This is a genomic window from Rhizobacter sp. P5_A1 (genome assembly GCF_056400745.1).
In genome coordinates this window covers 54,593-111,112 of record NZ_JBFUKR010000013.1, presented here as the reverse complement: position 1 = coordinate 111,112, position 56,520 = coordinate 54,593, and the positions used below count along the sequence as shown (strand labels likewise).

Sequence of the window (56,520 nt, the reverse complement as noted above, 5' to 3'; positions counted from 1 at the left end):
GGCACCTTGCCGCTGGCGATCTCGAGCGGCGCGGGCTCGGCGAGCCAGCGCGCGATCGGCACCGCGGTGATCGGCGGGATGATCACTGCGGTCGTGCTCGCGGTGCTGTTCGTGCCGGCCTTCTTCGTCGCGGTGCGCGGCGTCTTCAAGGGCAGCGAGCGCCAGCGCAAGATGTACACGCACGAGCTGAACGGCAAGAAGGAGGGCGCATGATGAAGTACCGCCTGATGACGGGTGGCGCGCGCGCCGGTCGGCTGTCGGCGCTCGCGGCGGCGCTGCTGCTCGGCGGCTGCATGAACCTGGCCCCGCGCTACGAGCGCCCCGCCGCGCCGGTCGCACCGGGTTATGCGCCCGAGCTGGCGCCGGCCGGTGCGGCGGGCGCGCAGGTCGAGGCCGCGGCGGCCGCCGACATCGAGTGGCAGCGCTTCTTCGCCGATGCGCGGCTGAAGCGCCTGATCGAGCTCGCGCTGCAGAACAACCGCGACCTGCGCGTCGCGATCCTGAACATCGAGCAGGCGCGCGCGAGCTACCAGATCAGGCGCGCCGACGAGCTGCCCACGGTCGGCGCCGGCATCAGCGCGCAGCGCCAGCCCGGATCGAGCGGCAAGCTGGTCAACACCTACTCGGTCGGCTTCCAGGTCACGAGCTACGAGCTCGATGTCTTCGGGCGCGTGCGCAACCTGAGCCAGGCCGCGCTGTCGCAATACCTCGCGACCGAAGAGGCGCGCAAGACGACGCAGATCGCGCTGATCGCGGGTGTCGCGACGACCTACGCGAGCCTGCTCGCCGACGACGAGCTGTTGCGCGTCACGCGGGACACACTGAAGACGCGCGAAGACTCGTTCGGGCTGACGAAGCTGCGCTTCGACAACGGCGCGTCGTCCGAGGTCGACGTGCGCCAGGCCGAGCAGCTGCTCGAGACCGCGAAGGCGGCGCTCGCGCAGACCCAGCGCCAGCGCGCGCTCGACGAGAACGCGCTGGTGCTGCTGGTCGGCCAGCCGCTGCCGGCGGATCTGCCCGCCGGCCTGCCGCTGGCGGCGCAACAGGGCGTCGCCGACCTGCCGGCCGGGCTGCCGTCCGATCTGCTGACGCGCCGGCCCGACGTGCGCGCTGCCGAGCAGCAGCTGCAGGCGCAGAACGCCAACATCGGTGCGGCGCGCGCGGCGTTGTTCCCGCGCATCTCGCTGACCGCGAGCGCCGGCAGCGCGAGCACCGAACTCTCGGGCCTGTTCAAGAGCGGCACCTGGGCCGTCACCGGCACCGCGAGCCTGCTGCAGCCGATCTTCGATGCCGGTCGCAACCAGGCGAACCTCGATGTCGCGAAGGTCAACAAGGACATCGCGATCGCGCAGTACGAGAAGGCGATCCAGACCGCGTTCCGCGAGGTCTCGGATTCGCTCGCCGGCCGCGCGACGCTGGGCGAGCAGCTGCGCGCGCAGGCGGCGGTCGCGAACGCCGCGCAGGCGAGCTTCCGGCTCGCCGACCTGCGCTACCGCAGCGGCGCATCGAGCTACTTCGAGGTGCTCGACGCGCAGCGCTCGCTGTTCAGCGCGCAGCAGGCGACGCTGCAGACGCAGGCCCTGCAGGTGCAGAACCTCGTGACCCTGTACAAGGTGCTCGGCGGCGGGTGGTCGGAGGCGACGACGGCGCGGTAGCGCGGCACCTCGGAGAGTGGTCGATCAGATCGCGAACGACCACTCTCCGATCGACGCGCGCTCCGGTCGTCGTCCTCGCTCGATGCGCTGCCTGGCCGCCGTCACCCAGCGCCGCGCCAGCGGCAGGGACCCGAAGCCGGCTTCGGCATTGATGTGGCCCGCCGCCCCGAGATTGATCCACTGACTCGCCCAGCGCTGGGCCCAGCGGCGCGCCTCGGCCGCGCTCATCCACGGATCGGTTTCGCTGCCGACCAGTACGCTCGGTGCCGGCAAGGCGCTGGCCGGCAGCAGCGCGCCAACGCCGAACTTGGCCGGGTCGGCCGGCGCGACGAGCAGTGCCGCAGCGATGTCGCTGCGCGGCTGCTGCGCCAGGTAGCGAACCAGCGCGAGGCACCCGAAGCTGTGCGCCGCGGCGATCCATGGGCCCGGTCCCGCGCGTTCGAGGGTGCTGGCGATGCGAGCCGCCCAGCGGTCGAGGTCGGGGCTCATCCAGTCGCGTTGCTCGACGCGCAGCGCGTGGCGATCACCCTGCTGCAGCCAGGTCTGCCAGTGCGACGGACCGCTGTCGCCCAGGCCGGGCACGATGAGCAGGCGCGACGGCGTCACAGCGTCGCCAGCGACACCTCGGTCGCCTTCACCAGCGCGATCACCTCCTTGCCGACGGCGAGCTTCAGCTCCTTGACCGAACGGGTGGTGATGACCGAGGTGACGATCAGCCCCGAGGGCGTCTCGACGTCGATCTCGGACACGACCGGTCCCTCGATGATCTCCTTGACCTTGCCACGGAACTGGTTGCGGACGTTGATCGCGGTGATGCTCATGTGCTCTCCTTCGGGGGGTGGATGTCGGTGGTCAGATCGCCCAGCGCCACGTGGCGATGCCGGGCAGTGGTTCGGCGACTTCGCTTTCGGGACGGGCTGGTTCGCGCAGCACGCGCTGCAGCACGCGATCCTCGAGCACCGCGAACGCGGCTTGCCCGCGTGAGCGCGGTCGGCCCAGTGCAACGCGCTCGTCGAGCGCGATGCGGTGGTCCTCGATCAGCACGACGCGGTCGGCCAGCGCGACCGCCTCGGACACGTCGTGCGTGACGAGCAGCGCCGTGAAGCCGTGGGTGCGCCAGAGCGACTCGATGAGCTGCTGCATCTCGATGCGCGTCAGCGCGTCCAGCGCACCGAGCGGCTCGTCGAGGAGCAGCAGGCGCGGTCGGTGCACGAGCGCACGAGCCAGCGCGACACGTTGGCGCTGCCCGCCCGAGAGCACCGCCGGCCAGTCGTCGGCACGGTCGGCCAGGCCCACCTGCGCGAGCGCCTCGCGCGCGCGGCGCCGGCCGTCCACGCCGGGCAGGCCGAGCGCGATGTTGTCGACCACGCGCCTCCACGGCAGCAGGCGCGCGTCCTGGAACATGATGCGGATGTCCTCGCGATGCTGTGCCAGCGCCGCACCGTCGAGCGCGATCTCGCCCGCGTCGGCCTGCTCGAGCGCGGCAACGAGGCGCAGCAACGTGCTCTTGCCGCAGCCGCTGCGGCCGACGATCGCGACGAACTCGCCCGGCGCGATGCGCAGATCGATCGCCTCGAGCACGCGGCGCGCGCCGTAGGACCTGGCGACGCCGCGCACCTCGAGGGCGAGCCCGGCGGCAGGCGGCGCGCCGGTCCGCACGTGCGGCGCGTCGAGTTCCGCGCGCCGGCGGCGCACCGGTTCGGACAGGGTGCGCAGCGCCAGCGCGGCGCCGTCGAGTTCGGTCATGTGCATTTGATTCCTCGACAGTCAGGCTGCCTGGACCTGGTAGCCCGGGTGCCAGCGCAGCCACCTGCGCTCGAGCGTTTTGGCGAGCACGTCGGCGAGCTTGCCGAGCGCGGCGTAGAGGAGGATGCCGACCAGCACCACGTCGGTCTGCAGGAACTCGCGCGCGTTCATCGTCAGGTAGCCGATGCCCGCCTGCGCCGAGATCGTCTCGGCGACGATCAGCAGCACCCACATCAGCCCGAGCGAGAAGCGCAGCCCCACCAGCACCGACGGCAGCGCGCCGGGCAGGATGACGTGGCGCCACAGGGCCCAGCCCGACAGGCCGTAGCTGCGCGCCATCTCGATCAGCCCCCGATCGACCGAGCGGATGCCGTGGAAGGTGTTCAGGTAGATCGGGAAGAACACGCCGACCGCGACGAGGAAGAGCTTCGCGCTCTCGTCGATGCCGAACCACAGGATCACGAGCGGGATCAGCGCCAGCGCCGGGATGTTGCGCAGCATCTGCAGCGAGGTGTCGAGCAGTGTCTCGAGGACGCGAAAGCTGCCCGTCAGCAAGCCCAGCAGCAGCCCCAGCCCGCCGCCGATCGCCAGGCCGGCGAGCGCCCGCATCGAGCTGACCGCGACGTGCTGCCACAGCGCGCCCGAGCGCAGCAGGTTCCAGAACGCGGTCGCCACCGCGAGCGGTTCGGGCAGCACCCGCGTCGAGAGCCAGCCGCGCGTCGAGGCGAGTTCCCAGCCGATCAGGGTCAGCACCGGGACCACCCAGGGGAGGCCGCGCTGCACGATCGCGCGGCGCCGTTCAGACCGCAATGCGGAGTTCGAGGACATGGTGTTCGCCGTCACGGGCGTCCGGTTCGATCAGTTCAAGGTGGTTGCCGAACGGGTCTTCGACATAGAGCCGGCCGCTGTCGAGCAGCGGCGCATCGTCGACGGCATGGCCGGCCCGACGCAGAACGGTCGCCAGGCGGGGCACGCCCACGACGCGCAGCGCCAGGTGCGCCTGCGGCGCGACGCCGCTGAAGTGGCCTTCGCGCAAGTCCAGGCGTTGATGCCCGAGGCCATAGCGCAGCGTGCCGGGCCGGTCGAGCGCCGGATCGCGCAGTTCGCGCAAACCCAGCAGCCCTTCATAGAACGCCCGCGCCTTGGCCGACCCGCCGAGTGCGATCGGCAGCTGCACGTGGTCGACGGCGTGAATGAGGGTGGCGGCCATCTCAGCTCTCCGACACGCGCTGCGGCGCGAAGCTGTTCGCGACGATCTCGCCGAACGGCCCGGTCAGCGTGCGCTGCGGCGACACCGCCTCGCGCAGATCGAGCGGCAGCAGCGGGAACACGAGTTCCGCGAAGCGGTGCGCTTCCTCGAGGTGCGGGTAGCCGGAGAGGATGAAGTACTTCAGCCCGAGCGCGGCGTATTCCTGGATGCGCTCGGCCACCTGCTGCGGGTTGCCGACCAAGGCCGTGCCCGCGCCGCCGCGCACCAGGCCGACGCCGGCCCAGAGATTCGGCGCGACCTCGAGTCCGTCGCGCACGTTGGCACGGTTGAAGCGGCCCTGGTGCAGTGCAGCCATGCGGCGCTGGCCGACGGAGTCCATCTGCGCGAACTTCTTCTGCGCCGCTGCGACGGTGGCTTCGTCGAGGTGCGAGACGAGTTCAGCCGCGGCGCGCCAGGCCTCGTCCTCGGTCTCGCGCACGATCACGTGCAGGCGGATCCCGAACTCGAGTTCGCGCCGATGGCGTGCGGCACGCGCGCGGATGTCGGCGACCTTGCTCGCCACCGCGGCGGGCGGCTCGCCCCAGGTCAGGTAGGTGTCGAGCTGCTCGGCGGCGAGCTCGTGCGCCTCCGGCGACGAGCCGCCGAAGAAGACCGGCGGGTACGGTCGGGTGACCGGCGGGTAGAGCAGCTTGCCGCCCTTGACGCGCAGCTGGGCGCCCTCGAAGTCGAAGCCCTCGCCCGAACCCGGTGGGTCGCCTTCGGCTCCGTGGCTGCGTGCGAGCAGCTCGCGCCAGATCGTCAGAAACTCGCGCGACAGCGCATAGCGTTCGGCGTGAGGCAGGAACAGGCCGTCGCCCTCGAGCTCGTCGGGATCGCCGCCGGTGACGAGGTTGACCAGCAGCCGCCCGCCGGACAGGCGGTCGAAGGTCGCCGCCATGCGTGCGGACTGCGCCGGTTGCAGCAGCCCCGGGCGCAGCGCGACGAGGAACTTGAGCCGTCGCGTCACGTCGATCAGGCTCGCGGCGAGCACCCACGGGTCCTCGCACGAGCGCCCGGTGGGCAGCAGCACGCCTTCGTAGCCGAGGCTGTCGGCGGCGATCGCAACCTGCTTGAAGTAGGCAAAGTCGGCTGCGCGTGCACCGTGGCGGGTGCCGAGGTAGCGCGCGTCGCCGTGGGTGGGGATGAACCAGAGAATCTTCATTCGTCGTCTCCTGGATGTCGGTCAACGGGCCTGCGCGAGCGCCTGGCCGGGCTGCCAGATGATGTCGGCGACACGGATCGGCTTCGGGATCAGGCCGAGCCTGGCGAACGCGTCGGCCACCTTCTGCTGCTCGGCGACCAGCGCCGGCGTCAGTGGGCCGACCGGCGAGGGCTGGCGGCGTGCGAGGAAGCGATGCACGGTCGCCAGGCTCAGGCCGGCGTACTCGGCGTAGCGCTGCGCCGTCTCCTTGCGGTTGGCCTGGCCGTAGGCGTCGGCGTCGGTCAACGCGGCGAACAACACCCGCAGCACGTCTTCGCGCTGCGCGAGCGCACGCGAGGCGAGGTAGAAGGTGTTGTTGCCGGAGAGGCCGCGGCTCGTCGCCAGCACCTGCACGCGAGCGTCGATCTCGGCCGCGGCGTAGTACGGGTCCCAGATCGCCCAGGCGTCGACCGAACCGCGCTCGAAGGCCGCACGCGCATCGGCGGGCGCAAGGTAGACCGGCGTGATGTCGGCCCAGCCCAGGTTCGCCTTCGCCAGCGCCTGCAGCAGCAGGAAGTGCGCGCTCGAGCCGCGCTGCACCGCGATGCGCCGCCCTTTCAGGTCGGCCAGTGTCTTCAGGGCCGCCGCGGGCCGCGAGAGGATCGCCGAGCTGTCGGGCTTGGGTGGCTCGGCGCCGACGTAGAAGAGGTCTTTACCCGCGGCCTGCGCGAACACCGGCGGCGCGTCACCGGTCGCGCCGAAGTCGACGCTGCCGACCGCGAGCGCCTCCAGCAGCTGCGGGCCGGCGGGAAACTCGACCCAGGTCACGCGGGTCGCCGCGAGCGGCTTGTCGAGCAGCGCCAGGCTCTTCAGCAGCGCGAGGTTGAGCGAGCCCTTCTGGAAGCCGATGCGAAGCTCGGCGAAGGCGGGCGACGCGGCCTGCGCGGTGCCGGCCCACGGTCCGAGTCCGGCCGCCGCAGCGAGCGACGCGAAGGCCAGCGCCGCACGGCGGCGCGAGACGAGGAAGCTGTCCATCGTGGCCCCCTTCACTTCGCCGACGCAGTGCGGGCGGACGCGGGCAACGCGTCGGCGATGCGGATCGCCTTCGGGATCAGCTTCAGCTCGAAGAAGGCATCGGCGATCTTCTGCTGCTCGGCCGCGACCGCCGTGCCGATCGGCACGATGCCGTAGGCGAAGCGCGCTGCGGCGACTTCGGCGATGCCGACGTCCAGGCCGATCTGCGGACCGAGGAAGGCGGCCACCGCCTTCGGGTCGCCTTCGGCCCAGCGATCGAGCCGGGCGAGCTCTTCGACGATCGCCCGGATCACCTGCGGGCGCTTGTCGGCATAGGGCCGCGCGGCGAGATAGAACTGGTGATTCGCGACCAGGCCACGGCCGTCGGCGAGCACGCGCGCGCCGATCTGCTTCTCGGCCGCGGCGAGGAACGGGTCCCAGATCACCCAGGCGTCGACCGCACCGCGCTCGAAGGCCGCGCGCGCATCGGCCGGCGGCAGAAAGACGGTCTGCACGTCGGCGTACTTCAGCCCCGCCTTCTCGAGCGCCTTCACGAGCAGGAAGTGCACGTTGCTGCCCTTGTTCAGCGCGACCTTCCTGCCCTTCAGGTCGGCGACCGAATTCAGCGCCGAACCCTTCGGCACGACGATGGCCTCGCCCTGTGGCGCCGGCGGCTGGTTGGCGACGTAGACGAGATCGGCGCCGGCGGCCTGCGCAAAGATGGGCGGCGCCTCGCCGACGGTGCCGAAGTCGATCGAGCCGACGTTCAGCCCTTCGAGCAGTTGCGGGCCGGCCGGGAACTCGGTCCATCGGACCTCGATGCCCTGCGGCGCCAGGCGCTTCTCGAGCTCGCCGCGCGCCTTCAGCAGGGTCAGCGTGCCGTATTTCTGGTAGCCGATGCGCAGCAGCTCGGGCTGGCTCTGCGCCTGTGCGCCGGTCAGTGCGAGGCCGAGGCCGAGCGTGGCCGCGAGCTGCAGCGCGCGGCGTCGGGTCGGGGTCAGGAAGTGCTTCATCGTCGGGTTCTCGTGATTCGGGCGAAAAGGCACCCCGCGCTGGCGCCGGGCCGGCGTCGGGGTGTGGAATGGCCCGCGCGGGCCAGGAGACAAACGGGGGGGTGGGCGCGTCAGGCGCTACATCGCGCCTCGGCCGCCAGCGGCAGCGGCGGCACGAACGACGCCAACGGCCGCAGCGCGCGGTCGAGGCGCTCGACGAGGCCGTCATCGGGCACGAAGCCGCCCGATTCGTGCGGCACGAGTTGCGCATCGGTCGCGTAGACGCCGTCGAGGATGTCGCGCGCGCCGAGTGCGGCGAGCACCGGCTTCAGCGCGTAGTCGATCGCGAGGAAGTGCGCGAGGCTGCCGCCGGTGACGAGCGGCAGCACCGTCTTGCCGCGCAGCGCGTCCGGCGGCAGCAGGTCGAGAAAGAGCTTCAGCAGGCCGCTGTACGCGGCCTTGTAGATCGGCGTGGCAACCAGCAGCAGATCGGCACGCACGATGTGGTCGAGCGCGCGGCGGATCGGCTCGGCGCGCGTGTCCGCGTCGAGCAAGGCAGCGCCGGGCAGCTCGCGCACCGCGATCACGCTCGAGGTCGAGGCGTGGCCTTCGAGGCGCGTCTGCGCGAGCTGCAGCAGCCAGCGCGAACGCGAGCGCGATGAAGGGCTGCCGGAGAGACTGACGATGTGCATGACGACTCGCGTGGATGACGAGTCGCTACGTTAGGCTGGCGCGCGGCCGCGGCCAACAAAGGAATACGTGTTTGCTTATGCGGTGCGATGGCGTGCGGTCGCGCGAGCGCGTCTCAGTCGGCCCGCGCCTCGGCCTTGACGATGGTCTCGCCCTTCAGCAGTCCCATGTCGCGGATGTTGAAGCGGTGGCGCTTCCAGCCCGCGTAGGTGCGGCGCCAGTGCGTCAGCGACACCACGTAATACACCAGCTTGAACATCACCAGCGACATGCGGTACGGCAGCCCGTGCCGCAGGTCCGCGGCCAGCAAGGACATCAGGCCCTGCTTGACCTTGAAGATGTTCTTCGGGTGCATGAACATGTCGCGGATGGTCGGGTTCGTCACGCGGTAGATGAACCACGAATAGTCGCGCGGGCCAGCGCGCATGCGCTTCTCGAGCACGCGCCGTGCGCCGGGCAGCTCGGCAGGCCGGTCGAGTGCCGTGGCCACCAGGTCGGCGCCGTCGAATGCGCTTTGCATCGCCAGGAAAACGCCCGACGAAAACATCGGATCGATGAAGGTGAAGGCGTCGCCGACCAGCAGGTAGCGATCGCCGGTGGCATGCGTGCTGGCGTAGGCGAAGTTGCCGGTCGCGTGCACGGCGTCGTCGACGAGCGTCGCGTCCTTCAGCCGATCGTGCAGTTCCGGGCACATCGCGATGGTGTCGTGGAAGTAGTCCTTCAGCGGCTTGTCGCGCGCCTTCAGGTAGTACGCCCAGCACACCGCGCCGACGCTGGTGGTGCCGTCGGCCAGCGGTATGAACCAGAACCAGCCGTGCTCGAACCAGCAGATGCTGATGTTGCCTTCGCGCTTGCCGGGCAGGCGCCGCGCATTCCGGAAGTGGCCGAACAGCGCCGTGCTGTTGTGGTCCGGATTCTTCTGCTTGCTCTTGAACTTGGTGGCCAGCACCGTGTCGCGGCCGCTCGCGTCGACGACGAAGCGGACACGCCAACCACGCTGCGTGCCGTCGTCGAGCGTGGCCTGTACCGAAGCACCGTCGGCGTCGAAATCCACCTGCCGGACCTTGGCGCCCTCGAGCGCCAGCGCACCTTGCCGGGCGGCATTCCTGAACAGCAACTCGTCGAGTTCGGAGCGCCGCACCTGCCAGGCCGAACTCCTGGACGGGTCCCATCCTTCGGAGAAAGTCCACGTAGCTGCGCTCGTCGAGATCCGGTGGCACGAACTCGATGCCGAACTTCGGCATGCCGATCTTCTCGACCTGGTCGAGCACGCCGAGCCGGTCGAACAGCTCCACGTTGCCGGGCAACAGCGACTCGCCGATGTGAAAGCGCGGATGGTGGTCCTTCTCGAGCAGCACGACCCGGCGCCCCTGGCGCGCCAGCAGCGTGGCAATCGTCGATCCGGCCGGACCGCCACCGATCACCAGCACGTCACATTCCTGATTCGTCTCCATGCGGTTGTCCGCCTTCAGGCCGCAGAGCTCGGCTTGACCGCGGTGTACTCGGAGAAGACGCCGAGTTCGACGTGGCGCTTGATCTGCTCGAAGCCGGCGGCACGCAGCGCGGCCAGCACGGACTCGGGGGGGATGCAGGTCTCGATCGTGTCCCAGTAGTAGCGCCACAGCTCGGCGGTGTCGCGCCGGCGCGCGACGATCCGCGCAATCAGCGGCACGACGGCGCGCATGTAGGTCTTCAGCACGGCCGTGCCGATGCGACCGTCGGGCTTGGTGATCTCGAGTATCAGCAGCCGGCCGCCCGGACGCAGCACACGAAAGAACTCGGCGAACGCCGGCCTCACGTCGGCGAGGTGGCGCAGCGCATAACCCAGGCTGACGAAATCGCTGCTCGAATCCGGCTGCGGCAGTGCTTCGGCACGACCTTGCAGCAGCTCGACGCCCGGCAGCACCACCTCGCCCATCATCCCGGGGCTGGGATCGATGCCGATCAAGCGGCCGCGCGGGCCGATCAGCTCGAGCGCCGCGCGCGCGACCAGGCCGGTACCGATGCCGACGTCGAGCACCTGTGAGCCCTCCGCCAGCTCGGCCCGTCGCAGTGCCGCGCGCCGGTACGACGCGCCGGTGCCGAACGCGAGCACGCGCTCGATGCGGTCGTAGTCTGGCGCGGTGTCGTCGAAGATGCGGCGCAGGAACCGCTCGTGCTCGATCTCGTCTCCGTAGTAGTCGGGCAGCGGCGTGTGCGGTCGCAGCACTTCGGGGAAAGGGATCGATGGGCTTGTCTTGTTCATCGCCGCATTATTGCGGTGGCCCCGATCGAAGATGAAGGCTGAACCTCGCTGCTGCATCGGTTCGAGCCGCGAGCAGAGTGAGGCATCGATCAGCCAATGGAGCGGGGACTTCCGACCGGTTGCCGTCACTGGCCCGGGGGGAAAACCCTGAACTCGTCGACAGCCAGTTGACAGGGCGGCGAAGCATGATGGTGGCGACCAACAGGGGAGTTTCTTGATGTCCCAACGCCTGGTGTTTCCCGCCTTCGCTGCCGCGGTCTTGCTCGCCGGAGCCTCCGCTGAGGCTCGAGTCGACCGCATCGAGATCGAAAGGACCGAGCGCAGCGCGGACGGCAGCCAAGAAGTCCTTCGCGGACGCGCCTTCGGGTTGCTCGATCCCGCCGCACGCGGTAACTCGATCGTCACCGACCTGCAGTTCGCGCCGCGCAACGCGCAAGGACGAGTCGAGTACAGCACGACGTTCTCGCTGGCCAAGCCGGTCGATATGACGCGGGCCAGCGGCGTGCTCTGGTACGAAATGGTCAACAGAGCAGGCCCGCTGCGCACCTTCGACAGCATGGCTTCCTCCGGCCATGTCACGCTGATGATCGGCTGGCAGGGCGACATCGCACCGACCGCCTCCAACTACACGGTGCAGGTGCCGGTGGCGCGCAGCCCCGACGGCTCTCCAATCACCGGCATGGTGCTCGCGCGGCTGGCGGACGTGCCGGCCGGTACGGCATCGCGCCCGCTGGCGATGCTGGCGAATACGATTCCCTACGACGCCGCCTCGCTCGATACCACACAGGCGCGCCTGGTCACCAAGCGAGCTGAAAAGCGCGATGGAGAAAGCAGCGGCATGGAGACCGTGCCGGCGAGCGACTGGGCCTTCGCCGATTGCAGCAGCACTCCGTTTCCCGGCAAGCCGCACCCCCGCATGCTTTGCCTGAAGAACGGATTCGATCCGAAGCTCCTGTACGAAGTCAGCTACCGCGCGAAGGATCCGCTGGTGCTGGGCGTCGGCCTCGCGGCGATTCGAGACGTCGCGTCGTTCTTCCGCTACGAGGCGCGCGACGCCACTGGTGCGAGCAATCCCGTCGCCGGCGCGATCAAATGGGCGATCGGTCACGGCACGTCGCAGTCCGGCAATGCGCTCAAGACCTTCCTGCTACAAGGCTTCAACGAGGACGAATCCCGCCGCATCGTGTTCGACGGCGCCAATCCGCACATCGCAGGACGTCTCACGTCGGTGAACATCCGTTTCGGGCTGCCGAGCGGCTCCGGCACTTTGTACGAGCCGGGGGGCGAGGGCGTGCTGTGGTGGGCTCCGTACCGCGACGGCACGCGCGGCAGGATGCAAGCGAGCTTGCTTGATCGGTGCCGCGCCAGCAACACCTGCCCAAAGATCTTCGAGACATTCGGCTCGGCCGAATTCAACGCTCGCCTGATGACGGTGGCGCTGACCGGCACTGACGGGCGCGCCGATCTTCCTCTGCCGTCCGACGTGCGCCGCTACTACTTTCCTGGCACCACGCACGGCGGCGACGACAAGGGCGGCTTCGCACATGCTCCCGTGTCGCTCAACGCCTGCTTGCTGCCGAGGAATCCCATCCCCGAGAAGCAACAGATGACCGCGTTGGCGCAAGCCCTCGTCGACTGGGTCAGTCGCGGCGTCGAGCCGCCACCGTCCAACTATCCGCGCTTGGCGGCGGCACAGCTGGCCGCCAACACCGCGCAGGCCATGGGCTGGCCGGCCATCCCCGGCGTGCCCGGGCCGGATGGCATGGCCGTCGGGCTGATGGACTACGACTACGGAACGGACCTGAAGGCCAACGACTTCGCCGGTGTCCTCAGTCAATGGCCACCGGCCATCCGTCGCACCATCCCGGCGCTGATGCCCAAGCTCGATGCCGACGGCAACGAGACCGCGGGCTACCCCGCCGTGCAGCACCAGGTCCCGCTGGGGACCTACACGGGCTGGAACGTCACCAAGACCGGCTTCTTCCAGGGCCAGCCCTGCGGCGGCGGCCTCACCGGTGGTTACATCCCCTTCGCCGGTACGCGTGCCGAGCGGCTCGCGTCAGGCGATTCGCGCCCTTCGCTTGAAGAACGTTACGGCACGCAGCGAGGCTACGCGTGTGCGGTGCGCAAGGCCGCCGCCCGCGAGGTCGAGCGTCGAATGCTGCTGCCCGCCGATGCGAAGCGGCTCGCAGACGAAGCGGCAGCCGGCAACTTCCTGCCGGAGGCGGCTGCCACCCCGGAAGCGGCGACTGCCGCAAGTCGCCTTTGTGCGTCCTGAGACTCAATAATTCGCCGGGCATCGGAGAGTGCGGGCGAGTTCGATGCCTAGCCCGACTGCGCGCCTTCGGCGTGATTGCCGGGTTGGCTAACGGCAGCTGTCAGCGAGCTTCGCGAACGGGTCGTCCCGGCCAGAAGCAGCCGATCGGGCTGAAGCTACAAAGCGGTCCACCACTGGCGATCAGCACCAAGCAACCTATGGACTAGGCGTACCATTTCCCGGGTTCCCGTTCTCACGGGGAGGGGATCTTGAATCCCAACGACGCCACCAGACGCCAACGCCTTGCCGCCATCCTGGCCGCTGACGCTGCCGGGTATTCGCGCCTGATGAGTGGCGATGAAACCGGGACACTCGCCGCGCTCGATGCGGCACGCGCGGTCTTCAGATCGCAGATCGAGACGCACCATGGCCGGGTGATCGACATGGCAGGAGACTCGGTACTCGCGGTGTTCGAGACCGCGACCGGTGCCGTGAGTGCAGCGCTCGCGGCGCAGGAGCAGCTCGAATCGCTCGTCGCCGGTGTGCCCGCCGATCGCAGAATGCGGTTTCGCATCGGCGTTCATTTGGGCGACGTGATCGAGAAGCCCGACGGCACGGTGTACGGCGAAGGCATCAACATTGCCGCCCGGCTCGAAGGGCTGGCACTGCCCGGCGGTGTGACGATCTCGGATGCGGTGCATGGGGCGGTTCGACACCGTGTCGCCGCCACTTTCGAAGACCTGGGCGAGCAGCAGGTCAAGAACATCGTCGATCCGGTACGGGCTTTCAGGGTGCTCGGAGCCGACTCGCGGGCTCAGGGTGTGCAGGCGACCGGGCCGTCGGCGTTGCCCGGTCAATTGAGACACCGAGCAACAGAGTACGTGCGGCGACACCGCGCCCTGGCTGCGGTGGTTGCAGGCGTGATCGTTGTGGTCCTCGGGTTGGTGCCGAACTGGCAGGTTTGGAGAAGCGTGGCAACCCCGTCACTACCCGCAATGTCGGTCGCCGTTATGCCGTTGGTGGTGCCGACCGGCGATGCGTCGCTGGCGCATCGGGCGGAGGCCTGGACCCGCGACCTGACTTCCATGCTGACCCTGACCACGGCCGCGATCACGGTGGTTCCTGTTCCGGCGGCACAGGCGCGGGCGGGGGTAGAAGGCAATCAGGGCACCAGCACCCTGACCCGAGCCCTCAACGTTCGCTATTGGTTGGAGGGCGATATTCAACCGGGAGTGGAGGGGGTTGTGCTCGGTATCCGCTTGCTGGACGGGGCTACCGGCAAGCAGGTGTGGAGCGGGACGGTGCCCGTCAAGACGATTGACACGACCAGCGCGGAAATGCGCGCACTCCGCAAGGCAGCGGGCCGTATGGCAGGGTCGCTGTTCCAGGCCGAGGTCCGCCGCATCATGGCCCAGCCGCTGGGCGACGCGACTGCGATGGACTATTGGTTGCGAGCCGAGTCCGTGAACCCGGAGGAGGCCGGCACGCTGCAAAGAGCGCACGAAGCGCAACGGTTGTACGAAAAGGCTCTTCGTCGCGATCCCCATCTCGTTCCCGCACTGATCGGTCTCGGTTTTGCATTGCTCGCCGAGATCGACAACGCCCCGAATGTTGATCGCGAGCGCGTAGTGCGGCGAATCGATGAAATTTCAAGCATGGCGATGAAGCTGAACGGTGCTCATCCGGACACCTGGGGCTTGCGCTCAGTGGCGCTCAGTTACCTTGGCAGATGGGATGCAGCGCTTGAGGCGAGTGAAAAGCAAGGCAGCCTCGACCCATACAGCAATTGGAGTGTTCGGCACGCGTGGTTCTTGGCAAATCAGGTCGCGAGGCCCGCCGAGGGGCTGGCGCTCATCGAGCAGTCAATCGCGGCCGACCCGCCCGGTGGTTTTGGCGAACTGCGCGGTGCGTGCGAGGCGCATCTGCTGTTGGGCCAGTACGAGCAGGCCATCGCTCGGTGCGAGAAGGCGAGGGGCCTCGAATCCGACGACTGGTGGGTCGACTTGTTTCTTGCCGCAGCGTACGGGCATCGCGGCGAGGCGGAGAAGGCCGCGGCAGCAAAGGCCGAAGTGCTGCGCTTGGTTCCCGGCTACTCGATCGCGAGACTCAAGGCGAACGGCTACTCGCTGAACCCCGCCTTCATTCGCCTGGCCGAAGAACACTTCTATTCCGGCCTGCGCAAGGCCGGCCTTCCCGAGAAGTAACGCAGTGGTTCTCGTCGTAGGGGCAAGGAACGACCGCTTTGACCCCTCGGGCACCGGCTACGCAAAGCCGCGAACTACCAGATCGATCCACTATCGAATCACCTCGTCAGCACGTAACAGCAGCGACTGCGGAATCGTGAGGCCGAGTGCTTTCGCAGTCTTCAGATTGATCACCAGTTCGAGTCGCGTCGCCTGCTCGATCGGCAGGTCGCCCGGCTTCGCGCCTTTGAGGATTTTGTCGACGTAGTCCGCGGCATGCTGGGAACCCTCCGCGAGATTGCGCCCATAGCTCATCAGGCCTCCGGACTCGGTACTCTCGCGCACGGCAAAGACCGACGGCAGCCGATGTCTGAGCGCCAAGTCTGCGATCAGGCGCCTTTGGAAGAAGAACCGAGTCGAACCCGAGACGAGAACTGCGCCAGCATGTTCGCGAGTCATGCGTGCAAAGGCGCTTTCGATCTCCGCCGGGTCCGATGCATCCAATGCGATCACATCCACATTCAACGACTGTGCAGCGGTCCGCAGGTTTCTCAGCGCTGCCGCGGTCGTCGGGTCGGAGGGGTCCGACAGGACGGCCAAGCGAGACAGCCCGGGCACGGCAGCCAGCAGAAATTCGAGCAGCTTGGGGCTCGTGTCGCTGGCGAGGGTCGACACGCCGGTGGCATTGCCGCCGGGCCGCGCGAGGCTTTGAGCGAGGCCACTGGCCACCGGATCGTCGGAAGCCCCGAAGACGATCGGAGTCTTGGTCGTCGCCTGCCGCACCACGAGGGCGGCGGTCCCGGTTGTCGTGAAGATGACGTCGGGATTGAGCGCCACGAGTTCCTGCGCAAGCTCTGGCAGGCGCTCGAGGTGGCCACGCGCCCAGCGGATCTCGAACCCGACATTTTTGCCCTCGCTGTATCCCAGTTCGCGCAGCCGCCGCATGAACGCATCGACAAGAAATCCGCCCGTCTCCGGGCTGCTAGTTCCCAGCACCGCGACGCGAGCCGGCTTCGCGGCCTGTGTTTGGGCACCCAGCGGTGCGGCAAGGGCATGCGCGCCCAGCAGTGCAATCGTCAGGTCGCGACGCGTGATCATCGAATCACCTCGTCGGCGCGCAGCATTCATCACTCAATCCCCTCGTCGATGAATTGCTGCCGAATCAGCCTCGGCGTCGATTAGTGCGCGCACACGCGCGAGAGCAAGCCCAATCTCGGACGCCGAACCAGCACCGACCTCGGCTGAGATGGTCTGCGCGGCTGCAAGCGATGCCGTCGCCGCCGCAGCGTCCCCCACCAGGTGATAAGCCTCGGCGCGGCTGGTCAACAGCACACCCAAACCGAACGCGTCGGATACCGAGCGAAGGAGTGTCTCGCTCGACGCCAGACTTGCTTGTGCCTCGTCTTGCCGGCCCTGGCGGGCGTGCAGCAGCCCGAGGTAGCTCAGGAACTGGCCCTCTGCCATCGGATCGCCGAGTTCGCGCGCGAGACCCACGGCAGCCTCGAATTTCGCCTGCGCCTCATCGCTGCGTCCCTGGCGCTCGATCACGATACCGAGGTTGCAGAGCACGATGGCCTCGAGCCTCACGTTGCCGAGTTCCCTCGCGACGACGAGCGCGGCCCTCGACGCTGCTTCGGATTCGGCAGGACGCTCCAGCACGATGTACAGCATGCCGAGGTTGCACAACATGTGGCCCTCGAGCCGGCGATTGCCGGTATCGCGTGCGATCGCCAGGGACTGCGCGCATCGGGCTTGCGCTTCGTCCGTGCGCCCTACCTCCATGTGCAGCTTGCCGAGGTTGCCGAGCAGGTTGCCCTGCATGTGCAGGTCATGCGTCTCGCGAGCCAGCGCGAGTGCGCGCTCGTAGTGCGACGACGCGTGATCCGTATGACCTTCGACTTCATCGATCGTGCCCAGGGCGTTGCTCGCCAGGCACTCCAGCTGGGGATCGCCGAGTTCGCGCGCCATCTGCGTCGCTGCAACGTGCTGCGCGCGGGCCTCGTGCATCCTGCCCGCGCTCTCGTGCAGCGATCCGAGCCGGAACGTCACCATCGCCTCGCAGTGCCGATCGCCTGCGGCACGGGCGCGTGCCAGTGCCGTGTCGTACAGCGCGCGCGCAGGTCCCGAGCGTCCGCATGTCACCAATGAATGGGCCAGCACCGATTGCGCATGAGCCGCAGCTCGGTCGTTCAGCCCCGGCATGGCACACACCGATTCGGCCAGTTCGACGCCGGTCTCGAAGGGCCCCCGCAGATGCAGTGCGGACGAGGCGCCCTCCAGCGCACCGGTGGCCAGGTCACCGGCGCCGAGTTCCACCGCGCGCCGGCATGCAGCCACGAGGTTGTCGAGATCAGCGCAGCGACCCGCGGCGGCGCGAATCGGCCCCAGCGCCGCGAACCACGCCACATGCCGCAACCGGGCCGAGGCGAGCGCCCTCGGTCCGCTGCCGGCATAGTGCCCTTCGGTCTGCAGGTGTTCGGCGGCGTAGACCTGTACGCTGACGAGCAGGTCGAAGCGGTCGTCGTCGCGCGGGCGCACGAACGATTTGTCGACCAGAGAATGAACGACATCCAATGTCCACGGCGCATCGTCGCAGTCCGACAGGTCGAGCACCCCTTCGGCTGCCTCGAGCGTGAAGCCGCCCTCGAACACGGACAGTTGCGCCAACGCCGCCTTCTCCGGTGGCGTCAGCAGGTCCCACGACCAGTCGAAGGCCGCGCGCAGGGTCGATTGGCGCCCGAGCCGGCTGCCCTTGGACGCGAGCAGCTTGAATCGCTCGCTCATGCGCGCCAGCAGCATGCGCGGCGGCATCACCCGCACACGCGCAGCGGCCAATTCGATGGCCAGCGGCAGGCCATCGAGCAGTGCCACCAGCGGTGCAATGGCCGCCTGGTCCTCGGCATTCGGCTGGAAATCCGGCTTCGCCGCTTGGGCCCGCTGCACGAACAGCGCAGCACCTTCTGCGGGCGGCAACGGCGGCAGCGCCAGAACCACTTCGCCCGCCAGTCCCAGCACCTCACGCGTCGTGACCACGAAGCGGGCCTGGTCGGCGCGGGCCAGCCAGTGACCCAAGGTCTGCGGGGCATGGCGCGCGACCTGCTCGAGGTTGTCGAGGATCACCAGGCACGCACCGCGTCCGGCGATGGCGTTGCCAATCTGCACCACCGGATCGTCCCTGCCCAGTGGAACGTCGAGCCCCTGCGCCACGGCGCTTGCGATGCCGTCGACGCTGCGCGCGCTCGCCAGATCGCAGAACCAGACGCCGCCGGCGAACTCACCGAGCCAACTCCACCCATAGCGCGCCACCAGGCGCGTCTTGCCGCTGCCGCCGATACCGAGCACCGACACCAGGCGCGCGCCGGACTGGATGCGGTGGGACAACTCGGCCAGCGCATCGACGCGGCCGACGAAGGCGTCGCTTTCGGCCGGCAGGCTATGCCGGATCTCGCGCACCGGCATCCAGAGATCGCCCTGACGCGCGACACGGTAGGCCTTGTCGCCATCGGGCGGCGGGATGAAAGCCGCGTCGTCGTCGCCGATCTCGAACAGCTCGATCGGTTCATCCAGGCCCTTGAGGCGCCAGTGTCCGTGCGATTGCAGCCGAAGCCCTTCTGTGCTCAGCGATCGCCGGGCATCGGCCGACAGAAGGATCTGCCCACCCGTGGCCACCGACATCACGCGTGCGGCGGTCGCCTTGGCCACACCTTCGACCTCGATCGGCTTGGCACCCAGCGCGATGTCGGAAGCGCTGTTCTCGCGCAGCGTGACCGGGCCGACATGCAATCCAGCGCGCGCCTTGAGCGGTAAGACGAGCCGGTTCAGTGCCTGCTGATAGGCCAGCGCATAGCACACCGCGTCTGAAGCCGAGTCGAACAGCAGCAACATACCGTCGGTCTTGTCGATCTCGCGCCCATGCCAGACCGGCAGCAGGTCGCGTGCGGCGCGGTCATGCGCGGCCCACAGCCTGGCCATTTCTGCATCGCCGATGCGCAGCGAGAGTTTGGTACTGTCGACAACATCGGTGAGGAGCAGGGCGCGCAGGTAGATCATCGATGCACCCTTGGCACGCAGAGGATCACATGGCAGAGATCAAGGTGCGTTGCTGAAGTCTCAAGACTCTACCTCTAGTTTGGGGTCGGCAACGGATCTGCAGCGGCGAAAGCGCGCCTTCGGCTGAAGCCCATTCGAGTCATTCAAGCCTGTGTGACCGCTCAGGGTCGAGATCTTGAGTTCGTCCGCTTGAAGAACGGCCGTTCGGTCCTCGCCGAATCGAGAGACTGCTGTCGGACCTGACCGGGAATTCACACTCCCGGCCACAAACGGACGGCCATGAGCGGCCGCTTTGGATCGCTCAGCTGTAGTCATCGCCTGGGCTAGCACCTGGTGGCACGCCGAGCGGCACGTTTGTTGGGGTGCAGCCGACTTGATAGGGCGCAGAACGAGGCGGAGTCATGGTGGCATCTTGCGCGCCTACATAATGTCGGGCGCGGCGGCCGCGGCGCGTCTAGCAGATGTGCAGTGAAGGAGATAGATATGGTTCCTTGCACGCAACCCCGCAAGAAGTGGTACGGCTTCATCCCCCTGCTGTGCTTCTTGTTAGCAGCCGGCATCTCAAGTTGTGGGCACATTCCCGTGGTGTCACCACGAATGACGCCGGCCAGTGCGCCGCCCGGTATCGATGCTTCCGGCGCGCAATGGCACAAACTAGATGGGTCGAACGGCCACAAGTTCCCTTCGGGAAAAACTGTAGCGGTCTTGGCTGACGGTGGGTCACTCACCTCTTTTGGAACTACTCGCGAGGATAATGCGAGGCCAACCAGTCGTTGCAGCCGATCGCCTTCGGCGACCGCTGGACTCCGACGTTCAGAGAGCAACCGTAACATCAACGGAGGATGCAATGAGAACGATTGCTTGGCTTAGTGCTGCGGCAGTTGGACTTCTGATTGCAGGTTGCGCGGGTATCGCTTCCGCACCTAGCCAGGAAGAGCGACAGGCCCTGGCCCCAACCGGCAAGCTCCGTGTAGGGCTCTATCTCGGGGCGCCCGCGTCCATCATTCGCGGTGCCACGCAGGACGAGTCGAAGGGGGTGGGGTTCGATCTGGGCAAGGAGCTTGCCCGGCGCATCGGGGTTCCATTCGAGCCCGTGGTGTATCCCTCGCCAGGAGCCATCATGGACGGCCTGAAGGCCGGCGAGTGGGACCTCACCTTTTTTGGGCCAACCCCAGAGCGCGAACGTGTCTTGAATTTCACTGCACCGTTTCTCGTCATCGAGCACGGCTACCTCGTTCCTGCCGGCTCTCCGATCTCGAGCATCGACGCAGTGGATCGACCGGGAACGCGCATCGGTGCGCCGCAGGGCGGGTCCGTGAACGCATTTTTGGCGCGCACAATAAAGAACGCCACGGTGATCGCGAGTCCGAGTGTTCCCGCCGGGGAGGAAATGCTGAAGTCCGGAAAGGCGGATGTCTTCGCCGCCAATAAAGCAAACCTGTTCGGGTTGTCGGACAAGATGCCCGGGTCCCGGGTTCTTGATGGTCGGATTGGTGTGGACGAAGTTGCCATAGCACTCCCGAAGGGCCGGGAGACCGGAATCGCCTACGTGCGAAAGTACATTGAGGATGCGAAAGCCGAAGGACTAATCAGGGCAGCGGTTCAAAGAGCGGGACTTCGCGGCGCGGCTGACAAGTGATGTCGACAACGCTCTCTAACCCGCCGATGAACACGGACCCTCAGCAGCGGCACTTCGTGCCGCCGGCTCAGGCCGGTTGTTGGCAACGTTAGGCGACGGTCCGCTTTCCGGACGACCACTCTGTGGTATCGGAGGACCGCTCAGGGTCGACTCGCGCCGATCGCGGCTGGCGACAGCAGTCTTTTGCGTCACCGCGCGGGAGCACTGTCGCCGAGCTGGCTTGACAGCGTTCTGCTACGCTGAGCGCATGGCGGAACCGACACTGCTTTCGACGCTCGACAAAGGCGTATTGACGTTGACGCTGAACCGCCCCGCGAAGCTCAACGCGATCGACAACGCCTTGGCAGCCGCATTGCTCGGAGAGCTACAGGCAGCAGCCAATGACACAGACGTGCGCGTGATCCGCCTGCGTGGAAATGGGCGGGCCTTTTGCGCGGGGCGCGATATCAGCGCACCGCCCACTGAGCGGGATCTCGAACTGGTCCAGGGCGTTGCTGTGGCCATCGTGCGCCACCCCAAGCCCGTGGTGGCGGCCGTGCACGGCTGGACCGTGGGCGCAGGATTCGAGTGGATGATGGACGCCGATGTGGTGGTGGCTGCAGACGATGCGAGGTTCAAGCTGCCCGAGGCATCGATCGGCGTTTTCGTGACCGGCGGTCTCGTGGCTACTTTGCCAGCCGTCGCCGGACTGTCGCGAGCCAAGGCCATGATGCTGTTCGGCGAGGAGTTCAGTGCACGTCAGGCTTTCGACTGGGGACTGGCCCACCGGGTGGTACCGTCCAATCAACTGGACGAAGTCTCGATGGCTGCGTGCCAACGACTCGCGGCGCTCGATCCGACCGTCGTTGCACACTACAAGCGCGTGCTCAACGCTGTCGGCCTCGACCGATTCGACCGTGCGATTGAGGAGGAATCGAACGCGACTCGCATGCTGGTGAAGGCCGTTCCGCTCGGGACCTGAGCGCCGTATCGGCGCGAGTCGGTGGAAAGTCCCCACATGCCAGCCGAATGCCGGCCCCACCTGGCGGACGCGGTCAACGGTGCGACGCGAACCGCCTTACGCTTACAGCTTGGCCTGCACAGCCTTGCGGTCGGCCACGACCTTCTGAGCGGTCGGCCGCTCCGCGATAAGCTTGCCGTAGCCTCGATGGTCGATGCCGGCGGCCTGCAGCAGATCTTCACCGTACACGGCCTTGCTCGTCATGGCCACCAGAGGCAGGTGGTTGAAGGCCGCGCAGTCGGCCTGCGTGAATTGGTCGCCGGCAACGAACGGCGCGAACTTGGCCAGCCGCTTGAAGGCTGCGATGTTGTCGACCAACTGCCTTTTGACGCGGGCCGAATTGGCTTCGCTCAGTGGCGCGGCTCCGAAGAACGCACTGCCATAGAGCTGGCGCGCGACGATCTCCAGGTGCCAGTCGATGAAGGTGGTGAGCTCGCGGACCTTCGCGGCCGCGAAAGGGTCCGCCGGCAGCAAGGGCGGCGTTGGCCAGCGCGCCTCGATCCATTCAAGAAGCGGCTGGCTCTCGCACAAGCCACCTTCAGGCGTGGTGACGAAGGGAATCTTGCCCAGCGGCGACGCAGACAACACCGCCTCGTCGCTGCTGTGTGTGGCCGCGTAGGCTTCCTCGAAAGGCACACCTTTTTCAAGCAGTGCCAGCTTGACCTTGTTGTAGTAATTCGAGATGGCTGAACCGTGAAGTACGAGCATGAGGCCTCCTGACGTGCCGGCGGAGTCTATGCCGTGAAGCAGCGGGCCGCTCCACCTCGAAACCTGACGAACACCGGGCGTCGAGCAGATCGCTGCGGCCCGCGACCCTCCGCTCAGCCCGTCGTCCCCATCCAGGTCGCAAAAGCTTCGATGTCCGCACGCCGAACCGATCAGGCCGGCAGTCGCCAGCCATTGCCGCCAGGTCGGCGCTTGCGGATCCCGTCGGCGTCTTCAGGCAGGTTCCCTTTAGGCGGGCACTGCCTGCAGCCGCTCGTGATCTCGATGGCTGAGAGCCTGCTTTCGGCAATGACCGCGAACTGGCGGTCCCGGCCAGTTCCAGCCGGTCGCCAAAGGCCGTTTTCAGGCCGGCCAGCGGCAGAGTGGTTGGGCGCCGATAGGCATCCTGCCAAGAATTTGCGCTTCACCCCAGGACGAGTGTCGATTCGAGCGATCTCGGTTCGTCGTTCATGAAGGAGGAACAAATATGCCCAAGATCATCGTGAATGCATTCTTGACCTTGGACGGTGTCATGCAAGCGCCCGGCGGCCCGGACGAGGACCCCACTCGGGGCCGTGGAACTGGTGAGAGGTAGCCCGATTGGCGGCGGAAAGGGAGCGGCAAAGTGACTCGGTATCTGATCTCATTCGATGATGGCGCGATGGCTCATATTCCCGATGACCAGTGGCCCGCCGTCGGCGAGGCAGCGCACGCGGTGGTACGGGAGGCAAAGCACGCTGGCGTCTGGATCCATGGCGGCGGGGTTCAGCAGCAGCGAGCGAGCATCGTCGGCACCGATGGTGCGGTCGTCGATGGGCCGTCCCCGGAGACCAAGGCCGTGATCGGTGGGTTCTCGATCATCCAGGTGCCCTCGCGCGAGGCGGCGCTCGAATGGGCCGCGAAGATCGCGGTCGCCTGCCGGTGCGCTCAGGAAGTCCGAGAGCTCATGGACGATCCGGAAGCCTGACCACTCCTGCGGGCCGGGCTGGCGGCCTATGTGGGCATGTTGAACGACGCCTCCGTCACGTCGACGGAGATGCCGCCCGTCATGACCGCGTGCCCGTCCAATCCGATGATCGGAAACTTGATGCTTCGGAACACCCGCGTACCTTTCGGCGTATCCACCTTCTCCATCGCCTCGATCGGTTGTCTGACTTTCAGCGCCCGATCATCGTTCGCGGCGAGGCGGTCCGCCACATCGGAGGGATAGAGCTGATGCAGCGTCTGGCCAATGATCCGGCCTGCGGGCAGACCGATCACACGCCTGGCGACCGAATTGACATAGGTGAAGCGACCATCGAGGTCTTTCATGTAGACCGCGCCCGGCACGTGCTGCATGAAGAGTCGAAAGCGAATCTCGCTCTCCTGCCAGGCGCGTTCAGCCTCGGCACGAAAGCGTCGTTCATGGACCACGCTCAACGCATGCGTCATGGCGGCGAGCAACCGCGCCTTGTCGTTCCGGGGCACGCAGTCGAACGCACCCTCGCGCAGGGCTTCGAGTTCCAGTTGCTCGTCGTGCTCCTCGCTGATGACGATGATCGGGACGTCAGGACGAAGGCGATCTATCAGCTCCAGCGCCTGCATTCCTTGCAGCGTCGCCACACTGAACTCGGACAAGATCACGTTCGGCTCGAACCAGCGAAGTGCCAGGGCGATGGCCTCGGCGGAAGCCGCATGCTCGACGAGGACGTGTTCACCTCGCGGGAGCAGATCGAGGGGCAAGTATTGCGGCGTCGCATCTGCCGCATCGATGAGCATCAACCGGACGGGTTTCATCGTGATCAACCTGTGCGATGGCACTCTACGTGACTGCGATCGATTGCGCACCTGTAAAAGCTTACAGGCCGGTATCGCGCTGCGCCGCAAGTGGGGATGCTTTCCCGTTCTATTCGGTCCATCGAATCAGCCGCGACGCGAGGATGATGCAGGTAGTGCACTGGAGCTCATCATGTTTTGTGCCAAGCATCCGATCCCACACGAAGATTGCCCGAACTGCCGGACAACAGTTGCCGCCATGCGCCCAACCGTGTTCGCCGAGCTGGCCGCCGTGGAACTGTGTTCCGGCACCGAGTGCTGTCCTGACTGCGACTACGTCTACCACGAAGCCGTCGCCCACTGTCCGCAGTGTGGAGAGTCGCACCCGTTTCACCCGGAACGGCTGCGTACGCCAGTGGGGACCCCGACAACGTCGAACGTTCGAAGCGAAACGGTGGCAGATCTGAGTGCGCTGACGCTGCGCGACCTCGCGGCAGCAAGCCCGCGAAGCAGCAGAGCCTGCTGACACTCGCGTCGAACATTCTGGTGACTGTCGGTTTCGGGCGGTCCTGGTCATGATCGACGACGCGCCTCGCGAGCCGCGCTGGAAAGTGACCCACCCTCTGCTGGTTCGAACCTGACCAGGTGTCGCTACGCAAGGCAGTTGTGCGCTGAGGCAAAGACCGCCACACTGAACCACCATGATCTCGATGCAGGGCGTTCCGTCGTCTCTCATATTGCGCAACCAATCGTGGGTTCGCAAACAGGCGCAGGCCTTCATGCGATACCTGCCATCGAACGTGGAGAAGGCCGATCTCATCCAGGTCGGGCTGATCGGCGTCGCGCAGGCCGCCATGACGTTCGTCTGGGAGGGCGACCGTGAGACCGAGGAAGCGAACGAAGCGTTCGTGCGCTACGCGCGGATGCGCGTCAAAGGCGCGATGCTCGACGAGTTGCGGCAGATGGATCACCTCGGACGCGCCCAGCGCCGCAAAGTGAAGGTCATTCAGGTGGCCTCCGAGCGCTGGCGCGCCAGCCATGGCGCCGATCCCACGGCGGCGGAGCTCAGCCAGTCTTGCGGCATCGACACGAAGGAGATCTTCGAACTGGAGCTTGCCGCGCGCTCAGGCCAGATGACCAGCTTGTCCGAAGAGGCCGAATCGGACGACATGCGGTCGCCCGTCCACGAGCCAGCCACGGCGAAGGACGAGGTCGAAGCGCGTGTCGATACCGGCATGCTGATGCGGCGACTCGAGACGTTCTTCGCGACTCTGCCAGAGCGCGAGCGCCTGGTCATCGACTCCTACCTCGGTATCGGGATGACGCCCGTCGAACTCGCCCAATCGATGGAGATCACCTCCTCGCGCGTGTCGCAAGTGTTCAAATCCGTCTGCGAACGAATCGGGATTCACCTGGGCCACACACATCATCGATCGACCGACCGGGCGACTCCCGGAACCGTGACGGATATCGAAGATCTGATCACACTGCGCGAAGCCGAGCTTGCGAAGTCCGGCAGCGATCGCGCCTGGGGCGAACTCGTGGAGAAAGTGCTTTCTGCGCCGCACGATCAGACCGATGCCGGCCCGGCCTACAAGCGACTCGTGGTCACCGGTACAACTCGTTGGGGATGAGTCGACCGCAGCGCCAAGTGTTCGCGGACTGCAATGTGTGCTGCGGAGCAGCCGGATTGGCTGCTTGAATCGCGGCCCCCCGACGCGGCCGCCGTCGTCTCAGACCTTCACGATCGGCGCCAGCGCATCGAACGTCGCGTTGCCCTTCGCCTTCCAGGCGCGGATCGCGATCGCGATCTCGTCGGTGTCGAAGATCGCGCTCTGCAGCAGCGTCATCTGCTGCAGGCTCGCGGCGGTGCCGTGATCGCGCGCGTGGTTCAGCGCGAGCTTGCTGCCGGCGATCGCCAGCGGCGACTTCGCGGCGATGGCCTGCGCGAGGCGCATCGCATGCGCCAGCGTGGCGTCGGCGTCGGGCAGCACCGCATTGACGAGGCCGACATCGAGCGCGCGCTCGGCACTCAGGCGCTCGCCGGTGTAGGCCATCTCGCGCGCGACGCCGGGCGGCACGATCTTCGCGAGGCGCTGCAGCACGCCGAGGTCGGCCATCATGCCGATCTGGATCTCCTGCACCGTGAAGAACGCGTCGGCACTGCAGACGCGGATGTCGCAGGCGGTCGCCAGGTCGAGCGCACCGCCGATGCAGCCGCCCTGGATCGCGCAGATCACCGGGAAGCGCGCTTCGTCGAGCGCGCTGAAGCAGTCGATCAGCTTGCGCAGCGACTCCTGAAAGCTCAGGCGCGCGCGGGCGGTCGCGGTGACGAGCAGCGCGTCGTCGCCGGCGAACACGTCGAGCGCCATCCCGGCGCAGAAGTGCTTGCCGGTCGACGAGATCACGAGCGCGCGCGCGTCGCCGGCGTCGTGCAGCGCGCGCACCGCGTCGCGCAGCGCCGGGAAGAACTTTGGTTCCATCGTGTTCAGCCGCTCCGGGCGGTTCAGCTGCAGGTGGGCGATGCCGTGGTCGTCGACGGTCAGCGTGAAGAAGTCGTTCATGGGTGTTCGTCGGGATGCCGCGCGAGGGGCCACAGCCTACACTGCCGCCGATGCCGCACCTGACCACTGCCGATGGCCTGAAGCTCGACCTGCGCGAGTGGCCCTGCGCCGAGGCCCGCGGTACCGTGCTGATCGTGCACGGGCTGGGCGAGCACATCGGGCGCTACGAGCATGTCGCGGCGCAGTTGCTGCGCGGGGGCCGTCATGTCGTCGGCTACGACCAGCGCGGCCACGGCACGAGCGAGGGTGCGCGGGGTGCGATCGGCCACCCCGACGATCTGCTGCACGACCTCGCGCTGGTGATCGACGACGTGCGCCGGCGCCGCCCCGGGCCGCTGGTGCTGCTCGGCCACAGCCTGGGCGGGCTGATCGCGGCACGCATGGTCGCGGGCGGGCTGACGTCGCCGCTGCCGTCCTGGCATCGGCCGGTCGATGCGCTGGTGCTGTCGTCGCCGGCGCTCGATGCCGGGATGAGCGGCGCGCAGAAGCTGCTGCTCGCGCTGCTCGGCTCGCTCGCGCCGAAGCTCGCGGTCGGCAACGGCCTGAAGCCCGCGTGGATCTCGCGCGATCCGGCGGTCGTGCAGGCTTACGTCGACGACCCGCTGGTGCACGACCGCGTCACGCCGCGCCTCGCGCGCTTCATCGTCGACGCCGGTGCGTTCGTGCAGGCGCAGGCGGCGCGGTGGCACGTGCCGACGCTGCTGCTCTACGCCGGCAGCGACCGCTGCGTCGCGCCGGCCGGCAGCGCCGCGTTCGCGGCGGCAGCACCGCCGGCGCGGGTGACGACACAGGTCTTCGCGCCGCTGTACCACGAGATCTTCAACGAGCCCGAGCAGGCACAGGTGTTCGCGGTGCTCGCGGCCTGGCTCTGAAGCGACCGCCGAGTCTCCCCGGCCGCCGATCGGGAACGCCCAGGTTCTACACTGCCGGCTCCCGTTGCCGAAGGACGAGCCCGATGAACGCACGCGACCCCATGCTGCCGGTGCAGCCCGACGAAGCCGACGCGATCGCGCGCTTCGCGAACCAGACCTGGGACGACGAGATCGTCCCGCTGGTCACGAACTACATCGCGGTTCCCGCGAAGAGCCCGATGTTCGATGCCGACTGGGCCCAGCACGGCCACATCGAGAAGGTGATCCGCGACGCCGCGGCCTGGGTCGAGAGCAAGAAGGTCGCGGGCCTGAAGCTCGAGGTCGTGCGCATCGAGGGCCGCACGCCGGTGATCTTCTTCGAGGTGCCGGCGACCCGGTCCGGCGGCAACGAGCCCGACGCCGCGACGATCTGCCTCTACGGCCACCTCGACAAGCAACCCGAGTTCAACGGCTGGCGCAACGACCTCGGGCCGTGGTCGCCGAAGTACATCGACGGCCTGCTCTACGGCCGCGGCGGCGCCGACGACGGCTACGCGGTCTATGCCGCGCTGACCGCGATCATCGCGCTCGACCGGCAGGGCATCCCGCGGCCGCGCTGCGTCGGCATCATCGAGAGCTGCGAGGAGAGCGGCTCGTTCGACCTGCCGGCCTACATCGATGCGCTGAAGCCGCGGCTCGGCCAGGTCGGGCTCGTCGTCTGCCTCGACAGCGGCGCCGGCAACTACGACCAGCTGTGGCTCACGACCAGCCTGCGCGGCATGGTCAGCGGCGTGCTGAAGGTCGAGATCCTGACCGAGGGCGTGCACTCGGGCGATTCGAGCGGCCTCGTGCCGTCGAGCTTCCGCATCCTGCGCCAGGTGCTCGACCGGCTCGAGGACAGCCAGACCGGCGAGCTGCTGCCGCAGAGCTTTCATTGCGAGATTCCGGCCGACCGCGTCGCGCAGACGCGCGCGACCGCCGCGATCCTCGGCGACGAGGTCTGGAAGCGCTTCCCGTGGGCCTGCGGCGCCGACGGCGCTGCGACGCTGCCGACCACGACCGACCCGACGCAGGCGCTGCTGAACCGGACCTGGAAGCCGACCTTGAGCGTGACCGGCGCCGATGGTTTCCCGGAGCTCGGCAACGCCGGCAACGTGCTGCGCCCGTACACCGCGTTCAAGCTCAGCCTGCGGCTGCCGCCGCTGGTCGAGGGCCACGAGGCCGCGCTGCGCCTGAAGACGCTGCTCGAAGACAACGCGCCGTACAACGCGAAGGTCACGTTCGCGCCCGATGGCCGCGCCGGGGCCCATGGTGCGACCGGCTGGAACGCGCCGAGCCTCGCGCCCTGGCTCGCCGATGCGCTCGACCGCGCCTCGCAGGCGCACTACGGTGCGCCCTGCGGCTACATCGGCCAGGGCGGCACGATCCCGCTGATGAGCCTGCTGCAGCAGAGCTTCCCGGCCGCGCAGATGATGGTCTGCGGCGTGCTCGGCCCGAAGAGCAACGCGCACGGGCCGAACGAGTTCCTGCATGTGCCGTACGGCAAGAAGCTGACCGCGGCGGTCGCGCAGGTGATGGCGGCGTGCGCGTGAGCCTCGCCCGGCCGCCCGAAGAGGCTCAATCCCGCTCGGCGGGACCGGCCGAAGGCCGTAGGGTGCACCATGCTCCCGCCGCCCTGGCGATGCCGACACTGCACGGCGCGCCGCGTTGTGTCTGGGACGCGGGCGCCACGCTCGGCGAAGGCCTGTGCTGGTCGCCGCGCACGCAGGCACTGTGGTGGGTCGACATCCTGGAGCGCCGCCTGTACCGCCATCGCCCGGCCGATGGCGCGCGCAGCAGCTGGCAGTTCGACGAAGAGATCTCCGCGGTTGCCGAGCGCCGCGACGCACCGGGCCTGATCGTGACGCTGCGCCGCGGCTACGCGCTGTTCGATCCGGACGCGCCCGATGCCGCGCCGCGCTGGCTGCATCGCCCGCCCGCCGAGCCGGCGGGCAACCGCTTCAACGATGGCAAGTGCGATCGCCGCGGCCGCTTCTGGGGCGGCACGATGGACTTCGGCTGCGAGGCGCCGACCGGCGCGCTGTATCGCTACGACCCCGACGGCCAGTGCGTGCGGCACGAGATCGGCTTCGCGGTCACCAACGGCCCGACCTGGTCGCTTGATGAGCGCACGATGTACTTCAACGACACCGTCAACGGCCGCGTCCACGCGTTCGACTTCGATGCCGCGTCGGGCGCATTGTCGAACCGGCGCGAGTGGCTCGCGTTCGCCCGCGGCGATGGCCTGCCCGATGGCATGACGACCGACGCCGCCGGCCGCCTGTGGCTCGCGCACTGGGGCGGCGCCTGCGTCAGCTGCCACGATCCGCTCAGCGGCGCCGAACTCGGCCGCGTCGAACTGCCGACGCGCCACATCACGAACTGCACGTTCGGCGGGCCCGAGCTGCGCACGCTGTACATCACGAGCGCGCGCTTCGGGCTGTCGGCCGAGCAGATCGCAGGCGAGCCGTTGGCCGGAGCGGTGTTCGCTGTCGAGGTCGGCGAGCCCGGCCTGCCGGCGGGTACGTTCGGCGCTTAGGCCGAAGTCGAGTCGATCACATCAACCCTTGCCCCGACTCGAGCACCTCGCTCAGGTCCTCGCGCGTCTCCTTCAGCTGCACCAGCGTCGCCTGCTGCGCCGCGAGCGGGTCGCGGTTCAGCAGCGCGGTCAGGATCGCCTTGTGCCGCGGCAGCGACAGCGCGTGCGTGTTCGGGTGCAGGCTGCTGAGCTTGATCGATTCGCGCAGCGCCAGCGACAGCATGTTGCCGATGTAGGCCAGCAGGTCGTTGTTCGTGGCCTCGGCGATGCGGCGATGAAACGCCAGGTCGGGCTCGAGCAGTTCTTCGGGCGTGCGCGCGGCTTCCATGCGGGCGTAGGCCTCGGCGATGCCCTTCAGCGCCGAATCGCTCGCGACCTTCGCCGCCAGCGCGGCGGTGGCCGGTTCGAACACGCGGCGCGCGGTCAACAGCGTCTCGACGAATGCCGGCGGCGATTGGGTCTGGATCAGCCAGTACAGCACGTCGGGGTCGAGCAGGTGCCACTCGCTGCGCGGCCGCACGGTGGCGCCGGCGCGCTGGCGCGACAACACCAGTCCCTTCGCGACGAGCACGCGCGTGGCCTCGCGCAGCACCGGCCGGCTGACCGCGTAGTCGGCCAGCAGCACGGCCTCCGACGGCAGCCGGTCGCCCGGCTCGAACTCGCCCGCGACGATGCGCATGCCCAGGTCGCGCACGATGCGCGCGTGCATGCTCTTGCGCTCGGGCGGCTGCCGATAGTCACGATGCCCGGAAATCATTGGCGCCCCTCGTCCGACGCGTACGTCGGCCGATCCCCCGGGGGGATGCGGGCCGGCTTGGTTGGGCCACGAAGGGGCCCCTTCGTGGCCCTTGCCCGGCGCTCGGCCCTTTTCATCGCTGCGCTCAACTCTTGCTCTTGTTGTAGACATCGACGAAGACCGCCGCGAGCAGCACCAGGCCCTTGATGACCTGCTGGTAGTCGATCCCGATGCCCAGGATCGACATGCCATTGTTCATAACGCCCATCACGAACGCGCCGATCACCGCACCGAGCACCTTGCCGACGCCACCCGATGCCGACGCGCCGCCGATGAAACACGCGGCGATGACGTCGAGCTCGAAGCCGGTGCCGGCCTTCGGCGTCGCGGTGTTCAGGCGCGCGGCGAACACGAGCCCGGCGACCGCGGCGAGCACGCCCATGTTGACGAAGGTCGCGAACGACAGCCACTGCGTCTTCACGCCCGACAGCCGCGCCGCCTTCTCGTTGCCGCCGAGCGCGTAGATGCGCCGGCCGATCGTCGTGCGCGTCGTGACGAAGTCATAGAACAGCATCAGCAGCGTCATGATGACCAGCACGTTCGGCAGGCCCTTGTACGACGCGAGCTTCCAGCCGAACGCGACGATGATCGCGACGAAGACCAGGTTCTTCGCGACGAAGAACGGGTAGGGCTCGGCCTCCATGCCATGGAGTTTCTGGTTCGCGCGCTCGCGCAGCTTCGCGACGATCAGCGCGAACGCGACCCCGATGCCGGCGAGCAGCGAGGTCGTGCGCATCGACTCGCCGTCGAGCCAGTCGGGGATGAAGCCCGAGCTCAGCAGCTGAAAGGTCGGCGGGAACGGCCCGACCGACTGCCCTTGCAGCAGCGCCAGGCTCAAGCCCTTGAACACCAGCATGCCGGCCAGCGTGACGATGAACGACGGGATGCGGAAGAACGCGACGAACCAGCCCTGCGCCGCGCCGATGGCCGCGCCGGCAAGCACGCACACCAGCGTGGCCGGCACGAAATGCCAGTCGTAATGCACCATCAGCACCGCCGCGAGCGCGCCGATGAAGCCGACCACCGAGCCGACCGACAGATCGATGTGCCCGGCGACGATCACGAGCAGCATGCCCAGCGCCATGATGACGATGTAGCTGTTCTGCAGCACCAGGTTCGTCAGGTTCAGCGGCTCGAGCAGCGTGCCGCCGGTCACGTACTCGAAGAACGCCATGATCGCGACCAGCGAGATCAGCATGCCGTATTCGCGCAGGTTGTTCTTCAGGTAGCCCGCGTAGGGGTGCGCGGGCTTCGCGGATGTCGCTGCGGCGGCCGGGGCGGCGGCCGAGGTGGAGGTCGCGGCGGGCCCGGCCATCACGCGGCCCCCGCGGTCACGATGGAACGCATGATCTTCTCCTGCGACGCCTCGGCGCCGGCGAATTCGCCGACGAAGCGCCCTTCGTTCATCACATAGATCCGGTCGCACATGCCCAGCAGCTCGGGCATCTCCGACGAGATCATCACGACACACTTGCCGGCCGCAGCGAGCTCGGCCATCAGCGTGTAGATCTCGAACTTCGCGCCGACATCGATGCCGCGCGTCGGCTCGTCGAGGATCAGCACTTCCGGGTTCGCGAACAGCCACTTCGCGAGCACGACCTTCTGCTGGTTGCCGCCCGACAGGTTCACGACCTGCTGGAACACGTTCGCGCAGCGGATGCGCAGCTTCTGCCGGTACTCGTTCGCGACCTTGAACTCGCGCCCGTCGTCGATCACCGTCGCCGCATTCGACACGCCGGCCAGATTCGCGAGCGTGACGTTGCGCTGGATATCGTCGTCCAGCACCAGCCCGCAACCCTTGCGGTCTTCGGTGACGTAGGCGATGCCGTGGCGGATCGCCTTCTCGATCGTGCCCACGTCGACCTCGCGGCCATGCAGCAGCACCCGGCCGCTGATCTTGCGGCCATACGACTTGCCGAACACGCTCATCGCGAACTCGGTGCGCCCGGCGCCCATCAGCCCGGCGATGCCGACGATCTCGCCGCGTCGGGCAAACAGGTTCACGCCCTTGATCACGAGGCGGTCGGCGTGCTCCGGGTGATGCACCTGCCAGTCGCGGACCTCGAACACCGTCTCGCCGATCTGCGGCGTGCGCTTCGGGTAGCGGTCGGCCAGCAGGCGGCCGACCATCGCCTGGATCACGTCGTCTTCGCTGACCGCGCCGGCGCGGCAGTCGAAGCTGCGCACCGTGCTGCCGTCGCGGATCACGGTGATCGTGTCGGCGACTTTCGCGATCTCGTTCAGCTTGTGCGAGATCAGGATGCAGGCGATGCCCTGCGCCTTCAGCTCCAGCAGCAGCGCGAGCAGCGCGTCGCTGTCGGTCTCGTTCAGGCTCGCGGTCGGCTCGTCGAGGATCAGCAGCTTGACTTCTTTCGACAGCGCCTTCGCGATCTCGACGAGTTGCTGCTTGCCCACGCCGATGTCGGTGATCAGCGTGCTCGGGCGCTCGTTCAGCCCGACCTTGCGCAGCAGGGCCTGCGTCTTCGCATAGGCCGCGAACCAGTCGATCACGCCGAGGCGCGATGGCTCGTTGCCGAGAAAGATGTTCTCGGCGATCGACAGCAGCGGCACCAGCGCGAGCTCCTGGTGAATGATGATGATGCCGGCGCGCTCGCTGTCGTGGATGCCGCCGAACTGCCGCTCCTGGCCCTCGAAGTGGATCGCGCCGTCGTATTCCCCGTGCGCGAACACGCCGCTGAGCACCTTCATCAAGGTCGATTTGCCGGCGCCGTTCTCGCCGACGACCGCGTGAATCTCACCCGCGCGCACCGCGAGGTTCACATCACTGAGCGCCGTCACGCCGTGAAAGCGCTTCGTGATGCCCTTCATCTCCAAAAGATTCATCGCGAGCTCTACTTGACCTGCGATTCCTTGTAGTAGCCGCTGTCGATCAGCACCGGCTTCCAGTTCGAGACATCGACACTGACCGGCTTCAGCAGGTACGAGGGCACGACCTTGACGCCGTTGTTGTAGGTCTTGGTGTCGTTGATGTCGACCTTCTTGCCGCTGAGCATCTCGTCGATCATCGTCACGGTGACCTTGGCGAGCTCGCGCGTGTCCTTGAACACGGTCGAGCTCTGCTCGCCGCGCAGCATGGACTTGACCGACGCGACCTCGGCATCCTGCCCCGAGACGACCGGGATCGGCTGCTTCGGCGTGCCGTAGCCCACGCCCTTCAGCGAAGACAGGATGCCGATCGACAGGCCGTCGTACGGCGAGAGCACCGCGTCGACGCGGGCGTTGCCGTAGAACGCGCTCAAGAGGTTGTCCATGCGCGCCTGCGCGACCGCGCCGTCCCAGCGCAGCGTGCCGACCTTGTCCATGCCCATCTGCTTGCTGCGCACGACGAGCTTGCCGCTGTCGATATAGGGCTTGAGCACCGACATTGCGCCGTCGTAGAAGAAGAACGCGTTGTTGTCGTCCGGCGAGCCGCCGAACAGCTCGATGTTGAACGGGCCCTTGCCCTGCTTGAGGCCGAGCTTGTCGACGATCGAGTTCGCCTGCAGCACGCCGACCTGGAAGTTGTCGAAGGTCGCGTAGTAGTCGACGTTCTTCGAGCCCTTGATGAGCCGGTCGTAGGCGATGACCTTGATGCCGTTGTCGGCCGCCTTCTGCAGCGCGTTCGACAAGGTCGTGCCGTCGATCGCGGCGATCACGAGCACCTTGACCTTCTTCGTGATCATGTTCTCGACCTGCGCGAGCTGGTTCGGGATGTCGTCGTCGGCGTATTGCAGATCGGCCTTGTAGCCCTTGTCCTTCAGCGCCTTGACCATGCTGTCGCCGTCGGAGATCCAGCGCGCCGACGACTTGGTCGGCATCGAGACGCCGACCGTGCCCTTGTCCTGCGCCTGCGCCGCGCCGCCGAGCAGCAGGGCGCTGCAGGCCGCGACGATCGTGAGGGTCTTGATGAACTTCATGGGTCGGTCTCCTTCGTGGTTTTGATGGAACGGGTTCAGTGCGCCCAGCGCAGCACCAGCGGATCGAGCCGGCGCGCGGTCTCGATCAGTCCGGCACGCGTCGCGGGGTGCATCGCGGGGAAAGGATGGCGCGGGGCTTCGCAGGCGATCACGCCGCCCTCGCGCATCAAGGCCTTCGCCGAGAGCAGACCGCCCTGGCGATTCTCGCAATTGATCAGCGGCAGCCAACGCGCGTATTCACCGATCGCTTCTTCGCGCCGACCTGCGGCATAGGCGTCGACGATGCGGCGGATGCCGTCCGGGTAGGCGCCGCCGGTCATGGAGCCGGTCGCGCCGGCGTCGAAGTCGGGCAGCAGCGTGATCGCCTCCTCGCCGTCCCACGGGCCCTCGATCGCGCCGCCGCCGAGGCGCAGCAACTCGCGCAGCTTCGAGGCCGCGCCCGGCGTCTCGATCTTGAAGTAGGCGACGTGCTCGATCTCGACGGCCATCCGTGCGAGGAAGGCCGCGCTCAGCACGGTGCCGCTGACGGGTGCGTCCTGGATCATGATCGGAATCGTCAACGCGTCGGACAGCGCCGCGAAGAACTCGAAGGTCTGCGCCTCTGGCACGCGGATCGTCGCGCCGTGGTACGGCGGCATCACCATCACCATCGCGGCGCCCATCGCCTGCGCGCGGCGGCTGCGCTCGATGCACACGCGGGTGCTGAAGTGCGTCGTCGTGACGATCACCGGCACGCGGCCGGCGACGTGCTCGATGATCGTCTTCGTCAGCAGCTCGCGCTCGGCGTCCGACAGCACGAACTGCTCGGAGAAGTTCGCGAGGATGCAGATGCCGTCCGAGCCGGCGTCGATCATGAAGTCGATGCAGCGCTTCTGGCTCGCCAGATCGAGCTCGCCGGATTCGGTGAAGGGGGTCGGCGCGACGGGGAAGACGCCGCGGTAGCGTGGTGCTGTGGTCATGGCGGGCGAAACGGAAGTCCGGGAGTTCAGGGGCGTGTCAGTGGGAGTGCGGCGGCACGGCCGCGCCGCGGCAGCCGACCAGGAAGTCGAAGTCGCAGCCTTCGTCCGCCTGCAGCACGTGCTCGACATACAGCTTGCGGTAGCCGGTCCCGTCGGCCGGGTCGACGGTCTTCGCGGCGGCCCACGCGGCCAGCCGCGCCCGCAGTTCGGCCTCGCCGACGTCGAGGTGCAGGCGGCCGTTCGCACAGTCGAGCTCGATCCAGTCGCCTTCCTGCACGACCGCGAGCGGCCCGCCGGCGCGCGCCTCGGGCGCGACATGCAGCACCACGGTGCCGTAGGCGGTGCCGCTCATGCGGGCATCCGAGATGCGCACCATGTCGGTCACGCCCTGCGCGAGCAGCTTGGGCGGCAGGCCCATGTTGCCGACCTCGGCCATGCCGGGGTAGCCGCGCGGGCCGCAGTTCTTCAGCACCAGCACCGAGTCCTTCGTGACCTCGAGTTCGGGATCGTTGATGCGCGCCTTGTAGTCGGCCAGGCTCTCGAACACGACCGCGCGGCCGCGGTGCTGCAGCAGCGCCGCGGTGGCGGCCGAGGGCTTCAGCACCGCGCCGTTCGGTGCGAGGTTGCCGCGCAGCACGCAGATGCCGCCGTCGGCGACGAGCGGCTTGTCGAGCGGGCGGATCACCTCGGGGTTGAGCATCGGTGCGTCCTTGACGTTGTCCCACAGGCTCATGCCGTTGGCGGTCAGCGCTTCGGGGTGCGGCAGCAGGCCGGCCTCGCCCATGCGGCGCAGCACCGCGGGCAGGCCGCCGGCGTAGTAGAACTCCTCCATCAGGAAGCGGCCCGAGGGCATCAGGTCGACCAAGGTCGGCATGCCCTTGCCGACACGCGTCCAGTCCTCGAGCTCGAGGGGCACGCCGATGCGGCCGGCGATCGCCTTCAGGTGGATCACCGCGTTGGTCGAGCCGCCGATCGCCGCGTTGACGCGGATCGCGTTCTCGAACGCTTCGCGCGTCAGGATCTTCGACAGGTTCAGCCCTTCGAGCGCCATCTGCACGATGCGCATGCCCGACATGTGCGCGAGCACATAGCGCCGCGCGTCGACCGCCGGGATCGCCGCGTTGTGCGGCAGCGAGACGCCGAGCGCCTCGGCCATGCAGGCCATCGTCGAGGCCGTGCCCATCGTGTTGCAGGTGCCGGCCGAGCGCGACATGCCCGATTCGGCCGACATGAACTCGTGCAACGTGATCGTGCCGGCCTTGACCTGCTCGGAGAGCTGCCAGACGGCGGTGCCCGAGCCGATGTCCCGGCCGCCGTGCTTGCCGTTGAGCATCGGCCCGCCGGTCACGCAGATGGCCGGCACATCGCAACTCGCGGCGCCCATCAGCAGCGCCGGCGTCGTCTTGTCGCAGCCGACCATCAGCACGACCGCGTCGATCGGGTTGCCGCGGATCGCCTCCTCGACATCCATGCTCGCGAGGTTGCGCGTGAACATCGCGGTCGGCCGCAGGTTCGACTCGCCGTTGCTGAACACCGGGAACTCGACCGGGTATCCGCCGGCCTCGAACACGCCGCGCCGCACGCGCTCGGCGAGCTGGCGGAAGTGCGCGTTGCAGGGCGTCAGCTCCGACCAGGTGTTGCAGATGCCGATGATCGGCTTGCCCTGGAACTCGTGGTCCGGGATGCCCTGGTTCTTCATCCAGCTGCGGTACATGAAGCCGTTCTTGTCGGCCGTGCCGAACCAGGCGGTGGATCGGAGCGGAGCGCGGGAGGTGGGCATGGCAGGGTCGCGAGGCTGAAAGCACCCGAATAATAAAGTATGTCTTTAATGAATTGACAGTGAGTGTTTTCCCTCTGATTCGGCAATCAAGTGTCTTTTAGTATGACCTTATTGACTGCCGCCAAGAACCGATGACGCCCTTCGCCCACTACCCCAGCCTGCAGGATCGCGGCGTGCTGATCACCGGCGGCGCCACCGGCATCGGCGCGACGCTGGTCGAATCGTTCGTCGCGCAGGGCGCGCGCGTCGGCTTCATCGACCTCGACGCGCAGGCCGGCGAGGCCCTCGCCGCGAAGCTCGCGGGCGCGCGCCACGCGCCGGTGTTCGTCGCCGCCGACCTGACCGACATCGCGGCGCTCGAGCGTGCGATCGACGCGATCCGCGAGCGCATCGGCGCCATCACCGCGCTGCTCAACAACGCCGCGAACGACAAGCGCCACACGATCGGGGAGACCACGTCCGAAAGCTGGGACGCCGGCATCGCGGTCAACCTCAAGCACCAGTTCTTCGCCGCGAAGAACGTCGCGGCCGACATGAAGGCCGCCGGCTTCGGCTCGATCGTCAACTTCGGCTCGGTGAGCTGGAAGCTCAAGCAGGGCGGCATGCCGGTCTACACGACCTCGAAGGCCGCGGTGCAGGGCCTGACGCGCAGCCTCGCGCGCGACCTCGGGCCGTTCAACATCCGCGTCAACACGCTGGTGCCGGGCTGGGTCATGACCGATAAGCAGGTCCGCTTCTGGCTCGACGACAAGGGCCGCGAGGAGATCGCGCGCGGCCAGTGCATCAACCAGCCGCTGCTGCCCGAACACATCGCACGGATGGCGCTGTTCCTCGGCGCCGACGACAGCGCGATGTGCAGCGCGCAGGACTTCATCGTCGATGGTGGCTGGGTCTGACGCATGACCACGGTGACGCTCTATGGTCATCTGCCGGACGGCCGTGCGGTGCACGAGTACACGCTCGCCAACGGCTGCGGCCTCGTGCTGCGCGCGATCAACTACGGCGGCATCGTGACCGCGCTGCACTGCCCGGACCGCGAAGGCCGCAGCGCGAACGTCGTGCTCGGCTTCGACAATCTCGCCGACTATGTCCTGCGCAACCCGAACTTCGGCACGCTCGTCGGCCGCTTCGGCAATCGCATCAAGGGCGGCCGCTTCATGCTCGACGGCGAGCCGCACCAGCTCGCGCTGAACGACGCCGCGAGCTTCGGTGCGAACGCGCTGCACGGCGGCCCGGGCGGTTTCGGCACGCGCTGGTGGGCGATCGAGCCGTTGCCGCCGCAGGCCGATGGCAGCGTCGCGCTCGAACTCTCGCTGACCAGCGACGACGGCGACGAACACTACCCGGGCCGACTCGCGGTGAGCGTGCGCTACACCCTGACACCGCTCGACGAGTGGCGCATCGACTACCGCGCGACGACGAGCCGCACGACGATCGTCAACCTGACGCACCACGGCTACTACAACCTCGCGGGCGGCGGCAGTGCGCTGGGCCACACGCTGAGCCTGAACGCGAGCCTGTTCCTGCCGGTCGACGCACAGCTGATCCCGACCGAGATCGCCGAGGTCGACGGCACGCCGTTCGACTTCCGCCAGCCCGCGCGCATCGGCGAGCGCATCCGCAGCGGCGACCCCCGACTGACGGCCGCGCGCGGCTACGACCACTGCTTCGCGCTCGACCGTGCCGGCCGCCACGGTCTGGTTCGCGCCGCGCGCCTGGCCGACCTGGCCTCGGGGCGCGTGATGGAGATCGAGACCACCGAGCCCGGCATCCAGTTCTACTCGGGCAACTTTCTCGACGGCCGGCTGCGCGGCTCGAACGGCCAGGCCTATCGCCAGGGCGACGGCGTGTGCCTGGAGACGCAGCACTACCCGGACAGCCCGAACCGACCCGAGTTTCCGTCCACCGTGCTGCGGCCCGGCGAGACGTTCACGAGCACGACCGTGCATCGCTTCAGCACTGACTGAAACAACCACCCGAAGAGGAGACGACCCCCATGAACACCCAACGACGTACCGTCATCGCGGCCCTGATCGCCGCCGGCCTGCCGATCCCTGCCGCGTTCGCGCAGGGCAACAAGATCGTGCTCGGCTTCTCGCAAGTCGGCGCCGAGAGCGAATGGCGCACCGCGAACACCGAGTCGATCAAGTCCTCGGCCAAGGAGGCCGGCATCGAGCTGAAGTTCTCCGACGCGCAGCAGAAGCAGGAGAACCAGATCAAGGCGATCCGCGCGTTCATCGCGCAGAAGGTCGACGTGATCGCGTTCTCGCCGGTCGTCGAATCCGGCTGGGGCACGGTGCTGCAGGAGGCCAAGGCCGCGAAGATCCCGGTGATCCTGTCGGACCGCGCGGTCAACGAGAAGGACGACAGCCTGTGGGTCAGCTTCATGGGCTCGGACTTCGTCGAGGAGGGCCGCCGCGCCGGGCGCTGGCTGGTCGAGAAGACGAAGGGCTCGACGACGCCGGTGAACATCGTCGAGCTGCAGGGCACGGTCGGTTCGGCGCCGGCGATCGATCGCAAGAAGGGCTTCGAGGAAATCATCAAGGCCGATCCGAAGTTCAAGATCATCCGCTCGCAGACCGGCGACTTCACGCGCGCGAAGGGCAAGGAGGTGATGGAAGCCTTCCTGAAGGCGGAGGGCAAGAAGATCAACGTGCTCTACGCGCACAACGACGACATGGCGATCGGCGCGATCCAGGCGATCGAGGAAGCCGGCATGAAGCCCGCGAAGGACATCATCATCATCTCGGTCGACGCCGTGAAGGGCGCGTTCGAGGCGATGATCGCCGGCAAGATGAATGTCAGCGTCGAATGCAGCCCGCTGCTCGGGCCGCAGCTGATGCAGGCCGTGAAGGACCTGAAGGCCGGCAAGACGCTGCCCAAGCGCATCGTCACGCAGGAAGGCGTGTTCCCGATGGAAGTGGCGGCGAAGGAATTCCCGAACCGGAAATACTGAGAAATGATGGCCCCCACGTCGCTGCGCTCCTGCCCCCCGAGGGGGCGTCAGCCGCAAGGGCCACGAAGGGGCCCCTGCGTGGCCCCTGGCGGCCCGGCGCCGGCTGAGCCTTGAGCTCGCAGCTCGTCCTCGAAGCGCGCGGCCTCACCCGCCGCTTCACCGGGGTCCTCGCGCTGTCGGGTGTGGACTTCCGGCTCTACGCCGGCGAGGTGCACGCGCTGATGGGGCAGAACGGCGCCGGCAAGTCGACGCTGATCAAGGTGCTGACCGGCGTCTACCCGGGCGACGCGGGCGAGCTGAAGCTGAACGGCGCGGCCATCCATCCGGCCTCGCCGGCCGCGGCGCAGCGCCTGGGCATCAGCACCGTCTACCAGGAGGTGAACCTCTGCCCGAACCTGTCGGTGGCCGAGAACATCTTCGCCGGTCGCTACCCGCGCAAGGGCGCGGCCGGGTTGTGGCGCATCGACTGGGCGCGCATGCACCAGGGTGCGCGCGCGCTGCTCGCGCGCCTGAACCTCGAGATCGACGTGACGCGGCTGCTCTCGAGCTATCCCGTCGCGGTGCAGCAGATGGTCGCGATCGCGCGCGCGCTCGGCGTCGACGCCAAGGTGCTGATCCTCGACGAGCCGACCTCGAGCCTCGACGAGCAGGAGGTCGCGCGCCTGTTCGGCGTGCTGCGCCAGCTGCGCGACTCGGGGCTCGCGATCCTCTTCGTCACGCACTTCTTCGAGCAGATGTATGCGGTCTCGGACCGCATCACCGTGCTGCGCAACGGCGAGCTCGTCGGCGAATACCTGAAGGCCGAGCTGCCGCCCGCGGCGCTGATCACCGCGATGGTCGGGCGCGAGCTGAGCGCCGCCGCGGGTCGCAACGAGCCGGTCCATGCCGCGTCCGGCCCGGCGTTGCTCGAGGCGAGCGGCTTCGGCCGGCGCGGCCAGCTGAACCCGGTCGACCTGAGCCTGCGCCGCGGCGAGGTCGTCGGCGTCGGCGGCCTGCTCGGCTCGGGGCGCACCGAGCTCGCACGGCTGCTGTTCGGCCTGGACCGCAGCGACAGCGGCGAGCTGCACGTCGACGGCGCGCACGTGCATTTCGACAATCCGGCCCAGGCGATCCGCCACGGCCTGGCGATGTGCCCCGAGGAGCGCAAGGTCGAGGGCATCGTCGCCGAGCTTTCGGTGCGCGAGAACATCGCGCTCGCGCTGCAGGCACGGCTCGGCATCTGGAAATACCTCTCGCCCGCGCGCCAGAAGGAGATCGCCGACCGCTTCGTGCTGGCGCTCGGCATCAAGACGGCCGACATCGACACGCCCATCGCGCTGCTCTCGGGCGGCAATCAGCAGAAGGTCGTGCTCGCGCGCTGGCTCGCGACCGCGCCGCGGCTGCTGATCCTCGACGAACCGACGCGCGGCATCGATGTCGCGGCGAAACAGGAAATCATGAACGAGATCCTCGCGCTCGCGCGCGGCGGCATGGCGGTGCTGTTCATCTCGTCGGAGATGGACGAGGTCGTGCGCGTCTCCGATCGCATCGTCGTGATGCGCGACCGCAGCAAGGTCGGCGAGCTGCCGGGCAACAGCTCCGAGCAGGCCGTCTACCACCTGATCGCGGCGGAGTCGTGATGCGATCGACTGCGATACGGACCTTGCTTCGCCACCGGCTGCTGTGGCCGTTCATCACGCTGCTGCTGCTGCTCGCGGTGAACGCGGTGTTCAACCCCGGCTTCTGGCAGCTGCAATGGCGCGACGGCCATCTCTACGGCAGCGTGATCGACATCCTGAACCGCGCCGCGCCGCTCGCGCTGGTCGCGCTCGGCATGACGCTGGTGATCGCGACGCGCGGCATCGACATCTCGGTCGGCGCGGTCGTCGCGATCGCCGCCGCGGTCGGCGCGCTGATGATCGGCGGCGAACTTGTCGTGAAGGACGGCGTGCAGACGCACGTCAGCCGCTTCCCGATGGGCCTGGCGATCGTCGCCGCGCTGGCGGTGGCCGCGCTGTGCGGGCTGTGGAACGGGCTGCTCGTCGCGAAGGTCGGCATGCAGCCGATCATCGCGACGCTGATCCTGATGGTCGCCGGCCGCGGCGTCGCGCAGCTGCTGACCGGCGGCCAGATCATCACGGTCTACTACGCGCCGTTCTTCTTCCTCGGCAACGGCTTTCTGCTCGGCCTGCCGTTCGCGGTGTTCATCGCCGCGACGGTCTGGGGCGCGTTGCACCTGCTGATGACGCGCAGCGCACTCGGGCTGTTCATCCAGACGATCGGCATCAACCCCGCGGCGGCGCGGCTGGCCGGGCTGCACGAGCGCCTGATCACGGTCTGCGTCTACACCTTCTGCGGCCTCGCGGCGGGCGTCGCGGGCCTCGTGATCAGCTCGAACGTCAAGAGCGCCGACGGCAACAACGCCGGCATGCTGATGGAGCTCGACGCGATCCTCGCGGTCACGCTCGGCGGCACCGCGCTGACCGGTGGTCGCTTCAGTCTGGCGGGCAGCGTGCTGGGCGCGCTGATCATCCAGACGCTGACCTCGACGATCTACTCGATCGGCGTGCCGCCCGAGATCAACATGGTCGTGAAGGCCGGCGTCGTGTTCGTCGTGATGCTGCTGCAGTCGGCCGAGTTCCGCGCCGCGCTGCGCGGCTGGGTCGTGCGGCCGGCGGCAGGAGGCGCGCGGTGATGGGGTCGATGCGCCTGGACTCGCGCTACGTGCCGCTGCTCGGCACGATCGCGGTGTTCGCGCTGACCGCGGGCTACGGCTCGGTCGCGTACACCGGCTTCTTCTCGGCGCAGGTGTTCCTGAACCTGCTGATCGACAACGCGTTCCTGTGCATCGTCGGCGTCGGAATGACCTTCGTGATCCTGTCGGGCGGCATCGACCTGTCGGTCGGCTCGGTGATCGCGCTGACGACGATGGTCTCGGCCGCGCTCGTCGAGCACCACCACTGGAGCGCGGCCCAGGCGATCCCGCTGGTGCTCGCGCTCGGCACCGCGTTCGGCGCGCTGATGGGCTGGTTGATCCAGCGCTTTCGCCTGCAGCCCTTCATCGTCACGCTCGCCGGCATGTTCCTGGCGCGCGGACTGTGCTACCTGATCAGCATCGACTCGATCAGCATCACCGATGCGACCTACACCTCGATCTCGCAGCTGCGCATGGCGCTGTGGAGCGGCGGCGCCTCGATCACCGTCGGCGCGCTGATCGCGCTCGCGACGCTCGGGCTCGGCATCTGGCTCGCCAGCGCGACCGAGTTCGGACGCACCGTCTACGCGATCGGCGGCAGCGAACCGTCGGCGCTGCTGATGGGCTTGCCGGTCGCGCGCACGACGGTGCTGGTCTACACCTTCAGCGGCTTCTGCTCGGCGCTCGCCGGGGTCGTGTTCACGTTCTACATGCTGTCGGGGTACGGCCTGCATGCGGTGGGCCTGGAGCTCGATGCGATCGCCGCCGTCGTGATCGGCGGCACGCTGCTCAGCGGCGGGGTCGGCTTCGTCGCGGGCACGCTGTTCGGCGTGCTGATCCTCGGGATCATCCAGACGCTGATCGCGTTCGACGGATCCCTGAGCTCCTGGTGGACACGCATCGTGATCGGCGCGCTGCTGCTCGTGTTCTGCCTGTTGCAGCGCGCGTTCGAGTCGCGACCGCCTTCGCGGCAATCGGTTCAGGCGGCGCCGAAGATCGAACGCGCGACGGCCTCGGCGACCTCGATGCCGTCGACGCCGGCCGACATGATCCCGCCGGCATAACCCGCGCCTTCGCCGGCCGGGTACAGGCCGCCGACGTTCAGGCTCTGGAAGTCGTCGCGCCCGCGCGTGATGCGCAGCGGCGACGAGGTGCGGGTCTCGACGCCGGTCAGCATTGCGTCGGGCATCGCGAAGCCCGCGATCTGGCGTTCGAACGCGGGCAGCGCTTCGCGGATCGCCTCGATCGCATACGCCGGCAGCGCCGCATCGGCGCCGGCACCGAGGTCGGTCAGGTGCACGCCGGGCTGGTACGACGGCAGCACGCTGCCAAAGGCGGTCGAGGGCCGGCCGCTCAGGAAATCGCCGACGCGCTGCCCCGGCGCCTCGTAGTTGCCGCCGCCGAGCTCGTACGCGCGCGACTCCCAGAGGCGCTGGAACGCGATGCCGTCGAGCGGGTTCACTGGCCCGTCGGCGCGGCCGTCCTGCCGGTAGTCCTGCGGCGCGATGCCGACGACGATGCCGGCGTTCGCGTTGCGCTCGTTGCGCGAATACTGGCTCATGCCGTTCGTCACGACGCGGCCCGGCTCCGAGGTCGCCGCGACGACGGTGCCGCCCGGGCACATGCAGAAGCTGTAGACCGAGCGGCCGTTGCGCGCATGGTGCACGAGCTTGTAATCGGCCGCGCCGAGGACCTCGTTGCCGGCGTTCGGGCCGAAGCGCGCCTTGTCGATGATCGACTGCGGATGCTCGATCCGGAAGCCGATCGAAAACGGCTTTGGCTCCATGAAGACGCCGCGCGCGTGCAGCATCGCGAAGGTGTCGCGCGCGCTGTGGCCGAGCGCCAGCACGACGTGGTCGGCCGCGAGCTGCGCGCCATCGTGCACGGTCACGCCACGGATGCGGCCGCCTTCGATCAGCACGTCGGTCACGCGCTGCCCGAAGCGGATCTCGCCGCCGAGCGCTTCGATCTCGGCGCGCATCTTCTCGACCATGCCGACGAGCCGGAAGGTGCCGATGTGCGGCTTCGCGACGAACAGGATTTCTTCAGGCGCGCCGGCCTTGACGAACTCGTCCAGCACCTTGCGCGTCAGGTGGCGCGGGTCGCTGATCTGGCTCCACAGCTTGCCGTCCGAGAACGTGCCGGCGCCGCCCTCGCCGAACTGCACGTTCGACTCGGGGTTCAGCACGTTCTTGCGCCACAGCCCCCAGGTGTCCTTCGTGCGCTCGCGCACCTCCTTGCCGCGTTCGAGCACGATCGGCCGCAGCCCCATCTGCGCGAGGATCAGCGCCGCGAAGATGCCGCACGGGCCGAAGCCGACGACGAGCGGGCGCTTGTCCTGCGGCCAGTCGACCGGCGCGTGACCGACGAAGTGATAGCTCGTGTCCGGCGTCGCGCGGATGTGCGGCTGACCGGCGAGCCGCGCGGCCACGGCGGCCTCGTCGCGCAGCGCGCAGTCGATCGTGTAGATCAGCACGATCGCGCTCTTCTTGCGCGCGTCGTAGCTGCGCTTGAAGATCGCGAAGGATGTCAGCGCAGCGTCGGCAATACCGAGCCGCGCGACGATCGCCGGTCGCAGCGCGTCCTCGGCATGGCCCAGCGGCAAACGAAGTTCGGTGATGCGCAGCATGCTCTGAGGTCAGCTTCAGGCCTTCACGCCCAGCGGGGCGTCGCGGGTGATCGGCTCGGGCTGCGCGGCGCTGCGCAGTTCATCGGCGGCGACGCCCTGCAACGCGGCCTGGATCTCGGATTCGACATCGATCGGCGCCGGATCGCCATCGACCGGCAGGAAGCCGCCCGACTGATGCGTCCACAGCTTCGCGTAGAGCCCGCCGAGCTGCAGCAGCTCCGCGTGCGTGCCCTGTTCGGCGATGCGGCCCTGTTCGAGCACGATCAACCGGTCCATCCGCGCGATCGTCGACAGACGGTGCGCGATCGCGATCACGGTCTTGCCTTCCATCAGCCCGAGCAGCTGTTCCTGGATCGCGAGCTCGACCTCGCTGTCGAGTGCCGAGGTGGCCTCGTCGAGCACGAGGATCGGCGCGTCCTTCAGCACGACGCGCGCGATCGCGACGCGCTGGCGCTGGCCGCCGCTCAGCTTGACGCCGCGCTCGCCCACATGCGCCTCGTAGCCGGTGCGGCCCTTCCAGTCGCTCAGGTCGGCGATGAAGTCGTCGGCCTGCGCCTTGCGGGCGGCGGCGGCGATCTCGTCCGGGCTCGCATCCGGGTGGCCGTAGCCGATGTTGGCGGCGATCGAACGGTGCAGCAGCGAGGTGTCCTGCGTGACCATGCCGATGGCCGCGCGCAGGCTCTCCTGCGTGACCTGGGAGATGTCGTGGCCGTCGATGCGGATGCTGCCGCGCTCGACCTCGTGGAAGCGCAGCAGCAGGTTCACCAGCGTCGACTTGCCCGCACCCGATCGGCCGATCAGTCCGATGCGCTCGCCCGGCTTGATCACGAGATTCAGGTCGTCGAGCACGCGCTTGCCGTCGGCGCGGCCGTAGGTGAAGGTCAGGTGTTCGAAGCGGATCTCGCCACCGCGCGGCGCCGGCTGCACGACGAGCTCGCGCGCGCCCGGCTCGTCGGTCAACGAGTGCGGCACCGCGATCGTCTCCATGCCTTCCTGAACGACGCCGACGTTCTCGAAGATGCCGGTCACCTCCCAGCTGACCCAGCCGGCGACGTTCGCGATCTGCCAGGCGAGCGGCAGCGCGGTCGCGACCAGGCCGGCGCTGACCTGGCCGTGCGCCCACAGCACCATGCCGATCGTCGCGGTGCTGACGAGCAGCATCGCGTTCATCACTGCCAGCGTGCCCATGAAGCGGGTCGTCACACGCATGTGCCGCGCGATCGCATCGGTGTGCTCGTCGACCGCGTCGCGCACGTACTTGTCTTCGTCGCGCGTGCGAGCGAACAGTTTGACGGTCAGGATGTTGGTGTAGCTGTCGACGACGCGCCCCATCACCATCGAGCGCAGCTCGGAGCTGATCTTTGCGCGGTCGCGCATGCGCGGCACGAAGTAGCGCAGGAAGAACACGTAGCCGCAGAACCAGAGCACGGTCGGCACCGCGAGGCGCCAGTCCGCGGCGCCCATCAGCAGCAGCGCCGAGACGCCATAGATCGCGATGTACCAGAGCGCGCGGATGCTGCTGACGACGCACTCGCGCACCGCGTTGCCGGTCTGCATCACACGGTTCGCGATGCGGCCGGCGAAGTCGTTCTGGAAGAACGGCCAGCTCTGCCGCACGACGTGCCAGTGGCTCTGCCAGCGGATCAGGCTGGTCACGCTCGGCACGACCGCGTTGTTGCGCATCAGGCTGTCGGCGAGCATCGCGGCCGGTCGGCAGATCAGCACGGTCGCGGCCATCGCGAGCAGCGTCGGCGTCGCGTCGCCGAATGCGCGCGCGCGGTCCGGCGCCTGCATCAGGGTCACGAGCTTGCCGATGAATACCGGGATCAGTGTGTCGATCAGCGCGACACCGAGACCGGTCGCGAACATCGCGAGGTACAGCCCGCGCGTCTGGCGGATGAAGTGCCAGTAGAAGGCGAGCAGGCCGGCAGGGGGTGCGCCGGGCGGCGGCGCGGTCGGGCGGATGCGGGTCTCGAAGAAGGTGAACATCAGCCCGCCATTGTCGCCGCCAAAAGAAAAGGGCCACCCGAAGGTGGCCCGTTTTTCGATGCAGGGCTCAGCTCTGGTTCTTCGAGAACCGCGCCTTGAAGCGCTGCGCGAAGGTCGCCGATGCTTCGTGCTGCTTCGCCTTGCGGGCGACCGACGCGGCGTCGTCGTAGTCGGTGCGTTGCAGCGTGCCGTTCGCCGCAGCGGCCAGCACGTCGCTCTTCACCTCGCTGCGCGCCAGCGTCGAGTGATCGTGGATCTGCGTACCGAACTGGTTGTAGGTGCGGTTCGCGTCCGGGCCGATCAGCGTCGCGCGGGCGGCCTTGGCCTGGGCCAGCTCGATGCCGACCTGTGCACGGCTCTTGCCGCTCGAGACGGCGCTCGGCTCGGCGCGGTACGAGCCACTGTCGTAGTCGGTGCGCTGCAGCGCGCCGCTGGCGATCGCCTGCTGCACGTCGGCGTTGACCTGGGCGCGGGTGAGCGGCGCCTCATCGGCCATCGCGAGCGTGCTGATCAGGGAGACCGCGATCGTCGCGGCGTAGAGAAACTTGCTGTTCATGATGTGTCTTTCGATCAAAGTGGCTTGACATCCGGGCCCGGCGGCGATGGTGGTCAGGTGCCGTCTTGTCCAGTTCGATGCGCTGGTGGCCCATCGATGGACTGAACTGTAGACATTGCCGAAGCATCAATAAACAGCGTATGGTTCAATTGCGCATTGCTGAAATAGAAACAAAGCCGGGGGTTGAAAATGGACCGACTGCACTCGATGCGGGTGTTCTCGCGCGTCGTCGACGAAGGCAGCTTCGCGCGCGCCGCGCGTGAACTGAACCTCTCGCCGGCGGTCGTCACGAGGCTCGTCGCCGACCTCGAAGAGCACCTTGGCTCGCGCCTCATCAACCGCACGACGCGGCGGCTGTCGCTGACCGACACCGGCGAGCTCTACCTCGAACGCGTGCGCCACATCCTGACCGAGGTCGAGGAGGCCGAGGCGCTCGCGACCGCGTCGACCGCGGAGCCGCGCGGCCACCTGCGCGTGCTGTGCCCGCCGGCGTTCGCGGTGCACCAGATCGCCAAGCACCTGCCGAAATTTCGCGCGCTGTACCCGCGCGTGACGCTCGAGCTCTCGGTGCCGGGGCCGGTCGAGACGGTCGACGAGAACTTCGATGTCAGCATCCTGACCGAAGGCCGGCGCCCGCTCGACGGCAACTACATCGCACGGCGCCTGGCGCGCTCCGAAGTGATCCTGTGCGCGGCGCCCGAATACCTCGATCGACGCGGCCGGCCGCAGCACCCGAAGGACATCGAAGGGCACGATTCGATGGTGCCGCCGTTCCTGCGCGAGCTGACCTTCCATGCCGGCGCGCGCGTCAGTGACGACGACGCGGCGGGCGAGTCGGTCACGTTGCTGCCGAAGCGCTCGGCGCTGAGCACGATCCACACCGACACGATGTACGCCGCGGCGCTCGCGGGCCTCGGCATCACCGGGCTGCCGTCGTTCGTCGCCGAGGACGCCTTGCTCGAGAATGCGCTGGAGCGCGTGCTGCCGCAATGGCATCTGTTCACGACGACGTTGTACGCGGGCATGCCGACGCGCAAGCACGTGCCGGCGCGCACGCGCGTGTTCGTCGACTTCCTCGTCAAGACCTTCGGCGGCGAAGAGCGCGACCCGTGGCTGCTGGCCGCGGGCTGCGAGACCCAGCCGCGGCCGAAGCGCGGCGCGCCGGTGCAGACTTCGCTGGCCCTGTCCGATTGAACCGATGACAGCGGGCGGCCCGGCGCTCGCCCGGGCTCTCAAGCAAATGTGGCTTTGCCACTTTGCTTGACCCCTCGGGGAGGGAATGTCGAAGACATTTCCTGGGGGTGTTCAGTAGAACCCCTCGACGCGCTGCGCGCCCATCAACGGCTCGAGCAGCCGCGAGAGCGGCCGCAGCACGTTGTAGCGTGCCGCGACCTTGTGCGCGTAGCCGAAGAAGCGCGGCAGATCCTCGCTGTACTTCGGCTTGCCGTCGCGGTGCTTCAGCCGGCAGAAGATGCCCAGCACCTTCAGGTGGCGCTGCAGGCCCATCCACTCGAGCTGGCGCCAGAATTCGCCGAAGTCGTCGGGCAGCACGAGGCCGGCCTGGCGCGCGGCCTGCCAGTAGCGCACCGCCCAATCGATCTCGAGTTCTTCGTCCCACGAGATGAAGGCGTCGCGCAACAGGCAGGCGATGTCGTAGCTGACCGGGCCGCGCACCGCGTCTTGAAAATCGAGGATGCCGGGGTTGTTCTCGGCGGTGACCATCAGGTTGCGCGGCATGTAGTCGCGGTGCACCGCGACGGTCGGCTGCGCCAGCGCGCTGTGCACGAGCGCGTCGCAGGCCTCCTGCCATGTCCGCTGGTCGTCGGCGTTCCAGCGCGCGCCGCATTCGCGGGTCACGCACCAGTCGGGAAAGAGCGCGAGCTCGCGGCGCAGCAGCGCGTCGTCGTAGGGCGGCAGCGCGTGCGCATCGGCGCCCGTCTGCCACTGGACCAGCGCGCGGATCGCGTCGCGCATCAGCGTGTCGCGGCGCGCGGTGTCGTCCGCGGCGACCGCCTCGTTCAGCGCATCGAGGTACAGCTGCGTGCCCAGGTCGGTGAGCAGCAGAAAGCCGTGCGGCAGATCCTGTTCGAGTACCTGCGGCGCGTTCAGCCCGGCGCCATGCAGCAGCGCGGCAACGTCGATGAACGGGCGCACGTCTTCGAGCGGCGGCGGTGCGTCCATCACGATGAGGCTCCGGCCCGCGGCGCCGTCGATGCGGAAGTAGCGCCGAAAACTCGCGTCGCTCGACGCGGGGCGCAGGCTGGCGGTCTGCAGCCCATGGGCCGGTGCGATCGAGGCGAGCCAGGTGTCGAAGGCGGCGTGGCGGGACGGATCGGCCCACGCGATCGACGCATTGGGGGCGGACGGCGAAGCCGCGGGGGAAGTTGGGGTGCTCAAGCGGTGCTGACCTTGGGGCCTCGTGGATAATCGATTCTACAAACCACACTGCCTCGGGCAGGCCCGGTGCCGGCGGACCGCCGCACTCGAGCCCGCACCGATCGGCGCCTTCTGCCACGCTCTTGGGTCTCTCGTCCGGTGCTCCCTTTTCGACCCCGCGCGGCCCGCCCGCTGCTGACCCCTTTGGCCGCGTCGCTCGCCGCGATGCTGGCGGGGCCGGTGTGTGCGCAGGTCGCAGCCGGGGCCGATGAACCGATCGAGCTGCGCATGTCGCCGGCGCTGCAACCCGCGCCGCGCGGCGAGGCGGCGCGGCGGCTGCCGATCATCCTGAACGCGCAGACCGTGACCGGCAGCCCCGACCTCGACGCGGTGGCCGAAGGCAACGCCGAGTTCCGGCGCGGCGGCATGAAGATCAGCGCCGACCGGCTGCGCTACGAGCAGGGCGACGACCTCGCGACCGCGACCGGCCATGTGCGCATCAGCCGCGACGGCAACGTCTACACCGGCCCCGAGCTGCAGCTCAAGGTGCAGCGCTTCGAGGGCTTCTTCCTGAACCCGACCTACCACTTCGCGCGCACCGATGCCGGCGGCAGCGCGCAGCGCATCGACTTTCTGGACGAGCAGCGCGCGGTCGCGACCGGCGCGACCTACACCAGCTGCCCGGCCGATGGTTCCGGCGATCCGGCCTGGCTGCTGACGACCGACAAGGTCCACCTCGATTTCGGCACCAACACCGGTGTCGCCGACGGCGCGGTGCTGCGCTTCTACGGCGTGCCGATCCTGGCCGCGCCGCGCATGAGCTTCCCGCTCAGCGACGAGCGCAAGTCGGGCTGGTTGCCGCCGAGCGTCGGGCTCGATTCGAAGAGCGGCCTGCAGTTCTCGATCCCGTACTACTGGAACATCGCGCCGAATCGCGACGCCACGTTCACGCCGCAGATCAGCTCGCGGCGCGGCCCGTCGCTGGAGAGCGAGTTCCGCTACCTGGAGCCGAACTACAGCGGCGACGCGAAGCTGAACCTGATGCCGAACGACCGCGTCACCGGCTCGGAGCGCTATGCGCTCGCGGCGAATCACGAGAGCGATCTGGGCAACCGGCTGCAGCTGAAGATGCACGTGCTGCGGGTCTCCGACGACGACTACTGGAAGGACTTCCCGCGCGACGTGTCGTCCAGCATCACGCCGCGGCTGCTCGCATCCGATTTCCAGATCAGCCGCCCGTTCGGCGACTGGACCACGTACGCCCGGGTCCAGAAGTGGCAGGTGTTGCAGACGCTCGATCCATCGACGCGCATCGAGGCCCCGTACGAACGCGCCCCGCAGATCGGCGCGCGCTACACCGGGCGCATCGGGCCGGGCCTCGACGTCGGCTTCGAGACCGAGTTCAACCGCTTCACCGACCCGACCCATGCGTCGCTGACGCCGCGCCCGACCGGCAACCGCGTGCACGCGCTCGGCAGCGTCGCCTGGCCGTACACGACACCGGGCTGGACGCTGACCCCGAAGCTCTCGTTCAACGCCGCGTCGTACTCGATCGACCAGCCGTTCGGCAGCAGCAGCCCGAACGCGGCGAACGGCTCGCGCATCATCCCGACGCTGAGCCTGGACAGCGCGTGGGTCTTCGAGCGCGACACGACCTTCTTCGGCAAGGCGCTGCGTCAGACCCTGGAACCGCGGCTGCTGTACGTCAACACGCCGTACCGCGACCAGAGCGGTCTGCCGAACTTCGACGCCTATGCGAAGGACTTCAACTTCGACTCGATCTTCACCGACAACGCGTTCTCCGGCGTCGACCGCGTCTCGGACGCGCACCAGGTCACCGCCGGCGTCACGACCCGCTTCATCGATCCCGAAAGCGGCGCCGAGCGGCTGCGCCTCGGCGTCGCGCAACGCTACCTGCTGCGCGACCAGCTCGTCACGCCCGATGCGCAGCCGCTGACGCAGCGCTTCTCCGACCTGTTGCTGCTCGCCTCGACGACCGTGATCCCGTCGTGGACGCTCGACTCGTCGGTGCAGTACAGCCCCGACAGCAACCGCGTGACGCGCTCGGTCGTCAGCGCGCGCTACTCGCCCGGCCCGTACCGCACGATCAGCACGACCTACCGGTTGACGCGGGGCCTGAGCGAGCAGGTCGAGCTCGGCTGGCAATGGCCGCTGTACGGCCCGACGCCCGACGCCGCGAGCGCGGCACGGCGCAGCGGCGGTGAAGGCGGCGGCTGCAAGGGCAGCTGGTACGGCGTCGGCCGGATCAACTACAGCACGCTGGAGCGTCGGCTCGTCGATGCGATCGTCGGCGTCGAGTACGACGCCGGCTGCTGGATCGGGCGCCTGGTCGCAACAAGGCAGTCCACCGGGCTGTCGGAGGCGACGACGCGCCTGCTGTTCCAGCTGGAACTCGTCGGCCTGTCCCGGCTCGGAAGCAATCCGCTCCAGGTCTTGAAGGACAATATCCCCGGATACAAGCTGCTGCGCGAAGGACGCGCGGTGGCGCCAGCGACGAGTGCCTATGACTGAATTTCCGCTTTCCCGCCGCACCACCGGCCGCACCGTCTGCGCGCTGGCGTTGTGCCTGATCGTCCCGCTGGTGCCCGCGCAGACGCGCGCGCCGGCAACGCCGAACATGGCCGACTACATCATCGCGGTCGTGAACCAGGAGCTCGTGACGAACGGCGAGCTGCAAGCGCGCCTCGCGCGCATCCGCGAAGACGCAGCGCGCGCCAAGCAGCCTCTGCCGCCGCCGGCCGAGCTGCGCAAGCAGGTGCTCGAGGCGCTGATCGACGAGCGCGTGCAGGTCACCAACGCACGCGAGACCGGCCCGAAGATCGACGAGGCCGAACTCGACCGTGCGGTCGCCAACGTCGCGGTGCAGAACCAGATGACGATGCCGCAGCTGCGCACGCGGCTGCAGCAGCAGGGCCTGGCCTACGGCACCTTTCGCAACAACGTGAAAGACCAGATGCTCGTCGAGCGCGTGCGCGAGCGCGAGGTCAATCAGCGCATCCGCGTCAGCGATGCCGACGTCGACGCGCTGATCGAGCAGCGCCGTGCCGCGAGCGGCAAGTCGGGGCAGCTGAACATCGCGCAGATCCTCGTCAGCGTGCCCGAAGGCGCCGCCGCCGAAGTGATCGAGCCGCGCCGGGTCCGCGCCGAGGCCGCGCTCGCGCGGGTCAAGGCCGGTGAAGACTTTCTGAGCGTCGCGCGCGAGATTTCCGAGGACGGCAACAAGGCGCAGGGCGGTGTGATCGGCATGCGCCCGGCCGACCGGCTGCCCGACCTGTTCGTCGACGCCGTCAAGAGCCTGAAGCCCGGCGAGTTCACGCCGACGCTGCTGCGCAGCGGCGCCGGCTTCCATGTGCTGAAGCTGGTCGGGCGCCAGGAAGGTGCGGCCTTCATGGCGGTGCAAACGCATGCGCGACACATCCTGCTGCGCGTGTCGCCGCAGCTGCCGGCCGAGGCGGCGGGCCGCCGCCTGGCCGAGTTCAAGCGCCAGATCCAGGCCGGCACCAAGAGCTTCGAGCAGCTCGCACGCGAGAACTCCGAAGACGGCAGCGCGCCGGCGGGCGGCGACCTCGGCTGGACCTCGCCCGGCACCTTCGTGCCCGAGTTCGAGGAGGCGATGAACAACCTGGCCGTCAACGGCCTGTCCGAGCCGCTGATCTCGCGTTTCGGCGTGCACCTGATCCAGGTGCTGGAGCGCCGCGAGATCGTCCTCGACCTGAAGCAGCAGCGCGAGCAGGCGCGCAACGTGTTGCGCGAGCAGAAGTTCGAGGGCGCCTACCTCGACTGGGTGCGCGACCTGCGAGGCCGTGCGTATATCGAGATGCGCGAGCCGCCGCAATAGCCACGGTGAAGCACATTGCGCGCAAGCGCTTTGGTCAGCACTTTCTGACCGACGGGGCCGTCCTCGACGCGATCGTCGACGCGATCGACCCGCAACCCGGCGACGCGCTGGTCGAGATCGGACCCGGGCTCGGCGCGCTGACCGATCCGCTGGTCGCGCGCTGCGGCCGCTTGAGCGTCATCGAGCTCGATCGCGACCTGGCCGGGCGGCTGCGCCGCAGGCCCGAGCTCGAGGTGATCGAGGCCGATGTGCTCCAGGTCGATCTCGAGGCGCTGGCGCAACGCCATGACCGCAAGCTGCGCATCGTCGGCAACCTGCCGTACAACATCTCGACGCCGATCCTGTTCCATCTGCTCGGCGCCGTCGATCACGTGCTCGACCAGCACTTCATGCTGCAGAAGGAGGTGGTCGAGCGCATGGCCGCCGCGCCCGGCAGCAAGGATTACGGGCGCCTGAGCGTGATGCTGCAATGGCGTTACGAGATCGAGTCGGTGCTCGACGTGCCGCCGCAGGCGTTCGATCCGCCGCCGCGTGTCGATTCGGCGGTCGTGCGGATGCGGCCGCTCGCGCCTGCGCCGCAGGTCGACGCGGCGCTGCTGGAAGAGCTGGTGCGCGTCGCGTTCTCGCAGCGCCGCAAGGTGCTGCGCAACACGCTCGGCCGCTGGCTCGCCGAACGCGACTTCAGCGGCAGCTTCGAACTGCAGCGGCGCGCCGAGGAGGTGCCGGTCGCAGCCTACCTCGAACTCGCGCGCGCGCTGGCGCCGAAGAAATGACAACGCCCTGCGCAGCTTGCTGCGCAGGGCGTGTCGCGGGTGCGGCCCGTGGCGCGGGAAGCGCGGCTCAGGCCGCGTTCAGCCACATCGCGGTGTCGAAGGCGCTGCTCATCAACGGCATGTTCATGCCGAAGCTGTTGTTCGCGGCGCTCTTCGCGGCCGGCTTGGCGGGCTTGTCGGTAGCGGCGGGGGTCACTTCGGTAGCCCGCTCCCAAGACGCGAGGTCTTGTGAGCGGGCTACTGAAAAGAATAGAAACACCTGAAGGGTATTTTTCGTTCCGCCCAGTAGTCTGCTGCGTCGCGGAAGACGTCGAGCAACTGCTCGCGCGCCTCGCGGTCGAAGCGCGGGTTGTCCGGCAATTGCTCGAGCACGACGACGAACCCCGGCTGCGCCCCCGACTTGTGGACCAGGTCGGTCATGCAGTCGTACAGCGCATCCAGGTTCTTGCCGAAGTGCGGCGGGAACATGAAAGCCTGCGCGATGCCTTCGAGAACGTCCTGCTTGGACTGGGCCGACGTCAGGTTCGCATAGAGGAAATGCTGCTCGGCGCCTTGCGCCGCCTGCATCAGATCTTCGACGCGAAACGCGCGGATCGATTGAACAATGTTCGGACGGACTGTCTGCAACAGCATGGTCACGTTCCTCCTCGGGTCAAGAAAAAAACTCAGACAAAAACCGACTCACGGCGCGATCCGCTGGAAGCTGGCGTAGTGATCGCCGGTGTAGAAACAGGCTTCCGGTTTCGCCGGCGGGTTGCCACCGCAGACGATCCGCCGCGCGCCGCGATCGCGCGAACCGGGCGTCTGGACCGTGTACTCGTGATAGAAGCCGCGCTGCTGGCGCGCCAGCGCCCGTTCGCGGTTGCCGAACACGGCGCCATCCTTGCGATGCGGAAACGGGCCGCCGGCCAGGATCAGCCGATGCGTGGCCTGCGCTTCGAC

The 56,520-nt window shown here is 68.1% G+C and carries 50 protein-coding genes and 1 pseudogene (2 of these 51 only partly in view); 22 read left to right on the top strand and 29 right to left on the bottom strand.

Translation table 11 applies throughout. The annotated features are described in order from the left end of the window. Both AC1DTW_RS15955 and AC1DTW_RS15950 read left to right on the top strand, forming a co-directional pair. A protein-coding gene (locus tag AC1DTW_RS15955) for an efflux RND transporter permease subunit (protein WP_477982222.1) crosses the window boundary here: on the top strand, nt 1-213 show its end. It extends 2,937 nt beyond the left edge of the window; the window shows 213 of its 3,150 coding nt (coding positions 2,938-3,150); the start codon falls outside the window, past its left edge; it ends in the stop codon at nt 211-213. After that, entirely contained in the window at nt 210-1,655 is a 1,446-nt protein-coding gene (locus tag AC1DTW_RS15950; protein ID WP_477982221.1) for an efflux transporter outer membrane subunit, read from the top strand. Before AC1DTW_RS15955 ends, AC1DTW_RS15950 begins: the two co-directional genes overlap by 4 nt. A gap of 24 nt (nt 1,656-1,679) precedes the next feature. Here the strand turns inward: AC1DTW_RS15950 and AC1DTW_RS15945 are convergent, their stop codons facing one another. The 11 genes and pseudogenes from AC1DTW_RS15945 to AC1DTW_RS15895 all read right to left on the bottom strand — a co-directional run bounded on the left by AC1DTW_RS15945 (nt 1,680) and on the right by AC1DTW_RS15895 (nt 10,732). Continuing rightward, nucleotides 1,680-2,261, bottom strand: coding sequence for an RBBP9/YdeN family alpha/beta hydrolase (locus AC1DTW_RS15945; RefSeq protein ID WP_477982219.1), 582 nt, complete (start codon nt 2,259-2,261; stop codon nt 1,680-1,682). Continuing rightward, the gene (locus AC1DTW_RS15940; RefSeq protein ID WP_477982218.1) at nt 2,258-2,476 is read right to left on the bottom strand and encodes a TOBE domain-containing protein; all 219 of its coding nucleotides are present in this window, start codon (nt 2,474-2,476) and stop codon (nt 2,258-2,260) included. Before AC1DTW_RS15940 ends, AC1DTW_RS15945 begins: the two co-directional genes overlap by 4 nt. Nucleotides 2,477-2,507: 31 nt before the next feature. Beyond that, nucleotides 2,508-3,407, bottom strand: a complete 900-nt coding sequence (locus AC1DTW_RS15935; protein ID WP_477982217.1) for an ATP-binding cassette domain-containing protein — start codon at nt 3,405-3,407, stop codon at nt 2,508-2,510. Nucleotides 3,408-3,422: 15 nt separating this feature from the next. Next, nucleotides 3,423-4,229 carry an aliphatic sulfonate ABC transporter permease SsuC gene (gene ssuC, locus AC1DTW_RS15930; protein ID WP_477982216.1) on the bottom strand — a complete coding sequence of 269 codons (807 nt, stop codon included), beginning with the start codon at nt 4,227-4,229 and terminating at the stop codon, nt 3,423-3,425. Beyond that, the gene (locus AC1DTW_RS15925; protein ID WP_477982215.1) at nt 4,201-4,611 is read right to left on the bottom strand and encodes a VOC family protein; all 411 of its coding nucleotides are present in this window, start codon (nt 4,609-4,611) and stop codon (nt 4,201-4,203) included. The genes ssuC and AC1DTW_RS15925 overlap by 29 nt, the downstream gene beginning before the upstream one ends. A 1-nt stretch (nt 4,612) precedes the next feature. After that, nucleotides 4,613-5,812, bottom strand: coding sequence for an FMNH2-dependent alkanesulfonate monooxygenase (gene ssuD / locus AC1DTW_RS15920; RefSeq protein WP_477982214.1), 1,200 nt, complete (start codon nt 5,810-5,812; stop codon nt 4,613-4,615). A 21-nt stretch (nt 5,813-5,833) separates the two neighbouring features. Continuing rightward, nucleotides 5,834-6,826, bottom strand: a complete 993-nt coding sequence (locus tag AC1DTW_RS15915) for an aliphatic sulfonate ABC transporter substrate-binding protein (RefSeq protein WP_477982213.1) — start codon at nt 6,824-6,826, stop codon at nt 5,834-5,836. Nucleotides 6,827-6,837: 11 nt separating this feature from the next. Further along, nucleotides 6,838-7,818 (bottom strand): sulfonate ABC transporter substrate-binding protein, encoded by a 981-nt coding sequence (locus AC1DTW_RS15910; RefSeq protein ID WP_477982211.1) that lies wholly within the window; start codon nt 7,816-7,818, stop codon nt 6,838-6,840. 110 nt (nt 7,819-7,928) lie between these two features. After that, a complete protein-coding gene (gene ssuE / locus AC1DTW_RS15905; RefSeq protein ID WP_477982210.1) occupies nt 7,929-8,489 on the bottom strand; it encodes an NADPH-dependent FMN reductase in 561 nt (186 codons plus the stop codon). 113 nt (nt 8,490-8,602) lie between these two features. Continuing rightward, nucleotides 8,603-9,941, bottom strand: a pseudogene (locus tag AC1DTW_RS15900) (NAD(P)/FAD-dependent oxidoreductase). Between the two features lie 14 nt (nt 9,942-9,955). Beyond that, nucleotides 9,956-10,732 carry a class I SAM-dependent methyltransferase gene (locus AC1DTW_RS15895; protein ID WP_477982209.1) on the bottom strand — a complete coding sequence of 259 codons (777 nt, stop codon included), beginning with the start codon at nt 10,730-10,732 and terminating at the stop codon, nt 9,956-9,958. Between the two features lie 217 nt (nt 10,733-10,949). Between AC1DTW_RS15895 and AC1DTW_RS15890 the strand changes: the two genes are divergently transcribed. Both AC1DTW_RS15890 and AC1DTW_RS15885 read left to right on the top strand, forming a co-directional pair. Next, nucleotides 10,950-13,010: an alpha/beta hydrolase domain-containing protein gene (locus tag AC1DTW_RS15890; RefSeq protein ID WP_477982208.1), complete on the top strand. Its 2,061-nt coding sequence runs from the start codon at nt 10,950-10,952 to the stop codon at nt 13,008-13,010. A gap of 248 nt (nt 13,011-13,258) precedes the next feature. Next, nucleotides 13,259-15,193, top strand: coding sequence for an adenylate/guanylate cyclase domain-containing protein (locus AC1DTW_RS15885; RefSeq protein WP_477982207.1), 1,935 nt, complete (start codon nt 13,259-13,261; stop codon nt 15,191-15,193). Between the two features lie 90 nt (nt 15,194-15,283). Here AC1DTW_RS15885 and AC1DTW_RS15880 read toward each other — a convergent pair whose 3' ends face one another. Next, complete coding sequence (locus AC1DTW_RS15880; protein WP_477982206.1) at nt 15,284-16,270, bottom strand: ABC transporter substrate-binding protein; 987 nt, start codon at nt 16,268-16,270, stop codon at nt 15,284-15,286. Nucleotides 16,271-16,303: 33 nt separating this feature from the next. After that, entirely contained in the window at nt 16,304-19,222 is a 2,919-nt protein-coding gene (locus AC1DTW_RS15875) for a tetratricopeptide repeat protein (protein WP_477982205.1), read from the bottom strand. 847 nt (nt 19,223-20,069) lie between these two features. Between AC1DTW_RS15875 and AC1DTW_RS15870 the strand changes: the two genes are divergently transcribed. Then, nucleotides 20,070-20,861 (top strand): transporter substrate-binding domain-containing protein, encoded by a 792-nt coding sequence (locus AC1DTW_RS15870; protein ID WP_477982204.1) that lies wholly within the window; start codon nt 20,070-20,072, stop codon nt 20,859-20,861. A gap of 247 nt (nt 20,862-21,108) precedes the next feature. Continuing rightward, the gene (locus AC1DTW_RS15865; protein ID WP_477982203.1) at nt 21,109-21,822 is read left to right on the top strand and encodes an enoyl-CoA hydratase/isomerase family protein; all 714 of its coding nucleotides are present in this window, start codon (nt 21,109-21,111) and stop codon (nt 21,820-21,822) included. 102 nt (nt 21,823-21,924) lie between these two features. Here the strand turns inward: AC1DTW_RS15865 and AC1DTW_RS15860 are convergent, their stop codons facing one another. Continuing rightward, nucleotides 21,925-22,569, bottom strand: coding sequence for a glutathione S-transferase family protein (locus tag AC1DTW_RS15860; protein ID WP_477982202.1), 645 nt, complete (start codon nt 22,567-22,569; stop codon nt 21,925-21,927). A gap of 658 nt (nt 22,570-23,227) precedes the next feature. Between AC1DTW_RS15860 and AC1DTW_RS15855 the strand changes: the two genes are divergently transcribed. Next, nucleotides 23,228-23,533, top strand: a complete 306-nt coding sequence (locus AC1DTW_RS15855; RefSeq protein WP_477982201.1) for a YciI family protein — start codon at nt 23,228-23,230, stop codon at nt 23,531-23,533. A gap of 26 nt (nt 23,534-23,559) precedes the next feature. Here AC1DTW_RS15855 and AC1DTW_RS15850 read toward each other — a convergent pair whose 3' ends face one another. After that, nucleotides 23,560-24,342: a PAS domain-containing protein gene (locus AC1DTW_RS15850; RefSeq protein WP_477982200.1), complete on the bottom strand. Its 783-nt coding sequence runs from the start codon at nt 24,340-24,342 to the stop codon at nt 23,560-23,562. Here AC1DTW_RS15850 and AC1DTW_RS15845 point away from each other — a divergent pair. Then, on the top strand, nt 24,317-24,847 hold the full coding sequence (locus AC1DTW_RS15845; RefSeq protein ID WP_477982199.1) for a hypothetical protein: 531 nt from the start codon (nt 24,317-24,319) through the stop codon (nt 24,845-24,847). The two genes, AC1DTW_RS15850 and AC1DTW_RS15845, sit on opposite strands and share 26 nt — an antisense overlap. A gap of 175 nt (nt 24,848-25,022) precedes the next feature. Next, nucleotides 25,023-25,955: a sigma-70 family RNA polymerase sigma factor gene (locus AC1DTW_RS15840; RefSeq protein WP_477982198.1), complete on the top strand. Its 933-nt coding sequence runs from the start codon at nt 25,023-25,025 to the stop codon at nt 25,953-25,955. 99 nt (nt 25,956-26,054) lie between these two features. Here the strand turns inward: AC1DTW_RS15840 and AC1DTW_RS15835 are convergent, their stop codons facing one another. Next, nucleotides 26,055-26,885 carry an enoyl-CoA hydratase-related protein gene (locus AC1DTW_RS15835; protein WP_477982197.1) on the bottom strand — a complete coding sequence of 277 codons (831 nt, stop codon included), beginning with the start codon at nt 26,883-26,885 and terminating at the stop codon, nt 26,055-26,057. Between the two features lie 50 nt (nt 26,886-26,935). On the opposite strand from AC1DTW_RS15835, the gene AC1DTW_RS15830 reads away from it, so the two are divergent. From AC1DTW_RS15830 to AC1DTW_RS15820, 3 genes are all read left to right on the top strand, one after another. Then, the gene (locus AC1DTW_RS15830; RefSeq protein ID WP_477982196.1) at nt 26,936-27,757 is read left to right on the top strand and encodes an alpha/beta hydrolase; all 822 of its coding nucleotides are present in this window, start codon (nt 26,936-26,938) and stop codon (nt 27,755-27,757) included. An 83-nt stretch (nt 27,758-27,840) separates the two neighbouring features. Next, nucleotides 27,841-29,328: a M20 family metallopeptidase gene (locus tag AC1DTW_RS15825; RefSeq protein ID WP_477982195.1), complete on the top strand. Its 1,488-nt coding sequence runs from the start codon at nt 27,841-27,843 to the stop codon at nt 29,326-29,328. A gap of 89 nt (nt 29,329-29,417) precedes the next feature. Beyond that, the gene (locus AC1DTW_RS15820) at nt 29,418-30,314 is read left to right on the top strand and encodes an SMP-30/gluconolactonase/LRE family protein (protein WP_477982194.1); all 897 of its coding nucleotides are present in this window, start codon (nt 29,418-29,420) and stop codon (nt 30,312-30,314) included. Nucleotides 30,315-30,330: 16 nt separating this feature from the next. Here the strand turns inward: AC1DTW_RS15820 and AC1DTW_RS15815 are convergent, their stop codons facing one another. From AC1DTW_RS15815 to AC1DTW_RS15790, 6 genes are all read right to left on the bottom strand, one after another. Further along, entirely contained in the window at nt 30,331-31,071 is a 741-nt protein-coding gene (locus AC1DTW_RS15815) for a FadR/GntR family transcriptional regulator (protein ID WP_477982193.1), read from the bottom strand. Between the two features lie 124 nt (nt 31,072-31,195). Further along, nucleotides 31,196-32,425, bottom strand: a complete 1,230-nt coding sequence (gene mmsB, locus AC1DTW_RS15810) for a multiple monosaccharide ABC transporter permease (protein WP_477982192.1) — start codon at nt 32,423-32,425, stop codon at nt 31,196-31,198. Next, nucleotides 32,425-33,954 (bottom strand): multiple monosaccharide ABC transporter ATP-binding protein, encoded by a 1,530-nt coding sequence (mmsA, locus tag AC1DTW_RS15805; protein WP_477982191.1) that lies wholly within the window; start codon nt 33,952-33,954, stop codon nt 32,425-32,427. Before mmsA ends, mmsB begins: the two co-directional genes overlap by 1 nt. Before the next feature lie 8 nt (nt 33,955-33,962). Further along, on the bottom strand, nt 33,963-35,027 hold the full coding sequence (gene chvE, locus AC1DTW_RS15800; protein WP_477982189.1) for a multiple monosaccharide ABC transporter substrate-binding protein: 1,065 nt from the start codon (nt 35,025-35,027) through the stop codon (nt 33,963-33,965). A gap of 35 nt (nt 35,028-35,062) precedes the next feature. Then, entirely contained in the window at nt 35,063-35,986 is a 924-nt protein-coding gene (locus AC1DTW_RS15795) for a dihydrodipicolinate synthase family protein (RefSeq protein ID WP_477982188.1), read from the bottom strand. Nucleotides 35,987-36,023: 37 nt separating this feature from the next. Next, entirely contained in the window at nt 36,024-37,766 is a 1,743-nt protein-coding gene (locus tag AC1DTW_RS15790) for an IlvD/Edd family dehydratase (RefSeq protein ID WP_477982187.1), read from the bottom strand. Nucleotides 37,767-37,897: 131 nt separating this feature from the next. On the opposite strand from AC1DTW_RS15790, the gene AC1DTW_RS15785 reads away from it, so the two are divergent. The 6 genes from AC1DTW_RS15785 to yjfF all read left to right on the top strand — a co-directional run bounded on the left by AC1DTW_RS15785 (nt 37,898) and on the right by yjfF (nt 44,460). Then, the gene (locus AC1DTW_RS15785) at nt 37,898-38,662 is read left to right on the top strand and encodes an SDR family NAD(P)-dependent oxidoreductase (protein ID WP_477982186.1); all 765 of its coding nucleotides are present in this window, start codon (nt 37,898-37,900) and stop codon (nt 38,660-38,662) included. A 3-nt stretch (nt 38,663-38,665) separates the two neighbouring features. Further along, the gene (locus AC1DTW_RS15780; RefSeq protein ID WP_477982185.1) at nt 38,666-39,733 is read left to right on the top strand and encodes an aldose epimerase family protein; all 1,068 of its coding nucleotides are present in this window, start codon (nt 38,666-38,668) and stop codon (nt 39,731-39,733) included. Nucleotides 39,734-39,762: 29 nt separating this feature from the next. Next, on the top strand, nt 39,763-40,722 hold the full coding sequence (locus AC1DTW_RS15775) for an ABC transporter substrate-binding protein (RefSeq protein WP_477982183.1): 960 nt from the start codon (nt 39,763-39,765) through the stop codon (nt 40,720-40,722). 110 nt (nt 40,723-40,832) lie between these two features. Next, nucleotides 40,833-42,341: a sugar ABC transporter ATP-binding protein gene (locus tag AC1DTW_RS15770; protein ID WP_477982182.1), complete on the top strand. Its 1,509-nt coding sequence runs from the start codon at nt 40,833-40,835 to the stop codon at nt 42,339-42,341. Further along, a complete protein-coding gene (locus tag AC1DTW_RS15765) occupies nt 42,341-43,396 on the top strand; it encodes an ABC transporter permease (protein WP_477982181.1) in 1,056 nt (351 codons plus the stop codon). Before AC1DTW_RS15770 ends, AC1DTW_RS15765 begins: the two co-directional genes overlap by 1 nt. Nucleotides 43,397-43,404: 8 nt before the next feature. Then, complete coding sequence (gene yjfF, locus AC1DTW_RS15760; protein ID WP_477982264.1) at nt 43,405-44,460, top strand: galactofuranose ABC transporter, permease protein YjfF; 1,056 nt, start codon at nt 43,405-43,407, stop codon at nt 44,458-44,460. Here yjfF and AC1DTW_RS15755 read toward each other — a convergent pair. The 3 genes from AC1DTW_RS15755 to AC1DTW_RS15745 form a co-directional block, all read right to left on the bottom strand. Further along, the gene (locus tag AC1DTW_RS15755; protein WP_477982180.1) at nt 44,376-46,025 is read right to left on the bottom strand and encodes an NAD(P)/FAD-dependent oxidoreductase; all 1,650 of its coding nucleotides are present in this window, start codon (nt 46,023-46,025) and stop codon (nt 44,376-44,378) included. The genes yjfF and AC1DTW_RS15755 overlap by 85 nt on opposite strands. 15 nt (nt 46,026-46,040) lie before the next feature. Further along, complete coding sequence (locus AC1DTW_RS15750) at nt 46,041-48,014, bottom strand: ABC transporter ATP-binding protein (RefSeq protein ID WP_477982179.1); 1,974 nt, start codon at nt 48,012-48,014, stop codon at nt 46,041-46,043. Nucleotides 48,015-48,081: 67 nt separating this feature from the next. Then, nucleotides 48,082-48,570, bottom strand: coding sequence for a DUF4148 domain-containing protein (locus tag AC1DTW_RS15745; protein WP_477982178.1), 489 nt, complete (start codon nt 48,568-48,570; stop codon nt 48,082-48,084). A gap of 189 nt (nt 48,571-48,759) precedes the next feature. Between AC1DTW_RS15745 and AC1DTW_RS15740 the strand changes: the two genes are divergently transcribed. Continuing rightward, the gene (locus AC1DTW_RS15740) at nt 48,760-49,764 is read left to right on the top strand and encodes a LysR family transcriptional regulator (RefSeq protein ID WP_477982176.1); all 1,005 of its coding nucleotides are present in this window, start codon (nt 48,760-48,762) and stop codon (nt 49,762-49,764) included. A gap of 111 nt (nt 49,765-49,875) precedes the next feature. Here AC1DTW_RS15740 and AC1DTW_RS15735 read toward each other — a convergent pair whose 3' ends face one another. Next, entirely contained in the window at nt 49,876-50,967 is a 1,092-nt protein-coding gene (locus AC1DTW_RS15735; RefSeq protein ID WP_477982175.1) for an aminoglycoside phosphotransferase family protein, read from the bottom strand. A gap of 183 nt (nt 50,968-51,150) precedes the next feature. Between AC1DTW_RS15735 and AC1DTW_RS15730 the strand changes: the two genes are divergently transcribed. The 3 genes from AC1DTW_RS15730 to rsmA are packed head-to-tail and all read left to right on the top strand — an operon-like array spanning nt 51,151 to nt 55,578. Beyond that, on the top strand, nt 51,151-53,478 hold the full coding sequence (locus tag AC1DTW_RS15730; RefSeq protein ID WP_477982174.1) for an LPS-assembly protein LptD: 2,328 nt from the start codon (nt 51,151-51,153) through the stop codon (nt 53,476-53,478). Next, complete coding sequence (locus AC1DTW_RS15725; protein WP_477982173.1) at nt 53,471-54,805, top strand: peptidylprolyl isomerase; 1,335 nt, start codon at nt 53,471-53,473, stop codon at nt 54,803-54,805. The genes AC1DTW_RS15730 and AC1DTW_RS15725 overlap by 8 nt, the downstream gene beginning before the upstream one ends. Nucleotides 54,806-54,810: 5 nt before the next feature. Beyond that, nucleotides 54,811-55,578, top strand: a complete 768-nt coding sequence (gene rsmA, locus AC1DTW_RS15720) for a 16S rRNA (adenine(1518)-N(6)/adenine(1519)-N(6))-dimethyltransferase RsmA (protein WP_477982172.1) — start codon at nt 54,811-54,813, stop codon at nt 55,576-55,578. 67 nt (nt 55,579-55,645) lie between these two features. Here rsmA and AC1DTW_RS15715 read toward each other — a convergent pair whose 3' ends face one another. The 3 genes in view from AC1DTW_RS15715 to AC1DTW_RS15705 are tightly spaced (at most 48 nt apart) and all read right to left on the bottom strand, a layout consistent with a single transcriptional unit that may run on beyond the window. Next, on the bottom strand, nt 55,646-55,774 hold the full coding sequence (locus AC1DTW_RS15715) for a hypothetical protein (protein WP_477982171.1): 129 nt from the start codon (nt 55,772-55,774) through the stop codon (nt 55,646-55,648). A gap of 41 nt (nt 55,775-55,815) precedes the next feature. Beyond that, nucleotides 55,816-56,211 (bottom strand): barstar family protein, encoded by a 396-nt coding sequence (locus AC1DTW_RS15710; RefSeq protein ID WP_477982170.1) that lies wholly within the window; start codon nt 56,209-56,211, stop codon nt 55,816-55,818. A gap of 48 nt (nt 56,212-56,259) precedes the next feature. Continuing rightward, nucleotides 56,260-56,520 carry the 3' portion of a guanyl-specific ribonuclease gene (locus tag AC1DTW_RS15705; protein ID WP_477982263.1) on the bottom strand. Its footprint extends 108 nt past the window's final position, so only the last 261 of its 369 coding nucleotides appear in the window; its start codon lies beyond the right edge, outside the window; it ends in the stop codon at nt 56,260-56,262.

Bases quoted from the DNA above. Each gene is read 5' to 3' on its own strand.
- AC1DTW_RS15910 (WP_477982211.1), bottom strand. From the start codon at position 7,818: ATGAAGCACTTCCTGACCCCGACCCGACGCCGCGCGCTGCAGCTCGCG.
- AC1DTW_RS15780 (WP_477982185.1), top strand. From the start codon at position 38,666: ATGACCACGGTGACGCTCTATGGTCATCTGCCGGACGGCCGTGCGGTG.
- AC1DTW_RS15895 (WP_477982209.1), bottom strand. From the start codon at position 10,732: ATGAACAAGACAAGCCCATCGATCCCTTTCCCCGAAGTGCTGCGACCG.
- AC1DTW_RS15875 (WP_477982205.1), bottom strand. From the start codon at position 19,222: ATGATCTACCTGCGCGCCCTGCTCCTCACCGATGTTGTCGACAGTACC.
- AC1DTW_RS15825 (WP_477982195.1), top strand. From the start codon at position 27,841: ATGAACGCACGCGACCCCATGCTGCCGGTGCAGCCCGACGAAGCCGAC.
- yjfF (WP_477982264.1), top strand. From the start codon at position 43,405: ATGCGCCTGGACTCGCGCTACGTGCCGCTGCTCGGCACGATCGCGGTG.
- AC1DTW_RS15915 (WP_477982213.1), bottom strand. From the start codon at position 6,826: ATGGACAGCTTCCTCGTCTCGCGCCGCCGTGCGGCGCTGGCCTTCGCG.
- AC1DTW_RS15745 (WP_477982178.1), bottom strand. From the start codon at position 48,570: ATGAACAGCAAGTTTCTCTACGCCGCGACGATCGCGGTCTCCCTGATC.
- AC1DTW_RS15790 (WP_477982187.1), bottom strand. From the start codon at position 37,766: ATGCCCACCTCCCGCGCTCCGCTCCGATCCACCGCCTGGTTCGGCACG.
- AC1DTW_RS15725 (WP_477982173.1), top strand. From the start codon at position 53,471: ATGACTGAATTTCCGCTTTCCCGCCGCACCACCGGCCGCACCGTCTGC.
- AC1DTW_RS15860 (WP_477982202.1), bottom strand. From the start codon at position 22,569: ATGCTCGTACTTCACGGTTCAGCCATCTCGAATTACTACAACAAGGTC.
- ssuC (WP_477982216.1), bottom strand. From the start codon at position 4,229: ATGTCCTCGAACTCCGCATTGCGGTCTGAACGGCGCCGCGCGATCGTG.
- AC1DTW_RS15940 (WP_477982218.1), bottom strand. From the start codon at position 2,476: ATGAGCATCACCGCGATCAACGTCCGCAACCAGTTCCGTGGCAAGGTC.
- AC1DTW_RS15935 (WP_477982217.1), bottom strand. From the start codon at position 3,407: ATGCACATGACCGAACTCGACGGCGCCGCGCTGGCGCTGCGCACCCTG.
- AC1DTW_RS15840 (WP_477982198.1), top strand. From the start codon at position 25,023: ATGATCTCGATGCAGGGCGTTCCGTCGTCTCTCATATTGCGCAACCAA.
- AC1DTW_RS15765 (WP_477982181.1), top strand. From the start codon at position 42,341: ATGCGATCGACTGCGATACGGACCTTGCTTCGCCACCGGCTGCTGTGG.
- AC1DTW_RS15925 (WP_477982215.1), bottom strand. From the start codon at position 4,611: ATGGCCGCCACCCTCATTCACGCCGTCGACCACGTGCAGCTGCCGATC.
- AC1DTW_RS15845 (WP_477982199.1), top strand. From the start codon at position 24,317: ATGAGCATCAACCGGACGGGTTTCATCGTGATCAACCTGTGCGATGGC.
- AC1DTW_RS15855 (WP_477982201.1), top strand. From the start codon at position 23,228: ATGGCTCATATTCCCGATGACCAGTGGCCCGCCGTCGGCGAGGCAGCG.
- mmsA (WP_477982191.1), bottom strand. From the start codon at position 33,954: ATGAATCTTTTGGAGATGAAGGGCATCACGAAGCGCTTTCACGGCGTG.
- AC1DTW_RS15740 (WP_477982176.1), top strand. From the start codon at position 48,760: ATGGACCGACTGCACTCGATGCGGGTGTTCTCGCGCGTCGTCGACGAA.
- AC1DTW_RS15795 (WP_477982188.1), bottom strand. From the start codon at position 35,986: ATGACCACAGCACCACGCTACCGCGGCGTCTTCCCCGTCGCGCCGACC.
- AC1DTW_RS15850 (WP_477982200.1), bottom strand. From the start codon at position 24,342: ATGAAACCCGTCCGGTTGATGCTCATCGATGCGGCAGATGCGACGCCG.
- AC1DTW_RS15880 (WP_477982206.1), bottom strand. From the start codon at position 16,270: ATGATCACGCGTCGCGACCTGACGATTGCACTGCTGGGCGCGCATGCC.
- ssuD (WP_477982214.1), bottom strand. From the start codon at position 5,812: ATGAAGATTCTCTGGTTCATCCCCACCCACGGCGACGCGCGCTACCTC.
- AC1DTW_RS15870 (WP_477982204.1), top strand. From the start codon at position 20,070: ATGAGAACGATTGCTTGGCTTAGTGCTGCGGCAGTTGGACTTCTGATT.
- mmsB (WP_477982192.1), bottom strand. From the start codon at position 32,425: ATGGCCGGGCCCGCCGCGACCTCCACCTCGGCCGCCGCCCCGGCCGCC.
- AC1DTW_RS15835 (WP_477982197.1), bottom strand. From the start codon at position 26,885: ATGAACGACTTCTTCACGCTGACCGTCGACGACCACGGCATCGCCCAC.
- AC1DTW_RS15710 (WP_477982170.1), bottom strand. From the start codon at position 56,211: ATGCTGTTGCAGACAGTCCGTCCGAACATTGTTCAATCGATCCGCGCG.
- AC1DTW_RS15785 (WP_477982186.1), top strand. From the start codon at position 37,898: ATGACGCCCTTCGCCCACTACCCCAGCCTGCAGGATCGCGGCGTGCTG.
- AC1DTW_RS15950 (WP_477982221.1), top strand. From the start codon at position 210: ATGATGAAGTACCGCCTGATGACGGGTGGCGCGCGCGCCGGTCGGCTG.
- AC1DTW_RS15775 (WP_477982183.1), top strand. From the start codon at position 39,763: ATGAACACCCAACGACGTACCGTCATCGCGGCCCTGATCGCCGCCGGC.
- AC1DTW_RS15865 (WP_477982203.1), top strand. From the start codon at position 21,109: ATGGCGGAACCGACACTGCTTTCGACGCTCGACAAAGGCGTATTGACG.
- AC1DTW_RS15830 (WP_477982196.1), top strand. From the start codon at position 26,936: ATGCCGCACCTGACCACTGCCGATGGCCTGAAGCTCGACCTGCGCGAG.
- AC1DTW_RS15750 (WP_477982179.1), bottom strand. From the start codon at position 48,014: ATGTTCACCTTCTTCGAGACCCGCATCCGCCCGACCGCGCCGCCGCCC.
- AC1DTW_RS15890 (WP_477982208.1), top strand. From the start codon at position 10,950: ATGTCCCAACGCCTGGTGTTTCCCGCCTTCGCTGCCGCGGTCTTGCTC.
- AC1DTW_RS15820 (WP_477982194.1), top strand. From the start codon at position 29,418: ATGCCGACACTGCACGGCGCGCCGCGTTGTGTCTGGGACGCGGGCGCC.
- AC1DTW_RS15755 (WP_477982180.1), bottom strand. From the start codon at position 46,025: ATGCTGCGCATCACCGAACTTCGTTTGCCGCTGGGCCATGCCGAGGAC.
- AC1DTW_RS15815 (WP_477982193.1), bottom strand. From the start codon at position 31,071: ATGATTTCCGGGCATCGTGACTATCGGCAGCCGCCCGAGCGCAAGAGC.
- chvE (WP_477982189.1), bottom strand. From the start codon at position 35,027: ATGAAGTTCATCAAGACCCTCACGATCGTCGCGGCCTGCAGCGCCCTG.
- ssuE (WP_477982210.1), bottom strand. From the start codon at position 8,489: ATGCACATCGTCAGTCTCTCCGGCAGCCCTTCATCGCGCTCGCGTTCG.